The following is a 45,339-nucleotide window of genomic DNA, read 5'->3' as shown; positions in this document are numbered from 1 at the left end:
ATCCAGTCGACGGGTATCAGTATGTTCTATACCGCCATTATCCTGTTCGCGGGATTCTCCATCTTTGGCGCCTCTACCTTCCAGGGAACCGTTGTATTGGGGATACTGGTGTCCATCACCCTATTGATGGGTATGACCTCTAACCTGATCCTGCTGCCGGCATTCCTGATGTCGCTGGACAAGCGGATGCAGCGCAGAGAGGCCCGGAAAAAGGCCGTGATTTAACTTACGCAAAGTTGATTTAGATAAGGGCAGATCTTTCCGGGAAGATCTGCCTTTTTACTTTAGCTGTATTTAAAATAATTTAATAATATGGTAATACTTCCTAATAAATATCTATTTTTGGAGAAGTACTTTCAGGTTAAATCCTGATTTTATAGCACAACTCTTCAACTCTACCATTTATCAAAATTAAGTAATGAAAAAGCATTTACTGGTTTACTTACTGGTGCTTTTGGCTGGCACCAGCTATGTAAAAGCCCAGAAGACTCATTGGTTTAGCGAAGGACTCGGGGCAGGTCCATGCCATACCTACGGACGGGAAGCCTTATATACCGACCAGCTCGCGTACCAGCTTTACAAGGGTACCCTCGCTAAACCCGCCGACGGAGCTGTATTACTCAACGACCAGCAGGGAAAACCTGTAACGTGGCAAACGGTGAAAGCCGATACCGCCCACCGCTTCCGTAGCAACGCCTTCTCTAACGGCTACCTCTACCTGACCTATAACTCTCCCAAAGCGGAGACCGCCCTGCTTACTGTAACCGGACACGATATGGTATACGTCAACGGAGCACCTCGCGGTGGTGATATGTATCGCTATGGCTGGATGCACCTGCCGGTACAGCTCAAAAAGGGACAAAACGAGATCTATATACGCGTAGCCCGTTACGGTCGCTGGGGAGGTATTACTGCCCGTCTGGAGTTCCCGGAGAAGCCCGTCATGCTGAGCAAGGCGGATATGACCATCCCGCATATAGTACCTGCTGAATCCAACGACTCACTCTGGGTAGGTATGGTAGTGATGAATACAACTGAGAAGCCCCTGACGGGTCTACAGGCGGTAAGCTCACTGCAGGGCCGCGAGGTAGTAACTACCCTGCCTGCCATAGCTCCCATGACTACCCGCAAGGTAGGCTTCAAGGTAAATGCCAGCAATGCCCTCTCGGTAGGAAAGCATACCGCTAGCGTGTCTCTGCGGCAGGGTAGTAAAGTAGTAGACCAGAAAGAGTTTGAGCTGGAAACAATAGAGAATGGCAAGCATTACAGCCGCACCTTTGTCAGCAACATCGACGGCAGCGTACAGTACTACAGTGTGGCACCTCAGCAAAAGCCGGATGGCAAGGCACCGGCTCTGTTCTTATCAGTACACGGGGCCGAAGTACAGGCCATTAACCAGGCCCGGGCTTACAAACCTAAGGACTGGGGCGTACTGGTAGCACCTACTAACCGCCGTCCACGTGGTTTCAACTGGGAAGACTGGGGACGACTGGATGCGTTGGAAGTGCTGGATATTGCCAAGAAGAAATTTAATCCTGATCCGGCACGTATCTACCTGACGGGTCACTCCATGGGCGGGCACGGTACCTGGTTCCTGGGAGCTACGTATCCCGGCAACTGGGCGGCTATAGCGCCCTCTGCGGGTTATCCGACCCTAGCGGCCTACGGCTCTCACGACGGACAAATACCCGATCAGGCCCGCTCACCAATGGAGGGTATCCTGCTACGGGCCAGCAACCCTAGTAATGTACTGGCACTGGCTACTAACTACAAGCCACTGGGCGTGTACGTCGTGCACGGCGATGCCGACCCGGTAGTATCGGTAGAGTACGCCCGTCAGATGCGGAAGCTGCTCGGTACTTTCCATACAGACTTTAGCTACTACGAGTATCCTGGTGGCTCGCACTGGTATAGTGATGAGAGTGTAGACTGGGCACCGCTTTTTAACTTCTTTAGCTGGCACCGCATCCCTAAGGATACCGCCGCTCTTGCTATTGATTTCACCACGGCCAATCCGGGTGTATCGGGTACTATGCGTTGGGCTACTATTCACCAGCAAGCATCACCCTTGCAGTATAGCCGTATTCAGCTAAGCCGGGATAATAAGAAAAAAGCCATAACTGGTTCAACGCAGAATGTAGCCCTGCTGTCGTTTAGCCTGGAAGGTTTTGAACCCAGAGATACCGTAAAGGTGACACTGGATAGCCTGCAGACTATCAACTACGTAGTCAAATCAGCTGGTGAAACTATTTACCTAAAAAAGGAGAGCCAGTGGCAAACCGCCACCGCACCGGATGCCCGTCAGAAGGGCGTACATCGGTACGGTACTCTGAAAGAGCCTTTCAACAACCGGATGGTATTTGTATATGGTACTACGGGTACTAAGGAAGAAAATGCCTGGGCCTTCAACAAAGCCCGTTACGATGCCGAAACCTGGTACTTCCGTGCTAACGGAGCCATTGACATGGTTGCAGATAAAGATTTCAACCCGGCCCAGTACCCCGACCGTGGAGTGATTATCTACGGCAACGCTACCACCAACTCCGCCTGGAATAAGGTACTGGCTGATTGCCCCATCAAGGTACAGAAAGGAGGAGTAGTTGCCGGTAACTCCCGCTTCACGGGCGACGACCTGGGCGCTTACTTCGCGTGGCCCCGCTCCGACAGCCGCACGGCTTCTGTAGCCGTGGTGACGGGTACGGGTCTGAAAGGGATGCAGGCTGCCAACGCCAACCAGTACTTCAGCGGTGGTAGCGGCTTCGCCGATGTCATGATCTTCTCGCTGGATATGCTCAAAGACGGCATCAAGGGCATCAAGATGGCCGGCTTCCTAGGGAACGATTGGTCGGTAGAGCAGGGAGAATTTGTAATAAACAAATAAACTATTCCTACCCCTATAACCAGGAAGGCGGCTCCCATGGGAGCCGCCTTCGCTTTTATTAGTACTTTAAGCTTCTTATTATTGAATACCACCCATCCACTTCTTGATGGGTTTGTAGAAGAGCAGGAGTAATATACCAAAGCCTACCGCAAACAGGAACACCTGGTTGAACAGGGCCGGCATCTGCTGTACGTTCTCTTCGTCGAAGTTACCGGCAAACAGGCCCGCGATCAGGTTACCCAGCGAAGCCGCCACAAACCAGATACCCATAAGCTGGCTCACATAGCGCTTAGGTGCCAGCTTGGTGTAGGTACTTAGACCCACCGGACTGAGGCAAAGCTCACCCAGCGTATGCAACAGGTACGTAAATGTCAGGAATAGGGGCGATACCAGCTCACCGGTTACGGCATTATTAGCCGCCAGTACCATCACGCCAAAGCCCAGACCCAGCAGGATAAGTCCAATCGCAAACTTGACGGGCGTAGATGGGTTGATGTTACGATGTGCCAGATACACCCACAGGCTGGCCAGTACCGGGGCAAAGAGCAGAATAAAGAAGGGGTTGAAGTTTTGGAACCAGCTCGAAGGAATGACCCAATCCCCAATGGTACGCTCAGTATGACGATCCGCAAAGATCTGTAAGGACGAACCAGCCTGCTCAAACCCTGACCAGAAAAGAGCCGCCGCCAGGAAGAATACAATTAATACACCGACGCGTCTTTTCTCTTCGGGAGTCAATCCACCCGCTACCAGGATATAAATGAAATAGAAGAACGATACCGAAACAATGATGATACCTGCTCCCTGCGCCAGTCCTTGTGCCGTAGTAAGGTCAATAGCACCCGTGAGCTGAAGAACGGACAGGAACGCCACCATAAGGGCGATGATCCCGTATCCGATGATGCGCTCGTTGGTAGAGCCGGTAGCTACCGCGGTAGTATCCTGCGGTGCCCGTACAGGAGGCTCGCCTTTACCTTCCAGGTACTTTTTGCTGCCGTACCGGAATACGATCAGCCCTAAAAGCATACCTACGGCTGCCGCTCCGAATCCCATGTGCCAGTCGACCTTCTGACCCAGGTAACCTACTATAGTAATACCCAGGAACGAGCCCAGGTTGATGCCCATATAAAAAATAGAAAAAGCGGCGTCACGACGGGCTCCGCCTTCGGGATAAAGCTCGCCAACTATAGAGCTGATATTGGGCTTAAGCAGACCGGTACCCAGGGCTACCAGCACCAGACCCAGATAAAAAATAGCCGCTCCGGCGGGGATAGCCAGTACGATGTGCCCCAGCATAATCACGATACCGCCGTACCAGATGGCCTTCTTCTGGCCCAGGATGTTGTCGGCCATCCAGCCGCCCGGCAGGGAAAGCAGGTATACTGAAGCGGTATAAAGACCATAAATAGCGGCCCCCTCGGCTTCGTTGAGGCCCATTCCCCCTTTGATATTATCTATTAAGAAAAGAAGCAGGATAGCCCGCATGCCGTAGTAGCTGAAGCGCTCCCACATTTCGGCGAAGAAAAGCACATAAAGCCCTCGCGGGTGTTTCTGCTTTAGTGGTGCTTCCATCTGCGTTACAGTTGATGCCATACGTTATACGTAATGTTTTCGGTTGATGAGTACGATTAGTTTTTAAAAAGAAATGTTTGCAAGATAGGAATATTGGCCCAATATGTAAGCCGGACATTACAGCCGATATTCTGGTATGCCACCCCTATTCGTATACCTGTTTGAGGGTACTTTAGAGTAATGTAAACGGCAAGACATGGGCATTTTGTGTAACTTGTCCGTCCAATATTAATACTCCTTCGAATGAACCTAAGTCAATTGCTCCAGGGCTATGCTTTCTTTGCTCCGGTAGTTCCATCAAAGCCGTACCGCTGGCTTGATTTCACTGCTTCCAATGCTAGTCTTACACCTCTGGATCTTACTGATACTACTGCTTTTGATAGCTATGTGTTTGATAATCTGCTGGAAGGGGGGCGGTACGTTGGGGTAGGCGGGTACAACGAACACCGGGTCATATACAGCCGGAGCGCCCACTTTGGTAAACTGGAAGAGGAACCCCGCTGCATTCATCTGGGCATTGATATTTGGGATAGAGCCGGTACACCAGTCAGTGCTCCGTTGGCAGGTAAAGTACATAGTTTTGCATTCAATGACAACTTCGGCGACTACGGCCCGGCTATTATCCTGGAACACGAACTGGAAGAGGTTCATTTCTACACCCTGTATGGTCACCTGACGCTGGCTTCGCTGGAAGGGGTGTACGAGGGTAAGGCCATTGCGGCGGGAGAAGTGTTCACGGCTATTGGCCCCTATCCCGAAAACGGTCACTGGCCACCCCATCTCCACTTTCAGATCATTGCGGATATGGGTACCTATAAGGGCGACTACCCCGGCGTATGTACCCTGCGGGACCGGGAAAAGTACCTGGCCCTATGTCCGGACCCTAATCTGATGCTGCGGGTACCTCGCGCTAATTAGTAATTTCTCCCATTTTACACACTGCGACATCCAGTACTAAAGCCGGATCTACCTTTGGCAATACTCTGATAAACGGTCACTGTCCCAGCCAGTTTTGAGGAGGCATCTCGTTGCCCTGATAAAAAACCAGGCGACAGTCACCGGGTATGACGTAGCGGAAGGTCTGAATCTTCAGGTAAGCGTCGCTCAGTGTATCCCCCGGTACCACCAGCCGTTTCTGACTGACTCCGGCTACTTCAAAAAGACCCAGTGCCCGCTCGGTAGGGTTAGCCGCGTTGTAGACATTGCCATAAACAGGCGAAGGGATCGGGTCAAAGATGGTACCTATCCGCTGACGTTGCTCATTGAACTTGCGCCAGTACTGGTAGGCCTCCCGCGTCAGAGAGTATTGCTGTACTTCCACAAAATGCTTGCCTACTATATACACGGGTGACTGGTACACATACTGCTCCCGAATGGGCTGGCCGTTGGAGTAGGTGTCGGCATAAATGAGTATATCATTGTCAAACACAGGCGTCCAGCAGAATTTTTTGTGAAAAAAGCCACCGAAATCGCGCAGACCAATGGATTCACGACGTATGACGCTATGGGCCGTCCAGCGGTAGTAGTTGCTCTGGTCGGGCTGGTCCTGCGTATCCAGGAATATCTCGTAGCCAAAAGGAGTATCACTTACCCGGCCGGTATTGGTCGTAAAGCGGGCGGTGAGGTTTTGGACCGGTACAGCTTTGGGCATAGTTTCGGGTTCAGACACAAATACTTTTCCCTCGGGTAGCTCTATCCGGACCTCGTACGACTGACCGGCACGAGCCACAAAAGTACTATCCTGGCTCTGGTACAGCCCCGGTTGCTCATCCACGGGCAGCAAGTCTACCCTCCGGTCGGTAGTCGTTTCAAAAATCTGCACTTTAGCACCCGTCACAGCGGAGCCTTTGTACGAATCAGGGGCGTTGTAGTTGCCGCTGCGGCTCAGGCGGACGGTGTAGGGGCCACCGGCGCTGGTGATGCGGCCTTCTACCACCAACTGCGGCTCGGTACTTCGGATCGGTACCCGTATTTCTTCCACACAGCCGGTGAGGTAGGCGACCAGCAGAAAGAGTAGAGGTTTTTGTAAAGCTTTAAGCATGGCTAATAATGAAAGTTCCAGGTGACGGAAGGAATGATACTTCCAAACACCGAAAGCTGGTACGATCGGAAGTTCTGGAAGTAGATGGAGTAGGGATTCCGGCGGCCATAAAAGTTATATACCGAAAATGCCCAGATGCTGTACCGGGTCTGCTGGCGGGTGCGGCGGCTATCGTAGCTGAATGACATATCCAGCCGGTGGTAGTCGGGCAGGCGGTCCCGGTTGCGCTGGGAGTAGTTGATCATCGGAATGCCGTTTACAATGTACTGTCCGTCGGGATAAGTATTGGGACGGCCGGTGGTATAGGTGAAGTTGGCCGAATAGGTCCAACCTTTTCCTAGCTGGTAGCTTCCCGTCAGGTTGGCCATGTGGGGGCGGTCAAACAGCGTAGGGTACCACTCGCCGCGGTTAATAGCCTCGCTGGCAAATGCAGTGCGGGTAGCCAGCAGTGAGCGGGAGTAGGTATAGTTGAAGGTACCCGTGAGGCGACCTTTGGTTTTATTCACGGCCAGTTCCAGACCGTAGGCTTTTCCCAGGGCACTGAGCAAGGCCGTCTCCAGGTAGGGATTCAGCAGGAGTTCGGCGCCGTTGCGGTACTCCACCAGGTTGGTGATGTCTTTGTAGTAGGCCTCCACGGAAGTTTCAAACATGTTGTCCTTCCAGTTACGGAACAAGCCGATGGAGTACTGATCTGCGACCTGCGGAGGCACAAACGGATCACTCAGCTTCCAGAAGTCCACCGGTGAGATGGCGGTAGTATTGGAGATGAGGTGCAGAAACTGCCGCGAACGATTGTAGCTGAGCTTCACGGACTGCTGAGGCCCCAGCCCTATCCGTAGCGCCAGGCGCGGCTCCCAGCCTCCGTACTGTTGTACCCGCTCACCCCGGCCGTAGCTGATCGAGTCAGTGATCGTTTCGGGGCTGCTGGGGGCTCCGGCTTCGTAGAGGTAGCGGGTGTAGGGGCCGAGGGTATGGAAGCTCACGTACCGGAGCCCGGCGGTGAGGGTAACTGCTTTGTTCAGGGTCCATTCCTCCTGTATATAGGCGCTCAGTTTCTGCCCCAGCTCCGTTTCGATGGATAGCGGGCGAATGCTGGACTCGGCCGCCGCCGGACGTAATTGGCCGGGCTGCAGCTGGTAGTGAATGAAACCTGCACCCGCTTCTATCCGGTGGGAGGTATGGGGCGTAAAGGTAAATCCAGTATTGGCCTCACGCTGGCGAATGTGGGAACGGAGCGAAAACTCATAGAATGGTTTGGGGCTGCCCACATTAAACTCATAGGTACTTTGGAGGAGCGATACTTCACTGGACAGGGTGGGGCTTAACAGTGCATTCCATCGTAGGGTAGCGGTACCCGATTTCCAGCTGTAGGTCGTATCGGCCGGAAACTTGAAGCGGTCGGCACTGTGGTAGGCTGATAGCGCTACACGGTGGCGGTCGTTGGGCTGGTAGGTAAGCTTGCCATTGAGGTCGCTGAAGGAGGCTTTACTCCCTTCAAACAGGTCCGGGAACAGTCCGATGATCAGGTTGGGATAAGCAAGTCGCCCTCCCGCCATGAGTGTCAGCTTATTGCCAAGTACAGGGCCATCTACGACCAGGCGGCTGCTGATGGTACCCACGCCCCCCCTGATGTTCCAGCGGTCGGAGCTGCCACTGCGGGTGTTCATGACCAAGGCTGAGGAGAGGCGGCCGCCGTAGCGGGCTGGTAAGGTACCTTTGTACAGCGTTACGTCCTGAATAGCATCGGGATTCAGATTCGAAAAGAAACCCAGCAGGTGAGACGTGTTAAACAACGGCGCCCCGTCCAGTAGTACCAGGTTCTGATCTACCCGCCCGCCCCGGACGTTGAAGCCTCCGGCGCCCTCACCGACACTGCTGATACCCGGCTGCATCATCAGCGACCGTACGATATCCGTTTCTCCGAATACAACCGGTATCTTCTTAAGTGTAGCCACATTCAGCCTGACGATGCCCATGTCGCTGCTCTGTACATTGGCATCGTCCTTTTGCCCTTTTACTTCAAGTTCGTCCAGCTCGGTGATAGCAGGGAGCAGCTCCACATCCAGCGTCATATCATCCATCAGCCGGATGGCACGGTTGACTTTGTAGTGACCTATCCCCGTAAATCGGATGGTGTAGCTACCCAGAGGGAGCGTGAGGGAGTACCGGCCGCTCTCATCGGTGGTAGCGCCCTTTTGCAGTTCAAGTACATATACCGTTACCCCGGACAGAGGGGCCTTGGTAGTAGCATCCCGAACGGTACCGCTCAGGATAGCACGAGCCCAGGATTCACCCATCAGGCCCAATACGAATATAAATGTGAATAGTAGTTTTGTTTTCATAGGGGCAATTAACGGATCTGGTAGCTTGCTGTACCCGTACCAAATTTACCCGTTGGTATAGCTCCCTGGATCACTACCTCTACCGTAGTAGGGCTACCCGAGTTCCAGTAGCTGACGGTGGCTTTACCATCTGCTCCCGTTTTGATAGAGGGTACCCAATGGAGGGTGGGACGACGGTCCGGAAACTGTCCAGGCTTTACAGCATCGTAGCGGGGCGCGTAAAACTCTCGCGCTATGGCGTAACCAATGGTATTGCGGGCGCTGGAGCCAGTATCAGGAGCTTCTTTTTCGTAGCGCCGGGTCAGTACGTTGATAACCCCATTAGAGCCTCGCGTTCCGAAGGCCGAGGCAGAGGGCCCTTTCAGCACATCGATTGCCTCCACATCCCGTACCGACAGCGACAGCACCGTACCTTTTGAAGAGGGTATTCCATCAATCAGGAACAGGGGTTCGGTGGAACCCATGATGGTACTGATTCCCCGGATCAACACCTGATCACCGGAAACCGTTACACCAGGTACCCGGCCTTTCAGCACCTGGAGTATATCTGAAAAGCCATTGCGGATATTGTCAGTCAGTGGGAAGGAGGTATCAGCCATCCCGTAGGTATTCCGGCGAGGGTCTATACCTTGCCGGGGTTTTTTATTAGCGGTACTTTTGCTTTTCCGGCCCTTTCTGTCCCCCTCCTCATCATCCGGTCCGGTAGCTTTGGCAGTAGCCCTGTTTTGTTCCTCCTGCCTGATCAACTGACTAACCTCCTGCCAGTTTTCCGCATTTTTCAGGAAAGAGCTGTACTCAGTACGATTAGCCGCTTGGAAGCGGAAAGAGATCGGTACCTGTGTAGGAGTAGGTACTGTCAGTGGGTCCAGTAGTACGTTCAGATTTTGCTTTAGGCGCGACTTGACCTGAAACTGCGTAGTACTATTATAGACAGCGCCATCCGGTATGGTAAATTTTCCGCCCGTTTCGGTAATACCACTTAGTACCTGCTGCTGGTCATTGGTTTGGGCAAAGAGCGAGAAGTTCAGATCTTCGGCTGGCTTGTTACCGGGAGGGAGTAGTATTCTGCCGCTTACAGGCAGGGCCGACTGTATAGCATGCGTAGGGGGAGCGTACACATCACGAAGTACCTCGCTCCACACAAACCGTCGCCAGCCCTGCGTCATCATCAGCAGGTCGAGGTGAGAGGCCGCTTTCTCATTCTCCGGATTGAAGTAGTAGTCGGGATTCTCAATGTACCCCCTCAGATCAGAACTGAGCAGCAGGTAGCTGTATATGTTTTGGCCGCCGTGGAGTCGGCCACCGGGGGTAGCAGGTACCAGTCCTGCATCGGTAGCAGCCAGTGATAGCTCGGCGGCTACGGGTTGGTTATCCGCGTCCTTGACAGTAATAGCCAGATTTATCTTTTCGTAGGGCTGGTAGGTAGCTTTATCAGGTTGTATTTCGACAGTAAGAGGCTTTCTGTTTGTACTGAAAATAAGACGCTCACTCAGCGGCGTCATTTGCTGATTGAATACGGTAAAATGAATAACACCTTCGTCAGGAAACAGCTTCCGGTTGATATAGAAGTAAGGACTTCGCCCCTTGGGCAGGTCTGCCAGGAAACGTACCTGTCCCCGCACGTGACCTACCAGGTACAGCGCCTGCGAACCCGGATTAGACTCCGTAACCGATACCTTGATACTAGACGTTATGGAGTTATCTACGGTGAGTACTACGCCGCTATCGAGGGCGGCGGGCAGGGTAAACCGCTGGGTGAGGCCATCATCGCTCCTGATGGTAGCGACGTACTGCTTTCCTTTTTCAGGCTTTAAGAGAAACGCTCCCATACCTGCATGTTCGGACTGGATAAGCGCTACCTCTTGCCCATCCGTAGTAGCTACCGAGCCTTCTACCTTTACCCCTAGTCCTGATCCATTAATGGCTTTGAAAGCTACCCGGCTGCGGACGCCTGTCACCAGGTTGCCTCCTTCGGGAAAGAACTGGACATCCAGCGCCGGCTTGGGAGCAGCGGTGACCTTGGGCTCCTCTCGAGAATTAAGTATGTTGATCGTCTTACGGAAGAAGTAGGACGGGCTACTATTCAGCATCCAGTTGGTAAAGGCTACCAGTTGATAAGGACCGTCCGGGAGAGAGTCATTCAGGGCAAAGTCGCCGATGGCATAGCCATCTTCGGCGCGAAGTACCCGCGTTTCCAGTATAGCTCCTTCCTCGTTGGTAAGCTGTACGTACAGGGTGCCACTAATAGAATCAGCCTGGTGCAGGATGCCATCCACGAGGTAGGCCTTCAGCCAGAGGTTATCACCGGCAGCGTATACCTCCCGATCGGTGTGCAGGTATACCTTCTCCGAGGGATAGGTTTGTAAATAGTTGAAGAGCTGGTTGGCTATAGTGCGGAGTGGTCCGTCATTCAGCGTCTGGAACGCCAGCAGTCCAAGACTTGCCCACAGTACAAGGTATATCTTTTTCATGGCAGAGAGATCTAAACCCAATCGAGTGATAGGATTATATAGAGGTACTAATGTACTGCTCAAAGGTCGGAATCCCAAGTGTACCTACCGGGATTCCTGTTTGTTTATTACAATAATCAGGCTTAGGCTTTGCCCAGAGCTTCTTTATATACTTTCAGGCAGCGTTCGCGGGCAAAAGAATGGTCCACAATGGGAGTCGGGTAGTCAAGGCTATTCAGTTCGGGTATCCACTGCTTCATGTACAGCTTCTGCGGGTCAAATCGGGTGGCCTGAGCGGTCGGGTTGAATATCCGGAAGTAGGGGGCCGCGTCGGTACCCGATCCGGCGGCCCACTGCCAGCCTCCGTTGTTGGAGGCCAGGTCATAGTCGAGTAGCTTGCTGGCAAAGTAGGCCTCGCCCCAGCGCCAGTCTATGAGCAGGTGCTTGACCATAAAGCTAGCCGTAACCATCCGGACCCGGTTGTGCATAAAGCCCGTAGCATTGAGCTCCCGCATCCCGGCGTCTACCAGCGGGTAGCCCGTTTTCCCCTCGCACCATTTCTGAAACTCCTCCTCCTTGTTACGCCACCGGATGCGGTCGTACTCAGGGCGGAAGGCTTCGCCGCGGCCTACCTGCGGGAAGTTCCAGAGTATCTGATGGTAGAAGTCGCGCCAGATCAGCTCACTAAGAAAAGTAGCGCTGTGCTGCTGCGCCTTCCGGACCAGTTCCCGGATACTCACTGTACCAAAACGCAGGTGAATTCCCAGTCGCGAGGTAGCCGGTACAGCCGGAAAGTCGCGGAGGTCGTGGTACTTCTGAAGCAGCTCCTCCCGCACGCTCCTGACTGGGAAAGGTTCACCCATAGGTTTAAAGCCCAGCTGTTCCAGCGTGGGAACGGGAAGTGGTTGGGTCTCATAGAAGTGGTGAAAGTACTTAGCGGTAGGATAGGAGCCCTTATAGAAATCGCTAAGCTGATCCTTCCACTTCCGGCTGTACGGGGTGAATACGGTATAGGGTGTTCCCTGGCCGCTAAGTACCTCCTTTTTTTCAAAAATGACCTGATCCTTATAGGTCTTGAAAGAGATAGCCTTGTCCCGGAGCAACTCTTCAATAACCTTGTCCCGCTCCTGCGCATAAGGCTCGTAGTCATGGTTGGTATACACTTCGGTTACCTCGTACTGTTGCAGTACCTCTTTCCACACTTCCAGCGGATTGCCATACTTTACCATCAGGCTGGTACCCATACCGGCTAATTCTGATTGTAAATCAGTTAGGACAGAGTGGATGAATTCGACCCGGCGGTCGTACGGATGGTCGAGCCCGTCGAGGATGGCGCGGTCAAAGATAAAAAAGGGTAGTACCGGGTGGCCCGATCGCAGGGCGTGGTACAGACCAGCATTGTCGTGGAGGCGCAGGTCGCGCCGGAACCAAAAGATAGTAATAGGAGGGAGGGGCATACAATCAGGTTTACTTTTCAAAGGGGCGTAACTTGCCGTTGAAATAGTTTGTTTGGCAACATCTTTGGCAGGAGTTATATTTATGCATTATTTATTCTGACCCAACTCCATTCGATATGCGTAAATTCTACCTTTTAGGAATATTTCTATATATATCCTCGGCACTCGCCCTGGCTCAGACCCCCACGCCTACCATCGAGACTTTTACGTCTGAGATGGAAAGGAAAGAGGGCTTTCTGCCCTTTTACTGGGATGCAAAAAAAGGAAAGATCTGGCTGGAAATAAACCAGCTGAACACGGAGCTACTGTACTACCCCACGCTGGCGCAGGGAGTAGGCTCCAACGACATCGGGCTGGACCGGGGCCGACTGGGGGAGGCGCATATCATCCGCTTTGAACGGGTTGGTCCTAAGGTACTGATGGTGGAGCCGAACTACCGCTACCGTGCCCTCAGCCCCGATCCTTTGGAGCGTAAGGCCGTGGAGGAATCTTTCGCCCGCTCTATCCACTGGGGGTTTGAAGTAGCGGCGGAGTCGTACGGACGGGTACTGGTAGACCTGACGCCTTTCCTGATGCAGGATGCCGTAGGAGCCGCGCAGGACATTAGCCAGACCAAACAGGGCAATTACCGACTGGATGCCTCACGCTCCGCGATGTACCTGGAGCGCACCAAAAACTTTCCAAAGAATACAGAGTTCGAGACCATCATTACGCTGGTGGGCGACAATGCAGGCAATTACCTCCGATCGGTAGTACCTTCAACCGCCGCCGTCAGCATGCACCAGCACCATTCGTTTGTGGAGCTGCCCGACTCGGGGTACACCCCACGGATGTTTGATCCGCGGGCGGGTGTCAATGGGCTTGAATTTTACGACTATGCTTCGCCCGTAGGGGAACCGCTGGCAAAAAGGTACCTGGTTCGGCATCGCCTCCAGAAGAAAGATCCCACGGCAGCCATGAGTGAAGCCGTAGAGCCTCTTGTCTACTACCTCGACCCCGGCACGCCCGAACCCATTCGTTCGGCCTTGCTGGAAGGAGCTTCCTGGTGGAATCAGGCCTTTGAAGCGGCAGGCTTTATTGATGGATTTCAGGTCCAGATGCTACCCGATACGGCCGACCCAATGGATATTCGTTACAACGTGATTCAGTGGGTACACCGCTCTACCCGGGGCTGGTCGTACGGAGCCAGTATCATAGACCCGCGTACGGGCGAAATCCTGAAAGGGAAAGTGACGCTGGGCTCGCTGCGGGTACGGCAGGACTTCCTGATCGCGCAGGGACTGGTGGCCAAATACGAAGAAGGGCAGCCCGTATCGGATGAGATGATGCAGTTGTCGCTGGCCCGCCTGCGTCAGCTATCGGCTCATGAAATCGGGCACACGCTGGGACTACCTCACAACTACGTGGCGAGTGTGAGTGACCGCTCTTCGGTAATGGACTATCCGCATCCGCACGTAGAGATAAAGAATGACAGTACCCTCGACCTCTCCAATGCCTACGCGACCGGCATCGGTGAATGGGATAAAGTAGCTATCAACTACGCCTACAGCGATTTTCCGGAAGGAGTCAACGAAAAAGATTCACTGAACCAGATCATAACGGCCTACCTGCAGCGGGGCCTGGGATTCCTGAGTGATCAGGATGCGCGTCCGGCCAGCAGCGCTCATCCCAAAACGCACCTTTGGGACGGGGGTAGCAACGTCGTGGATGAGCTGGAGCGGGTCATGAAAGTACGGCAGATTGCGCTGAGTCAGTTCAAGGAAAATAAAATACCAGTGGGGATGCCACTGGCTACGCTGGAAGAGGTACTGGTGCCGATGTACCTGTTTCACCGCTATCAGGTGGAGGCGGCTTCCAAAATAGTGGGAGGGGCTACCTATACCTATGCCCTGCGGGGCGACGGGCAGACCATCTATAAGCCCGTCGAAGGCGGTGAGCAGCGCCGGGCCCTGCGTACATTACTGGCCTCTATCCGTCCCGATGTACTGGCTTTGCCCAGGCCGGTGCTGGTGTTGATCCCTCCGCGACCGTTTGGGTATAGTGCTAATCCCAGAGAGGTATTTGCCCGGCGCACCGGCCTCACCTTTGATCCGCTAGCTCCAGCCGAGGCTGCAACTAACCTGGTACTTTCACTGGTGCTGAATGCGGAGCGGGCAAGCCGACTGGAAGCACAGCGGGCGGTAGATACCTCGCTGCCAGGACTGGGTGAAGTCATAGATGGCTTGATTGATGAAACCTGGAAAAACAAGACGCCTACACGCGAAAGCTACCAGGCTGCCATCCGGAGGCAGATCGAGCAGTTGATCCTGCAGTACCTGATCGGGCTGGCCGAAACGACCAACACCTCCCCGGCGGCCCGGGCCATGGCTCAGTTCAAGATCAACGATCTCAAGACCTGGATTGACCAAAAGCAGTACGGCGTAGATGAGCAGCACCGGGCGCACTACCAGTTTGCACTACGACGCATCGAGCTGTTTGAAAAGGGGGAATCACAAAACTTCCCGGTCTTGAAAATAAACCCGGTACCCGACGGTGCCCCTATCGATCCCGGTCAGGAGTGGCTGGAGCCGGTATGTGGCTGGGAGGAGTAGGTGGTAGTTGTTAGTTATTAGCTTGTCGAGTTGTTAAAATAAGAGAGGCTGGACGCACATCCAGCCTCTCTTATTTCTATTCAACTACGGTCGATCATATTGAATACCAGTGGCAGGAAGCAAAAGAAGCCCTTGCGAGCACAGGCTGAATAAAGTACAACAAAAGGAATAAGTATACCAAGAGTACTATAGCTTTAGTACAAGAAGATGCTGGCTGTCCATTTTAGATAAATCTGTTCGTGAAAGTTTAGAGCCCTTTTTGTACTATTGCTATAGTCCCACAGTACAGACTACATTACCGGCAGTGAAAATTATACCTCGCCTGTCCGTGCTGCAGGGGGAGAAGTGGGAGGAGCAGGGGTAGAAAGTAAAATATTAAAATATTAATTTCAGTAGAAACAGTAGGGGGGAATACTCTGTTTAGTGACTTTATGGTTTGTTTCAACTCTACGACAAGGATCGGGTGCTTACTTCGTGCACCAGTCCAAAGCTTCATCTTATGAAAAAAATAGTACTTGCATTTCTTACACTATCATCAACTGCTCTTGCCCAAAATCCAATCAGTGAACCGGCGGCCGATGCACAATCCAACATTGACACCCGCAATGATATCCGGTATAACTTTAATCCGTCGGGTACTCATTACATCAAAGCTACCTTTCTGAACCAGACCTGGCTACGCCTCAACAACAGCAATCCGGGTACTACCGTGATGGGTGACCCACGTGACCAGGCCTTTGATATCGGTCTTCGCCGTACCCGCCTGCAGCTATTCGGTCAGCTGACCGACCAGGTATTTTTCTATACCCAGTTCGGGATGAACAACTTCAACCGCCTGAATGCCTTCCCCGGTTATAATAGCAATGGTACCCCTAGTAACCGCAAGATTGCCGCCTTCTTTCACGATGCACTGGGCGAATATGAAGTCTACCGCAGAGGTACCAATTTTGTTCGATTTGGAGGAGGACTGACTATTGTAGGGGGCTTGTCACGATTTTCGCAGCCCAGTATCGGCTCTATCCTGACTATGGATGTACCTGTATTTGCACAGTCAACCGTAGACCAGACCGATGAGTTTGCCCGGAAGTTGAGCGTGTATACCCGCGGACAGATAGGGAAACTGAACTACCGTATAGCCGTTTCGGATCCATTTCCCATCGAAACCAACGGAGCAGTACCTCCGGCTCTAGGTACCAATTCAACCTTTGCCATGCGTAACCACCGTAAGCAGTTTAACGGACTGTTTATTTATAATTTCTTTGACACCGAAGACAATACTACTCCCGGGTATATGACAGGTACTTACCTGGGCCGCCGTAAGGTACTTAACCTGGAAGTCGGATTTATCAATCAGAAAAATGCGACCTGGCGCAGAGAGGGAGCGGATACTACCTATAATAGTCTGAATCTGTGGTCGGTGGCCGGCTACCTGGATATGCCTCTGGACCGGGCGAAGGGTACGGCGGTATCGTCCTATCTGGGCTATTTTAGTACCGACTACGGGCAAGGGTACCTGCGCTACAATGGCCTCATGAATCCCGCCAGTGGTACTACGCAACCGCTGCCGGGCGTAGGTGGTACTCAGGGCAATGCCTTTCCAATGTTTGGAACCGGTAACGTTATATATGTACAGGCCGGGTATAAGTTCCGGGATGGGTTGCTGGGTGAGCAGGGGACACTACTCCCTTACGCCTCTCTACAGCATGCTACCTATGATCGTCTGGAAGGTGGTATGAACGTATGGAACGTAGGTATGAACTGGCTTATTAAAGGCCACACGGCCAAAATGTCTCTGAATTACGAGAATCGCCCCGTCTATCGGGCTAGTACTACGGCCAATCTGCTGTCGCCTTCCAGTCGCCGGGGAGCCTGGGTACTGCAGTATCAGATATCAATCTAGTAAGAAATCAGTACTGATTACTAATATAAATATAGCAGAGGCTGCCTCAGTGAGGCAGCCTCTGCTGTTGTATACCCTACAAAAATATTAAAACTCGATCTGTCCTCGGATCTCACCACCCGGGTAGGTAGGGGTATGGATGTTGAAGTAGTACAGGCCATTCAGCAGCTCTGTTTCCTTGATTTTGACCCCGTCGACCAGTACTGAATTAGAAACGGCGCCTGAGGTAGCAGCAGGTAGCAGAGCGGTAAAGTCATGCTGAACCCCTGCATTCACACCTCTGGGGGCTGTACCATGAATATGCGAGCCAACCGGATTTCCGGTAAGGTCCCTCCACGTAATGAAGTAGCTCAGTAGTTTCGTATTCTTGTTGTATATGACGTCCACACTGCCGGTTGCCGGAGTAACCCTTGGCGGTACCTCCTGCGATCCTTCAACCGGGAGCCCCATCTTCACGACCATAAAAGGTTGGTCATAGAATTCGATTTGTCCCCTGATCTCACCGCCCGGATTGGCAGCTGTGTGGATATTGAAGTAGTACAACCCATTGAGTAGATCTTCTTGCTTGAGCATATTCCCATCTACCTGTACCGAATGGGTGAAGGTACCCGATGTGGTCTTGGGAAGCATGGCTGTGAAATCGTACAGAATTCCGGCATTGCTCCCCCGGGCGGCCTTGCCATGGATATGAGATCCGGTGGGTATACCCGTCAGGTTGTTCCAGGTGAGGGTGAAGGTTAGCATCCGGGTACCCAGGTCATAATCTACAGTAGCCGTTCCCGTAGCCGGGCTGTTCTTCTGAGGTACTTCCTGTAAGGGACTTAGGGCGAGTCCGGTCTGGGAAACGACATTATCAAACTCATGATCCTTGCATCCCGACAGCAGGCTGATCAGGATGATTACCGACAAAAAAGTGGACAGATTTCTCATCGAGTGATTGGTTAAGTGTGGAAAAAAGTGGTGGATTGGCAAAGGAAAAGAAGCGACTTGTAAGAGTATAAATTTATTAAATAAATAATTGATTACTAGTGGAGTATGCTGTTTGTGGCTAAAAAATATTTTTCGGACACAGCCGAGGCTGCCAAATAGTTGAATACCGGTAAACAAGAAGCCCCCGCCGGTACTCCGGCGGGGGCTTTAATATCTGATTAGTTAACTGATCAGATCAATCTACACGCTCAGGTTCAGGGCACCATTCATATTCCGAACGGCTTCGGCTGACTTTTCGAATGCTGCTTTTTCGGCGTCGCTCAGGCGTAGGTTAATGATTTTCTCCCAGCCGTTGCGTCCGATTACTACAGGTACACCCATACAGATGTCTTTCTGGCCGTACTCGCCGTTCAGCATCACACTGCAGGGTACAATGCGCTTCTGGTTGCGGACAATGCTCTCTACGATCATAGCTGAGGCAGCACCTGGCGCATACCAGGCCGAAGTACCGATGAGCTTGGTAAGAGTAGCGCCACCTACCATGGTATCAGCGGCAACTTTTTCCAGCTTTTCGGCCGACAGGAAGCGGCTTACCGGAATACCGTTGTAAGTAGCCAGGCGAGTCAGTGGGATCATGGTTGTATCACCGTGTCCACCGATTACCATACCGTGGATGTCGTTAGGCGACACGTCCATTTCCAGCGCCAGGTAGGTCTTGAAGCGGGCACTGTCCAGCGCTCCGCCCATACCAATGATACGCTTCTTGGGAATACCTGATTCTTTCAGCGCCAGATACGTCATGGTATCCATTGGGTTGGATACTACCAGGATAATGGCCTTGGGTGAATATTTCAGGATATTTTCGGTCACTGATTTTACAATTCCGGCATTGATTCCGATTAGTTCTTCGCGGGTCATACCAGGCTTGCGGGGCAGACCAGATGTGATCACGACTACATCCGAACCTTTGGTTTTTTCGTAATCATTAGTAGAACCAATGGGTTTGGTATTAAAGCCCAGCAGAGCAGCGGTCTGGTACATGTCCAGTGATTTGCCTTCGCTGACACCTTCTTTAATATCCAATAGAACTACTTCCTCAGCCAACTCACGACGAATGATGTTATCGGCAGTGGTCGCCCCCACGGCACCAGCCCCTACTACAGTTATTTTCATGTTAAGTGATTTGTAAGAAGTTAAAAGTTAGAAATATTCCATTTTGTCCAAAAATAGGACACTTTATTTGTTTTAGGCATAGATAGGGATTTTTTTTGAAAGGAAATTGTTTGCATAAGAGGGAGATGCAATTTTTATTTAAAAATCATAGTTATATACCTAAACCTAAATTCTTTCCTTATTACACACCATGGCAAATAGCTCACTCATTACTCGCGTTTTACGTTCTATTTTTTTTAGTAAGGCCCTGGGGAAGGCTGGTCGTTTAAGTAAAAACAAGGCAGCGCTGCTCCTGTTGGTACAGCAGGTACTACAGAAGTCAAACCAAAAGGGGATGCGCAACGGCCTTACTGATGTAATTGATCAGCTCCAGTTGCTGGTCCGAATGGTTCGGTCGTATGCCAGTGGTGAATACCGGGGTATTGCTACCAGTAGTTTTGTGAAGGTAGTGGCCTCTTTAATTTATTTCGTATCGCCCATTGACCTGATCCCTGACTTTCTGCCAATCATCGGTATAGCGGATGACCTGGCACTGCTAGGCTGGCTATTCAAGACACTGGGCGGAGAAATCCAAAAGTTCAGCGCTTGGGAGAAGCAGAAGCAGGTCATTAATATTGGATAAATGTTTAAAAATTCTTTCATCCTAAGAAAGAATCCCTAAATTTGTAATCATAATAAAACAACAATAAGCATGGAATTCGTATCGATTTTGGCATTTATGGGATTGGGAGGACAGGAGATATTCCTGGTAGCCTTGTTCATTCTTTTGTTCTTCGGCGCCAAGAAGATTCCTGAACTGATGCGTGGTCTGGGCCAGGGCATTAAGGAGTTCAAGAGTGCTACTAAAGATGTAAAAGAGAATATCGAGAAGAGCATCGAGGACTCACCTGCTAACTAATCACCCTGCAGGGTACCTATAGCCACTTACCTTAAGGTATTAAATCTTATTTAAAGGAGCCGTTTTTCGTAGACCAACTAAGAACGGCTCTTAGTTTTTTTGTGTAACCTTTCAACCTGTCTGAATTTGAAAGAGTACCTGACGCTGGCTGATATACAGCACGATCTGCGTGCAGGAATTACTACCTGTGAAGAATTAGTAGGGCACTACCTCGCCCGAATCGAGTCTAACCGTCATCTCAATGCATTTGTAGAAGTATATGCTGACGAGGCGCTGTCAAGAGCCCGTGAAGTAGATGCCCGTATCCACGAAGACCGGGCCGGCAGGCTAGCCGGAATGGTACTGGGCGTTAAGGATGTACTTTGCCATGCGGGGCATGGAGTGCAGGCGGGAAGCCACATACTGGACGGTTATAATTCTCCTTTTACGGCTACGGCTGTACAACGTGTACTGGATGAAGATGCCATCGTCATTGGTCGTCAGAACTGTGACGAGTTTGCGATGGGCTCATCCAATGAAAGCTCCTACTTTGGTCCCGTTCGTAATGCTGCTGACCCGGATCGCGTACCCGGCGGCTCGTCGGGGGGCTCTGCCGCTGCCGTACAGGCTGGCTTATGCCACGCTTCGCTCGGGAGTGATACCGGAGGGTCCGTACGCCAGCCTGCTGCATTCTGTAATGTGGTAGGTCTTAAGCCTTCTTACGGGCGTATCTCGCGCTGGGGACTACTTGCTTATGCTTCTTCTTTTGACTGTGTTGGTCCCATCACTAAGAGTGTAGAGGATGCCGCTTTACTTCTGGAAGTAATGGCCGGGCCCGATGAATACGATAGTACTGTTTCTACCCGGGAAGTACCTGCTTATAGTCAACAACTCGAGTGGAAGGGTACCGCCCGCATCGGATACCTGCGCGAGGCTATCGAAAGTGAAGCCGTAGAGCCTGCCATTCGCGAGCGAACCAGTATGCTGCTGGATCAGCTTCGGGAGCAGGGCCACGTGGTAGAGCCTATCGAAATGCCCCTTCTTCACTACTACCTGCCTACCTACTACATACTGACTACGGCCGAAGCCAGCTCAAACCTATCCCGGTTTGATGGGGTACGCTATGGCCACCGGAGTACCGAAGCCAAAGATCTGGAAAGCCTGTACAAGAAGTCCCGTACTGAAGGGTTTGGGGACGAAGTACGCCGACGTATACTGCTGGGGACATTTGTTTTAAGCGCAAATTACTACGATGCATACTATACGAAGGCGCAACGCGTTAGAAAGTTAATAAAGGAGGAAACTGAACGGTTACTTACCCAGTACGATTTTCTAGTTTCACCCGTAACTCCCACTACGGCGTTTCGTCTGGGTGAGAAGATGGATGATCCCCTGCAAATGTACCTGGCGGATATATTCACAGTACAAGCCAATGTAGTAGGGGCTCCTGCCATATCAGTACCTAATGGTACAGATGCTGCCGGACTACCCATCGGATTTCAGTTGATGTCCCGGCCCTTCGCGGAGGAGCATCTGCTGGCCTTCTCTAACTACCTGATGGACTTGATCAACGCTGCTGAAAATGCATAAGAAGAGTTGACTATTAATAAATTATTTCATAAACTAGTAACCAAAACTCATCCGTAACCTCTACACTGATGCAAATCTTTAAGCGAGTACTATGGCTCTCAGCCATTACGGTGGGCTTGTGGAATGTTCCTACGCAGGCAAGACCCCAACAAGAAGAGTTAGAATTTGAGCCAGATACGATTGGTGTTCTTGATGAAATCAATACGCTGGACGTGGAAGAAATCGGCGACAGGCCCGCTATCCCGGGAGACCTCCTGCGCGAGCGCTTCGCTAAACTCCAGAGAGAAATACCGCTAGTTTATCATAAAGCTTCCCACGAATTTGTAGAATACTTTATCTATACAAAGCCGCATTTTACCCGGCGCATGATGGAGCACTCGCCTCTGTACCTGCCCCTGTTTGAGCAATATCTGAAGAAATACAATCTGCCAACCGAGCTTAAGTACCTGTCAATGATTGAGTCCGGCCTGAATCCACGGATCATATCGTATGCCAGTGCGGGAGGCCTTTGGCAGTTTATGCCCGCTACAGGTCGTGAATTTGGCCTGTATCAGGATAAGAATATTGACGAACGCTTTGACCCTGTAAAGTCTACCGAAGCCGCCTGTAAGTACCTGCGTCAGTTGTACCGTATTTTTGGTGACTGGGAAATGGCGCTTGCTTCGTATAATACCGGTCCCGGTAACGTTAGGCGTGCGATGCGCCGCTCGGGTGGTGACTCCTTCTGGACCATCTACGGTGCACTTCCGCAGCAAACCCGCTCTTATGTGCCTCAGTACGTAGCCATTACCTACATGATGCATTACGGCCAGGACCACGGTATTGTGCCTGTTAATCCTGAGTTCCCCATGGCATTTGATACGCTGCATATCAACGGTCATCTGGATCTTACCAAGTTTGCCTACTTCAGTGGGGTAAGCATGGAGGAGATCGTTAAGCTGAATCCTTCGATTATAGGTACCGAAATACCGGGTCATCTCCGAAACTTCATCCTCAAAGTACCGGCTGAAAAATACGCGTACTTCCATACCAACCGGTCGGCGATTATGGACTCGTGCCGTAGTCGGCTCCAGTTACCTGCTGGTGTAATGTTGGCTTCAAATGAAACATCCGTCGAGGAAGGTACTGTGACCTATCAGAAGCGCAAGATGACACACATCGTAAAGCGGGGTGAAAACCTGAATTCGATTGCTAATCGCTATGATGTGGATGTACAGGACATAAAGGGATGGAATCGCCTTCGTAAGAGTACTATCCTGCGTGGACAGAAACTGGTTGTGTACCGTGAAGTAGCGGTGAAGACACCTGTTAAGGTTGTGCTGGCGTCTACAAAGACACCTGCCGCTACAACCAGTGTTACAACTACGACTACTCAGGTAAGTGAAGAAGCTCTTGCAGCCAATACTGATGTACAGGAAGAAGAAGTAGAAGAAGCCCTGGCTCCTAAAACTACTACAACTATTCAGAAGCGTAAGCTGACGCATGTTGTAAAATCGGGAGATAACCTGATAGCTATTGCGAAGCGGTATAAGGTGGATGTGAGCGACGTAAAAGAGTGGAACCGCTTATCAAGAAGCTCTATTCAGCGTGGACAGAAGCTGGTGATCTATAAGGAAGATATTGTGAAAGCGCCGGCAAAAGCTACACTGGTAGCTTCCAATACATCTGCTCCTGCTAAGCCAGGTAAAGAAGCACAGGTATCTGCTGATGAAGTGGAAGATGAAGAGTCGGAAGTGGTAGCTAGTGCTCAGAGTACTTCTGCTGTAGCCAAAAATCGTAAAACCACGCATCAGGTAAAATCTGGAGATAATCTCTTCACTATTGCAAAACGCTACAATGTAGAGGTTAGCGATCTGAAAGAATGGAATCGACTAAGAAGTAGCAGCATTCAGCGTGGGCAGAAACTGGTAATCTATGGTGAGGGATCTGAGGTAGCTACCGTTGCTGCTGCCAAAGAGAAAGGTACCAAAGCTCAGAAAGCTATCAAGCTGCGTTATCATACGGTACAGAACGGCGATACCCTGTGGAATCTCTCTCAGCAGTATGGCCTGACCATCGACCAGATCAAGAAAGCCAACAATATCCGGGGCAACTCACTCAAGCCTGGTCAAAAGCTGATTATCAATACCTAATTTCAATAAGACCGGAATCAAGCCTCACCCACACAACCTTTTGCGAAGGTTTTGTGGGTGATTGCTTTAGTAGCTATCTTGCATCGAAAAACCCCCCATACCATGATTGCCTACGTTGAAGGAAAACTTGCTCACAAAGATCCGGCTTACGCTATTGTTGATACTCAGGGAGTTGGATACGAAGTGAAGATCTCGCTGCAGACTTTCGGCGCTTTGCCCGAGCCTGGCATGCGATGCAAGTTGTTTACTTATCTCAGTATCCGGGAAGATGCACACGTACTGTTCGGCTTTGCTGAGCCGGACGAGAAACACTTGTTCCTGGATCTGGTTGGGGTATCGGGAGTGGGGCCTTCAACCGCCCTGGTGATGCTCTCTTCGCTATCCTCCTCCGAGATACGTCACGCTATCGCGAATGAAGATGTGCGGGTGGTACAGTCAATCAAAGGGATTGGTGCCAAAACCGCCCAACGGGTTATTCTGGAGCTGAAAGACAAAATGAGAAAAGAGTCTCTGACTGCACCGGTACCACTTATGGGAGGTGCCTCAGGTAATCAGGTACGCAATGAAGCTCTGGCCGCTCTGGTGACGCTCGGTATACCTAAGCCTACTGCCGAGAAAAGTATTGATACTATTCTAAAACGAGAAGGAGACGACATCACGGTAGAGCAGTTGATCAAGCTGGCTCTTCGCTAGGCACTTCACCGAAAAAAATACTTGTACATAGAATATTGGCAAGGTTTTAGCCGTTGTGTCTTAGCATAAGCAAGGTTAGTAAAACCGCCCCCTCAATTAAGTGTGATAGGCTTTGTCAGGAACAATTTACCAACTAATTTTCCGGTCAGTAACCGTATCGGCTGGAGCGTTGCTATTGGCAACAGCTTCAACTGACTATGTACCTGTCAAGGATCCCGATAGTCAGTTTGTGACGTACTGGAAAGATACTCTGGAAGATGATCCAGCCGGAGATTCCCTGAAGCGTTCGGGCCGTCAGACTATACTACGCTGGCAGGACTACTACCGTAACCGATTCGCTGAGCCGCGTCCCCGTTCTCCTTTCTACCTGAAAGAACCTCCAAACGTACGTACAGATATCAGGTTGGATACAACCGGACGAGTGGTAGTATCCGAAGAGGTAAAAACACCAACGGGCTCCCTTGATTACCGACCCGCCGAGAGTATGGATCTGCGCTCCTACAATGAGCTGCAGAACCGACGTGTGATGCAGAGCCTGATGCGGGAATATGCTGCCCGTCAGGATGGCAAAAGTGCCATGGGGGGGAGAGGAGTACTACCCAAGCTGGATCTGCCTCCAGCCCTGGATAAGCTGTTCGGGAGCGATTTGATGGACTTCCGCCCGAATGGGTTTGTCGCGCTTGACTTTGGTGTCATGCACCAGTTCATTGATAATCCGGCGGTACCGGTGAGGCAGCGGCGCAATACCAACTTTATCTTCAATGAGCAGATCAATATAAACTTTAATGCAAAGCTGGGCGATCGGATGGGGTTCCTGACGAACTTCGATACCAAGGCCAGCTTTAATTTTGAAAATGCCCTCAGACTCAACTATAAAGCCCCCGAAGAAAGTCTGGTTCGCCGGCTCGAAGCCGGTAATATCAGCTGGCCGCTGAATAGTCAGCTGATACCTGGGGTGCAAAACCTGTTTGGTCTGAAGACAGAGTTGCAACTGGGACGCCTGCGGGCTACGGTGGTGGCGTCGCAGCAGCGCTCCCGTAAGGAACGTATTGTATTACGCGGAGGAGCCCAAACAAAAGACTTCGAGATCAGGGTAGATAACTACGACGAAAACCGGCATTTCTTCCTGTCGCAGTACTTCCGTAATAACTACGAAGGCGCCCTCAAGAACCTGCCGATGATCACCTCCGGAGTGACCATTACACGTCTGGAAGTATACGTTACCAACCGGACTACTACTACCGAGTCCTTGCGGAACATTGCCGGTTTTGCTGATCTGGCCGAGCCGCGTCCCCACAACGCTGCCAATCCTAACCTTCAGCCCGTTAATCCTCGCCTGCCCGCTGATAACCAGGCTAATGGATTATATCCCAATCTGACCAATACAGAAGCCTTCCGGCAGGTCGACCAGACTACCTTCGAGCTGACCAACCGGCTGGGACTGCAGAAAAGCATAGATTTTGAAGTACTACGAGGTGCCAAGAAGCTGATCCTGGACCGGGAGTACAAGTTTCACCCCCAGTTGGGCTATATCTCTCTGACGGTACCGCTGCGCAATGATGAGGTACTGGCCGTCGCCTACGAGTATACCCTCAATGGCCGGACCTATAAGGTAGGTGAACTTACCGAAGATTATCAGAATCGTCAGGATGATGAAGTGATTGCTTTGAAACTACTCAAATCATCAACCATCCGTAACAACACACAGCTGCCGATGTGGGACCTGATGATGAAGAACGTATACGCGTTAGGTACTAACCAGATAGACCGGCAGAACTTCCAGTTGCGTATTATCTACAAAGATGACCTCACCGGTATAGATAATCCTAATCTGCAGGAAGGACGGCTCCTGCAGAATCGGCCACTGCTTCGTCTGGTAGGACTGGACCGGCTGAACCCCGTCAACGACCTGCAGCCGGACGGTAACTTTGACTACGTAGAGGGAGTGACCATCGACCCTCGCACGGGGCGTATATTCTTCCCGGTGCTGGAGCCGTTTGGCTCTAACCTGGCGCAGTACTTTGGTCCGGATGAAGAGACTCTGAAAGACAAGTACGTGTTTCAGGAGCTCTACAACACTACCATGATTGATGCGCAGCAGATCAACGAAAAGAACAAGTACTACCTCAAAGGGGCTTACCAGTCGGCCGGAGGTACTGATGTACAGCTGCCATTTGGTGTATCCGAAGAGTCGGTAACCGTAACGGCGGGAGGCGTGTCACTTTCGCCCGGGCAGGATTTTGTCGTAGAGGCACAGATCGGGCGGGTACGTCTGGTGAATCCCAGTGTACTCAACTCGGGCCGTGAGATCGTGATCGAGTTTGAGCGTCCTGATATGTTCAATAACCAGATCCGGACCCTGTTGGGTACCCGGATGGATTATGTAGTAAACAACGACATCAGCCTGGGTATGACGGCCATGCGCCACCGCGAAACCCCCGCCGGGTTCCTGACACGGGTAGCGATTGGTAATGAACCTACTAATAATACTATAGTTGGGTTTGATGCCAATATCCGTAAGGAATCACCCTTCCTGACCAAGTTGCTCGATAAGCTGCCCCTGCTGCAGACCAAGGAAATATCCAATATCCAGTTTAGGGGTGAAGTGGCACAGCTATTTCCCGGAGTATCTCCACGGGTCAATAACCGCTCACTGGTTGATGACTTTGAGGCAGCACGTACTATTTATGACCTGACCCGCCAGCCTACCCGCTGGCGCCTGGGAGCTACGCCACCGCAGTTCCCGCAGGGTACACCTACCAGTCCACTCGAGTATGGGTACCGTCGGGCCCGGATATCGGCCTATACCGTTGATAATATCTTTGGTACCAATGGTTTTGGGTTAGGACGGCAGCGTCCGACCAATATTACTCCGGAAGATTTAGATAACTACTACGAAAAGCTGTTCCGTCCACAGGACCTCTTTCCGGGACGTTCGGTCCCCCCGCTCAACCTGCCGCAGTCAATCTTAGATATAGCGTACTACCCCAGCGAGCGCGGGATGTACAACTACAATCCGGACCTGGACCCTAACGGTCGGCTCAAAGAAGCCAAGCGTAACTTTGGAGCCATCAGCCGGGCTATTACCTCGGATATAGATTTTGATAATGCCAATATCGAGAACATTGAGTTCTGGATGATGGACCCTTTTATGGAGGGCAAAAATGGCATTGTGCGGGATGGATTCCTGAACCAGAACAATAACACGGGTGGTAAGCTGGTCTTTAACCTGGGAGATGTTTCGGAAGATGTTATTCCGGATGGGCGCTACAACTTTGAGAATGGGTTGCCTATCAGTGATACCCGTGCCGGTACACAGGTAGACTCTACGGCCTGGGGTATCGTTACCAGGCAGCAGTATCTGATCAATGCGTTCAGCAACGAGCCGGGTGCCCGTGAGAAGCAGGATGTAGGTCTGGATGGGTTGAGTAATGCGGAAGAGCGTCGCTACTTCCGGGAGCGCTTCCTAGACCGTCTGCCTGCTAATCTTACCGCCGAAGCCCGGGATCGTATCCTGGCGGACCCTTCCGGTGACGACTTCCAGTTTTATCTGGGTGAGGAGCTGGATGCGCAGGATAGGAAGATTCTGGAGCGCTACAAGTACTACAGTGGTATGGAAGGCAACTCGCCCGAAAGCAACAACCGGGCTGAAGATGTAACGCCTGCCGCTACCAATATACCCGATGCGGAAGACCTTAATATTGATAATACCATCAATGACAACGAGGCCTTCTACGAATATGAAGTTGATCTAAAGCCGGGTGGACTCGATATTGGCAAGGGTTTTATCGTAGATAAGACAGTAGCTGACGGGGCCAACTGGTACCTGTTCCGGGTACCGGTGAAGGAGTTTACCCGTAAGTTTGGTAATATCAATGGCTTTAAGTCTATACGTTTTGTGAGGATGTACCTGACGGAGTTTGAGCAGCCGGTGGTACTGCGTTTTGCTCAGCTGCAGATGGTAGGTCAGCAGTACCGTAAGTATACGTCTGATCTGGATGCTCCCGGGCTGCAGGAGGTACCTGAGCCGTACGATGCGAAGTTTACCGTAGGTACCGTAAGTATTGAGGAAAATAGCCAGGCTAATAATGCCGAGAAGAAGTACCTCTACGCCGTACCTCCGGGCTGGCAACGCGACCAGGACTTTACGCAGCCACAAGGCAATTTCCAGCTCAATGAGCAGGCCATGAGCCTTTGTGTCACTGAGCTTCGCGACGGCGACTCACGGGCAGTATTTAAGAATGTAAACCTGGACCTGCAGTTCCGTAAGCGTCTGCGCATGTACATTCACATGCACAATAATGACAACGAGGGGGGCCAGGTAAGTGCCTTCCTGCGCTTGGGTACTGATAACACACAGAACTACTACGAGATAGAGGTCTCCAATCTGCAGGCTACCCCTGAGAATGTAGGCCAGCCGGAAGCCGTATGGCCGCTGGAAAATGAACTGGATATTGCTTTTGAAGAACTGATCCGGGCGAAGTCGGAGCGTAATAAAGCCAGCAACCGGGCCATCTCGCTCCCCTATACGATCACGACCACCGACGGCCGCTATAAAGTAACGGTAGTAGGTAACCCTGACCTGAGCGCCGTGCGGGTGATCATGATCGGGATGCGAAACCCTAAGACTCCGGACGAACGCTCCAAAGATTACTGTATCTGGGTGAATGAGATGCACGTAGAAGGCTACGACCAGACAGCCGGGCAGGCTGCCATCGCGCAGCTAAACGCTAAGCTGGCCGACTTCGCTACCGTAACGGCATCCGGACGTATCGAAACCTTTGGCTTTGGTAACGTACAGCAGAAGATTGGTGAGCGTTCAAGAGCAACTACTACCGAGTTTGGTATTTCGTCCAACATAGCCCTGGATAAGCTGTTGCCGCAGCAGTGGGGCTTCAGCATACCTATGTACGTCAACTACGACAGTCGCCGTATTGCTCCGCACTTTAACCCGCTTGATCCGGATATGCCTCTGTCTACGACGCTGGATAATCTGGATAACTCCGGGGCGAGAGAGCGCTACCGCCGGCTTGTCGAAGATAATACCGTACGCAGAGGGATCAACCTATCCAATGTACGTAAGGTGAAAACCGCACCTGGAGCCAAGAGTCGTTTTTATGACTTTGAGAACCTGTCATTTACCTACGCGTACAGCGACCTGACCCGTACCAACATCCTGACGGAGATGTACTCGCAGCGGATGTACCGGGCGGGAGTAGCCTATTCGTACGCCAGCCAGCCTAAAGCCATCGAGCCTTTCCGGAAGTGGGAGACCAATAGCCGGTACCTCGGCTTCCTCAAGGAGTTCAACTTCACTCCGCTGCCTACCTCAGTGGCTATACGGAGTGATATTGACCGAAGCTTTACCAAAACCCAGCTTCGCAATTCGGAACTTACTACGGCCGGTATTGAACCTATGTTTGAGAAGTACTTCTGGTTCAACCGCTACTACGATGTAACCTGGAACCTGACCCGTAACATCATCCTAACGTACAATACCGTAGCCAATGCCATTGTGGATGAGCCACGCGGAGATATTAATACCGAGCTGAAGCAGGACTCGCTCTGGAATAACTTCAAGACGCTCGGGCGGCTCAAGAACTTTGACCAGCGGATACGACTGACTTACCGCCTGCCGCTTGATAAACTGCCGCTGACCGACTGGATGGCCGCTGACTACAACCATACCATCGCGTACCAGTTCCAGGCTAATGCCCTGGGCCTTACCGACTCACTCGGTACTCCTTTTGGTAATATCATCCGCAACAGCCGCGAACGGGGTATTACCGGCCGGGTTGATTTTGTTGCGCTTTACAACAAGCTCAAGTACCTGCGATTTGCCAACTCACCCTCGGCTCCGCGTAAGAACTTCGCCCGTAGCCCGGGTGATATTGAAGAGGTAGAGCAGAGGAGTAGTCAGGTGCTTAAGAACGTCACACGGGTGCTGATGACCGTGCGGGGTATTAATGTCAGCTATACGATACTGGAAACTACCGCCCTGCCCGGCTACCTGCGCACGCCTACCTACTTCGGTCTGGACAACGCCAATGCGCCGGGGCTACCTTTTGTGCTGGGTAGTCAGGACCGAAGTATTCACGTAAAGGCAGCTAACAATGGCTGGATTACGCCGAGTACGGTACTAAACCAGCCCTTCCAGCAGACTGTGCAGAAGAACTTTAATATGCGAACGACCCTGGAGCCTTTCAAGGATTTCCGGATGCAGATCGAGGCCCGCCTGACCCGTCAGGACGCTTACCAGGAGTTTTATCGTCCGGAGTTTGCCGGAGGGCAGTTTATCAGCCAGAGCGCGGTGCGCAACGGACAGTTCAGTATGTCGTTTATGTCATTCCGGACGGCCTTTACCAAGATGAACCGTGATAATTCATCACCTGTATTCGATAAGTTCAGAGCGTACCGTGAGATCCTTCGGGAACGCCTTAACCGTGAGAACGGCAGCAACGGCGAGTACAACGAGAACTCGCAGGATGTACTTATTCCGGCCTTCTTTGCGGCCTATACCGGCAAAGATCCCAACACGGTACGTATCTCGCCGTTCCTGGGCTTCCCGATGCCCAACTGGCGTATTGATTACAACGGTCTGTCGCAGCTGGCGCCATTCAAGAAGCTGTTTAGCTCCTTTACACTGACGCACAACTACGTATCTACGTACAGTGTAGGTAACTTTACTTCATCACTCGACTACGAAGCCTTGTACGTCAATCTGGCGGTGACGGGATATCCACTGTCGAGCCGGACCAACTACCTGGGACAATACGTGCCGGTATTTGTGATGAGTACTATTACGATGTCAGAGAAGTTCGCGCCGCTGGTAGGTATCAACTTCCGGACGCAAAGCCGCATCACCGGACGCCTTGACTATAACCGTGACCGTACCGTAGCGCTGAACCTGTCGAACGCGCAGGTAGCGGAGCTATTCAACCAGGATCTGACGCTAAGCATTGGTTTCACCAAGAATAACGTACCAATACCGTTTAAGATAAACGGAGCCAAGCGCAAGCTCAAGAATGACCTGACGGTACAAATTGGGATGTCGTTCCGTGATACGAGGGCCATCCAGCGTAAGTTTGACGGACAGAATATTCCCATTGCCGGAAACATCAACTTCCAGCTAAGGCCTACTGTCAACTATGTGGTGAATAACCGTCTGAGTATGCAGTTCTACTTTGACCGTACCTTCAACGATCCGCTGGTATCGAATTCGTTCTACCGATCTACCACGTCAGGAGGGGTACAGCTGAAGTTCAATCTGGCGGAGTAGGGGCAGTGACCAGTGACCAGTTATCAATGACCAGTGACCGTGGAGAATTAGAATTTAAGACAGTGGCGGAAGCTGTTGTTACCGTATAAAGTACCAGTACCCAGGTAGTACGATAATGCCCACAATGGGCTATGCTCATCCTACTCATCATGAAAAAAGGCCGGGTCCCATCAGACCCGGCCTTTGCTTTTATATTCTCTTGTATACGCTACATAGGCTCTTTGGAAATATATAGTGTTCCGTACGCATCGTCACAGTAGGTAAGGTCGGCTCCACTCTCACATACCGGTGCCGAGGCACATATATACAGTCGTGATTGCTTGTCACAGTAGAGGCTGCTTAGCTGATGTTTCTGGGGAAGGTTGATTTCCTTACCCGTAGAGGAGATAATACCAGCCGTTTCTATATAGGTAGCATCCTGGTACTTTACCTCCTTGTAGTTGATGGCGTACTCCGTGCCGGAGCCTGACAGTACCCGGTTCAAAGGTACCTTCACACTGTCATAATTATACCGTTGCTTATACGGCAGCCAGTTTGCCCCCTGATCAAGGCTGTAAAAGGAGGGGAGCATAGCATAGCTTCTGTTTGCAATGGTATTGGCTCCTTCGGTTCTTTTTGTGCTAAGTACGATCAGCGTATCACCCTTTTCCATAAAGCCGAACAGGCCCACCTTGTCCTTGTAGTTGGCTATGCGCCAGGTCTTCCCTCTGTCGCTGGTTGTGTATATTCGGGGGCCGGTCGTGATTACAAGCGTCCCGTCCAGGCTACCGTGTACCGCCTCAATAGGACGTGCATCGGGGGCTGTAAGTACATACCAGTCAGAGGTCTCGGCAACGATCGTATCGTCTAGGGGACCGACGCAAGCTGCGAGCAAAAGCATCAGTAAGCCTGACAGTGTAGAAATCTTCATGGTAGTAACTAGTTATGGATTCAAGAAAGAAGTGAAATCTAGCTAGTCTCTGCTTCAGGTTATTCTAATGAGGCATTATGAAATCATTAATAATTCTCCTCTGATTTTATATGAAGATAACTTACTTTTCTGCAAACATTGAATAAGGAGAGGGGTGGAGTAGTACTCTTCCCCTCTGGTCTTCAGTACTCTTCAGGACCGACAGTTGCTGGTACAGAAGTGACAGTGGATAACGATCTGCAAGTAGTTCATCGGAGCAGGACCGTGAACTACCAAAAGCAAAGAAGGGGTAAATAAACCAGCATGAGTCTGTACTTTTTGTGTCTTTAGGGAGTACCCATTTCCCCTCAGTCTCATAAATGTTCTTGTATACCGCTTCGGTTGCAGATCTATTAAGATTCCCCTGAGTATATATGCTATCAATCTCACCCTGACTGTTTACACGGAAGTAAAACATTGATACCTGAATTTTGCAGCGATCAACAGTCCCAACATCAGTACCTTTTGCCCAAAAATGACTCAATTCATTGTAATACTGCAACCAGATAGCCTCCGGACCTAGTGGAATTCTGAAGTCAGGTCGCCAGTTTTGGGCATAGCTGGGGATCGAAAGGCTAAGAAGAAGTAGGGATAAAAGCATAGGTCAGCGTATACCTAGGGCTATACGTGATGTGGATAAAGGTACTATCATGAATCTAAGTTTGGTTGCGGCAACTTAGTCAATGTAGTATAAAAGACAATATGGCTCTGACGAGCAGATTGATGGGCGATGTTGAGAAAGTCAGGTAGTATGTACCGCTGGTATTGCTGGCTATACTACTGAATATGGATTACTGATTCTGGTACCCACACAGTAAGGCCTCCGAAACATGTCTTGTATACACAAGTAAGCTACGGAGGCCTTTTATAGTTGAAGTAAAAGCTTAGTTATAGTCTTAGATCTTCCTCACCCTGATGTTTTTGAAATAGACCCGTTGTCCATGGTGCTGGAACATGATGTGGCCTTCTTTGTCCGAGTGATATTCCGGGTTTTCTTTAAACTTACTACTGGTCAGTAAGGCCTGCATTTCAGGGCTATCTTTTTCGAAGTCCAGGACTTTTTTTCCGTTGAGCCAGTGCTCTACATGGCCGTTGTTATGGATGAGCCGCGCCTGATTATATTCCCCGATCGGCTTCAGTTGCTTATTCGTAGGGACAATCAGGTCATACAGTGACCCGGCCGACCGGACGGCGGCGGTATCATTGAAGTACTTGTCATCCAGAATCTGTATTTCGAAGTTATCAAGCCAGTTAGGACTATTGCCGTTTCCCGCTTCCATTGCCAGGTCTTCCTGTACATGGAAAAATATACCGGAGTTAGCGGCCGTATCAACCGCCCATTCGTATTCCAGTTCGAAGTTTTCGTACCTGCTTTTGGTAACCAGATCCCGATTCGCTGTATCTGGGTTGGCTATCAGGGCGCCATTTTCAACATACCAGACTCCCTCCGGAAATGTATCGATACCGTATCCACGTAAAGCATCAGTATTGGTACCATCAAATAGGGTTTCCCATTTCTCTTCTTCCTGATCAGCAGTTTCAGAGGTGTTGTTACAGGCTACCACAAACAGGAGGGAAGCGGCAAAGAGTACTACTTTATTCATGAGGTTTTAATAGAAATTTTTTTAGAGCAGAAAAGTTGACTCCATAGGGAGCATATACTACCTAAGAAGCCAGAGCCGCTCTAGAAATACTTCTTAGATTAGCCATGGAGCCTCAAAATAGGCTTCAATTACTAACAGAAAGAGCCAACCTTTTTTGCTTAACCTGATTATTTTTCGATAACTACCTGCCTGCTATTGTCATACATCTCGGTATCTATCAGCAGGTGGCGTGGGTCAATCCCTACTTCCTCCGGCTGCTCAGAGACTTTGATCGTGAGCCGGTTCATGCCGGACCGAATCTTTTCCTTCTTTAGGTACAAGGGTTTTGTCATACCGCTTTTGCCCCATATCCCTACCTCTATCAGATCATTCATAGAGACTTCCGTTTCAACCCCAGTTGTATCAACCTGTACCTTGTGTGCCAGCAAGTCCATCGTTACCAGCCAGGCACCATCAGCAGTAGGCTTAGCAGTGGCCCCTTTTGCCACAAGTTCCCAAAACGTATTGGTTTCAAAGAGATCCTTGAGCAGGTAATGGAGCGGATCAGGGGTTACTGCTTTCATCTCTGAATAAAAGTCTAGCGAAGTAGCAAAGGGAGGTACGCCTGGTTTAAACTTGGTCAGCAGGTTCCGTAGCGCCCGGTTTACGGGTTCTTCTCCCACGTATTCGCGTAAGGCATACATAGCAAAAGGCCCTTTACGATACGCCTGGAAGGAGTCCCGTGCTTTGAGGAGAGGAACGGCGGCCCTGCTGCGGGGATTCAGGTACTCATGACGCATGGCATCCAGCAAGTTTTGAAGTTGTTCCGGCCCTTGAGCCTGCTCCACCACGCCCAGCGCACTGTACCACGCCAGGCTTTCCGTAAGCAATGCCGAGCCTTCCACCTCCGCCGGAACCAGCTGGTGCCCCCACCACTGGTGCGCCACCTCGTGCGCGACCACCGCAAAAAGCAGGTCAAACCCTCTGGTATCATTAGCCGGATTGAGTAAAGCAAAATTGGTGGAATACCCGATCGTGCCCGGTAAGGATATGCCACCGGTGCCGGGATCAGGATATTCTACAAACTTTAACTGACGGTGGGGGTAGGGGCTAAGGGTTCGGGTATAGTAGTCCAGCGAAGCTTTTATTCCCCGCTCGATCCTGTCCAGGTTGAGTACACTAGTCGGATGGTGAAAGATCTGGATGTCTACATTCTGCCAGCGCGCCTTACGTACCTGATACCGGGCGGAATAAACATGAAACATGTTCTGGATGGGCCTGTCGGCTACGTAGCGAAAGTACTGCCTGTCACCCCGTTTCCAGCTTTTTGTAAGCGTACCGGGAGCTACCGCAATCTGATCGGCTGCGGTACCGATCGTGGCTTCAAACTGGATTTGCTCCCGCCCGGTTCGGGACAGTATTGACTCTGCATCGTGTAGGGGGCGGAACTCCGGGCGTTGGGGCAGGTCGTAGTCTTTTCGTTTCCGGTCGTTACGGAGTTCGCGGAAGGGCTGGTACCCTATGGCTGGCAACCATTCCGAGTTCCTGAAGTAGCTGCCGTTGTTCATGACCGAAGTAGTGATACCGCGATTAGAAAAACCTTCCGGAATCGATCCTACTTCATAGCTTACCTGCACCGAATCTCCCGGCAGCAGTGGCTGGTTGAGTACATAGATATGGTGTCCCAGCTTTTTATCTGTCAGCACAGCCCGGTTGTCCCGGCTAAACTTTATGGTGCGGGTCTCTACTACCGGAGCGGTAGCCAGGTGGATAGAATCAATTGCCTTCCTACTATCATTTTTAAGAGTATAAATTCCCTGTACCACCGCCATCCGTTCGTCCGGGTAGAACTCAACCTGCAGCCGGGTACTCGTCAGTAGTGGTTGTGGTACGGCTCTGTACCGTCCGTAGAGCTGCTCATACAGGACCTGCTGCTCCACACGTTCCTCAGCAGTGGTATATTTATTCAGGATATTGGTGTTATAGAAGATGAGAGTACCGGTAACCATTAGTAACGTTATAGCGCCGATCAGTACCGGAGATTGCATGAGGCCTTTTCCTGACTGTCTGAGTCGATATTTGATGGTAGTCTCGCGGCCCCTGACCCACAGTTTTTGGGTAATCATCATAAAGAGTAAGGCCCAAGCAATCCAGTACAGCTTAAACAGGAGCCAGGGAAAGAGGAAAGAACCCTGACCGTAAAAAACGGAACCAGCCAGACCCGGATCAGAGCCGAATATGAATAGGTTATGCTCAATTCCCAGTCGGGGGGCAATCAGGGTATATAAGTAAAAGAGCAGGACCAGTAGGTGCCCGACGTATTTCTGATTGACCAGGGTATGAATAGTCATGGCAACGGCGGCAAACAGGAGTTGGTCAAGCAGCTGAACTCCGAATAGTGCCTGCAGGTACTCGCCTATTTCAAATTGATAATACCCGGCTACCAGTTGAATAGAAATAGACGCGACCAGTAAGGCCGCCTGAACGGTAAAGAGTACTAAAGCCAGGCATAGGTACTTGCTCCACAGTAGTACACCGTCAGGAACAGGTACCGCATCAAATATCTCATGCAGCCGGGAGTCCCGCTCCCGCCAGATTAGCTGCCCCGCCAGTAGCGTAATCAGCATCACCACAAAGATTTGCAAGGCTGCGTTGTTCAGGAAAAGGATGATGCGAGGGGTAGTAGGTAAAATAGGAACACCCAATGGCCCTTCCGACATATTAGGTATCAGGATGAACGCATATACCGCAATCGCGGGTATGGCCAGCCCTACCGGACTCTTTGTGATTTCCTGATAAAAAGTATAGGCGAGGGACCGCGTTTGGTACAGCCGGGTTTTATAGTCAAAGGTTCTAAGGAAGGTGACAGCCTTAGCCGGAGCAGTAGGTGTATGTACCGGAACCAGGTACCTATTGGCAATGTTGCGCTTCCACCAACTATCCGGTAGGTGATGGGAAAGCTGAAAGCGGCTATAAGCCACTACGCCCAGCAACAGCGAAATACAAATCCAGAGAGCCCGGTTGGCCAGTAAGGAGCCTTCAAGTCTGAGTACCGATGTATTTATTTGGTTGGGTGTCAGGGCTCGTCTCCATTCATCTACTACGGTTAGGCCCGTAGGGTCCACCAGCTTTCCCAGCGCCCAGTTTTCGGCCAATACATCCATGTTGAAGGTACTTAGTACGAATATCAGCAACGCCCCCAGATAAGCAGCCATAGCCTGTCGGCTCAGTAGTACCATTGCATACAATACGGCCGTGGCCACAAAGACATTGGGTACCGTCAGGAAGAGAGCAGAATTAATGTAGGAGACAGGATTGAACAACCCATAGAGCTCGGCTTCGGCATTCATAGCAAAGCTGGAAATGGTCATGTCCAGTGGAACAACCATGAGCATCAGTACGATGGCAATGGTGAAGGTACCCAGAAAGCGGGCTCCCAGGTAGACACTTTTGCTGAGGGAGGTGGTATACATAAGCGGGTCCATCCGTGCCTGAATGTCGCGCATAGCTCCATTCCCCGCCAGCATCGCGAGTAGCAGCAGTCCAAACTTGTTGGAGTAGCCGGTAATATTCGCTACCGTAACGGGCGCATGCAGGAGCGCTCCTCCCACCGTACGTGTATAGTCAACTACCTCATCGATTACCAGAAAGACAAGTCCCAGAACCGCCAGGAAATAGATCCAGGTAGAAGGACGGCGTAACTGGTAGTAGAGCTCAAACCGGTATACTTCCCAGAATTTCATAGTACCACCTCCTTTCTGCTTGCCTGACCAGCACCGTAGTAGCCGGCCATTGTACTGAAGTATACATCCTCGAGGTCAGGCTCCACCGGCTCAAAATCCGGCCCCGGGGCTTCCTGGCTGTAGGTATGTACGATTGTACGTCCGCTGAGTAGCTTTGTCGAAATCACATTGTTGGTACGCTCTAATTCGGGTAGAGTAGCCTTCTCGATCAACCGGCGCCAGATTTTTCCATTCAATTCCCTGATGGCCTGCAGTGGTTGTGCTTCTAATAAGATTTCGCCTTTATTGATAATGGCCATACGGGTACACAGTTCTGATACATCCTCGACTATATGGGTGGAAAGGATGATAGCGCTGTTTTCCCCCAGTTCACTCAGCAGGTTCAGGAATCTGACCCGCTCGGCGGGGTCCAGACCGGCGGTGGGTTCATCTACGATCATCAGCTTAGGGTTGCCTAATAAGGCCACCGCTACCCCAAAGCGTTGCCGCATACCTCCCGAAAAACCGCCGAGCTTCTGTTTCCGCTTATCCCACAGATTTACCTGCTTCAGCAGTCCCTCTACTACCTCTTTGCGTGATGCTCTTTGTATAATTCCCTTGAGTACTGCAAAATGGTCGAGTAGCTTCTCCGCACTGACGCTACGCAGTAGTCCAAAATCCTGAGGCAGGTACCCCAGTGTTTTGCGCAGTTCGTCCTTCTGTTTTATCACATCCACGTTACCGAGTAAGATCTGCCCCTCGTCCGGCTCCTGTAGCGTAGCCAGAATACGCATCAGGGTAGACTTGCCGGCACCGTTCGGACCTAGCAAACCATACATGCCCGGAGGTATATCCAGCGAAATATTATTTAGGGCCCTGACCCCGTTAGGGTAGGTTTTTGATACATTGCGTATCGTCAGATGTACCTGAGTATGCTCCATAAAGCTAGGCTTGTTGTTAAGTAGTTTATAGGTAAGAAATTAGTCTGCTGACGTTATTTGAGGCTTATGTTCAGCTTACCGGTAGTGAAGAAAAAGGGGTGGGAGAAGAAGAAAAAAAGAGATATGCCAGGACTGAAAACAAATCGACAACCTGCCCCTTTGCTTAGACCATCCTCTTGTAGAAACTAGTAGCCATTTTATAGAAGAAAAGCCGGGTTTGGTAGAATAGCTTTGGAGCTGACAAACCGGTAAGATAGCTTTGATGAACTACTGATCAATTACTGTGGATATGAATCGTATAAAAAAGGTATTTACAGCTATTCACCTCCTGGGTTGGCTCCTCCTTTTCGTGTTCCTGTGCTGGGTTCTGAGGAGCGAAGGAGTCCCTGGCTGGTGGTACCTGTCAGTAAAGGTACTGGTGGTACTTGGCGCTGTTTTTTACAGCCACTTCTATATTCTTACACGCTATCTGAATAGGAGGAGATTCGGATTTTATATTGCAGGTCTGGTACTTATACTTCTGGTAGGCCCCTTACTTTTCATCTGGGCGCAGGGGAGAGAGATACTGGATTGGCCCTCGTTTCTGGACCAGTACTTTACCTCACTATTCAGTTTTGTAGTTATAGGTTTACTCCTAAGCTGGGTAGCAAGAGCCTCTGAGAATTGGTTTATCAATACACTAAAACGGGAAGCTCTGGAAAAACAGGCTATACAGGCTGAGTTGTCATACCTGAAATCTCAAATCAATCCTCATTTTTTATTCAATACCCTCAACAACATCCATACCCTTTCTTACAAGGGCTCTCCGTTAGCACCGGATGCGATCATGAGGTTATCTTCTCTGATGCGCTATATGCTTTATGAAGCCAATGCCAGCACGGTAGCGCTGCAAAGAGAAATTAACTACCTGCAGGACTTTATCAGTCTGCAGCAGCTCAGGTACAAAGCGGCTGCTATAGTGGACTTCAGAATAGCGGGTGACATTGACTCCTGCCGCGTCGCTCCACTGCTATTTATTCACCTGTTGGAAAATGCTTACAAACACAGCCACAGGCAACTGGCTGCCGGAGATATAAAGGTAAGTCTTGAGGTAGTAGAGGACAATCTTACCTTCAGCATTGAGAATCCCATTGGTACTAACAAAACAGGAGCCATTCAGGAAGTGGGGGGAATCGGGCTGGCCAATGTTCAGAAAAGGCTGCAACTGCTATACCCGGATCGGCATAGTTTTAATGTCCTTAGTACGGAAGGATCATTTAGAGTAGTTCTGAAAATTAATCGTCTCAATACACAGGTTTATGAAGTACAAGCTAACGTGTTATATAGTTGATGACGAGCCACTGGCACAAGAAATTCTCGAAGAATACATAGCCAAGGTATCTTTTCTGGAGCTAAAAGGCTCCTTTGGCAGTCCCTTAGAGGCTGCCGGCCAGATGGAGAAGGACAAGCCGGATCTGCTTTTTCTGGATATTAATATGCCGGACCTGGATGGGCTTAGCTTTATCCCGATGCTGAATCCCCGTCCGATGGTAATCCTGACTACCGCTTATGAACAACATGCTCTTAAAGCCTACGACCTTGAGGTAAAGGACTACTTACTCAAGCCTATTTCATTCGAAAGATTTTATAAAGGAGTACTGCGACTCTATCAAAGTGTAAACCAAAGGCCGCAGCCGGTTAAGGAAGATATATCGTCAGAGCAGCCGCAGGAAACCGAACATATCTTTTTGAAAGTAGGTACCCGCATTCAGAAAGTGGCGATCAGAGATATCCAGCTCATCGAAGGCATGAAGGATTATCTGCGCATCCATACCGTCAAAGGAACGATCGTTGCCCTGCTGAATTTTGCTGCACTGGAAGAACTCCTCCCCAGTCACAAATTTGCCCGCGTGCACAAGTCCTATATGGTAGCCATTGATAAGATTGAACACATAGAGCGAAGCCGGATCAAAATAGCGGAGCAGACTATACCCGTCAGCGATACCTACAAGGAGAGCTTCTTCAGGTTGTTGAGGGGTAATATAGGGTAGATTGATGAAGGGTGGATGTATAAAGATATACTACCTGCCCTCGTACTTTGCTCCCATGAGCAGATGCTACAGTAATCCTCTCTTGTGAGCTTCGTTGACCAGGCTGGCGGTGTTCTTAGCGCCAAGCTTCTGGGTAATATTCAGGCGGTGAGTCTGTACGGTACGCAGACTGATAAAGAGTGCATCGGCGATCTCCTGGTTGCTGTGCTCTTTGGCAACCATGGCGAGTATTTCTTCCTCCCGCTTGGTAAGCAGTACTTCCTGCAGGTTTCGTTTCTGGCCCGTCAGCATTTCTTCCATCATGTTTTTCTGGATCTGCGGATCAATGAACTGTTCGCCCGCAAGAACGGTAGTAATGGCCTTGAACAGGCTCTGCTGATCGGTGTTTTTGAGCAGATAGCCTTTGGCACCATTACGAATCATTTGCTTTACGTAGTGGGTTTCTTCCAGGTTAGTAAGGGCTATTACTTTGATGTCGGGGTACTGCTGCAGTATAACTTTGCATAGTTCTATACCGGTTTGTCCCGGCATCTGGATGTCGAGCAGGAGTACGTCGGGCTGCTGCTCCCGCAGGGCGCTTAGCAACTGCTCGCCGTTGGTTACAGCAAACAGTATCCTGACTTGCGGATCGCTTTCCAGCATGGCCTTGAGGCCGCCTATTACCAGCAGGTGGTCATCAGCAATGGCTATACGTATCATGGGCTTAGATAGTGGTAGTTTCGGTAACGTCTTTGTCCAGATGGGGAAGTACATCAAATTCGGCATACACGGTAGTTCCTCTGCCGGGAGCGGATTCGATGCTTAGTTCGCCCTGCATATCTTTTACACGTGCCTGCAGGTTGGTCAGCCCTATGCCTTTTCCCCCGTTCTCCTCAAATCCTACTCCATTGTCTTCCACCGTAAGGGTAAGTATATGTTCGTGATGACTTAGCTGCACCAGGGCCTGGGTGGCTCCCGCATGTTTGATAACATTATTGACCAGCTCCTGCACCATGCGGTAGAGCACCAGCTTAAAGTTGTTCTTTACCCTGAGAGGCTCGCCCAGGTAGTAAAAATCAACCTGTAATGAATCATTACTTACGGTTTGGCAGAAGTTAGCCAGGGCCTGGTCCAGTTCGTACCGGAGCAGCATGTCGGGAGAGAGGTTATGGGCAATGCTACGTATTTCGCGCGAAGCCGCATCAAGCATGGAAGACGTATGCTGGAACTTCTGCGCCTGACCCGCCCAATCTACCTCGTTCTGTAGTACGCTCAGGTGCATTTTAGTAGCCGAAAGCAAACCGCCCACGCCATCGTGCAGCTCCCGGGCCAGTCTGCTCCGTTCTTTTTCTTCTCCATCTATCCGGGCCATTAGTACTTTGAGCTCACTTTCCTGCTGGAGTACCCGCAGGTGCTGTGCATTGGCCTTTTGCTTATCGCGGTAGCGCATGTAGAAGATAATAATGACTGATAACAGGGCCACTACCGCTACCAGCGCCAGGTAGATGAGGTTGTTCTTTCTTTCAATTTCCAGGCTGTTCTGAGCGAGTAGCAGGTTTTGCTGGGCAATCTCTTTTTCCTTCTGTGATGTCTGGAACTCAATCTCCATGCGCTGGACACTTTGCCGGGTCTCTGCACTCATGAGCGAGTCGTTCAGGGCCTGATACTTCTTTTGGTATTCAAGTGCCTGCCGGGGGTTATTCAGTTTCTCCTGCACTTCGGCACCTAACTGGTACAGAAGGCGCAGTTCATTGGTAGCGTTCAAACTTTTGCTTAGGGCAAGGCCTCGGCTCAGGTAATGCAGGGACTGGTCCGGCAGGTTCATTCTCAGGTATACAGTAGCCAGTCCTTTATAGATGTATACCTCATGCAAAGGGTCCTGATGATAATGAAGTACCTGCAGGCCCTGCTGGTAGTACGAAAGGGCTTGTTGGTAGTACCGCTGCTCCATGGCAGTCTCCCCCAGGTTTTCATAAGCATACAGTACCTGTTCCGGGTTTTGGGTCAACTGACCAAGTCGCAGTACTTCCAGCAGGTACTTTGAAGCTTTGTTGTAGCGCTTCCTGATCAGTTCGCTGGCCCCCATATTGGTAAGGCCCGCCGAAATAGCCGCGGTGTCTTTGAGTTGAAGGGCTATCCGGTAACTCTTTTCAGAATATTGAAAGCATTTATCAATATCATTCAGCTCTCCAAATACCGAAGCCAGGTTGTTACCATACTTCATCTGAAGCGGGGCGTCTTTCAGTTCTTCCGCTAGTCGCAGAGCCTGCAGAAAATGAGTTACGGCCACTTTCAGACTTCCCATGTTTGAGTACAGAAAGCCGATATTGTTGTAGGCTCTGGCCAGTTCCCTTTTATCCAGCTTTTTACTGATCTGCACGCCTTCCTGAGCCAGATCCAGGGCTTCTTTGAATTTTCCCTGCTGGTGCAGCACTTTTATCTGAAGCCCTATGGCATTGTTGACGCCCCGCAGGTACCCGATTTTTCTAGATAGTTTACTCGCCTGCTGAGCATACACACCCGCCGAATCGGGCTGGCCTTGACCTAGCTTAGCCAGGCCCAGCTTCAGCCATTTCTCTACCTGTACTGTGTCATGCGGAGTGGAGCCAGCCCGGCTATAGGTACTGGTTAGCAGCAGAAATAAGAGCAGCAGACTGCTCCATGGCTTCTTACAAAGCAGAAGAGGTATACGATGCATGATTTGTGTGGGAAAACAACCGAATAGGGTTGGACAAAGGTACGAAAAAGCCAGCATCCCTTCTTATAACCAGATCATGAAAAGATAGTAAGGTTACTTTAGGTGCCTGTACCTTGCCTCCGTCCCTTACGCCTGAGCAAAGTCAGGCCTTCATCATCTACGTACTAGTACGTATTGCTGATTTTCATTTTTTCTACGCACAAACGCGAGGGAGCAGTCACCTAATTTTGCATCAGATAATCAAAGAAACAGGCCACTGAACAAATCATATAATGAAAAAGCACCTCATATCGCTCGCCATGTTGCTGTGTTTTTTCTGTATGATTCTGGGAACGGCGGCTTTTCAGGCATCATCGCTGGAAACAAGGCGCGACAGGCTTATGGAAAAGCGATACAGCCATGCCCTCGCGGCCCTTCGGGAAAAGAACGACAACAAAACGATCATGCTCCTGGAGAGGATGAAGCAGGAGTTTACCAGAGGAATGCAAAAGCTAAAACCCGACTATCAGGTTTGGTACCGCTCTCTCTCATCCGAACAAAAGCGGCAGCTCCTGTACCAGTCCGGTACGAAGCGGTGGCTGCAGCTCATGCAGGAGATTCAGTTCGATGCCTACATCCAGCATCGTCTGGGGGAGAATGCGAAGCTCAGGTTAGCCTACGAAAGCATTCAGTTTGCCTGCGACAAGGCGGCCGAGATGAAGCTGTAGCATCGGTAGCCAGCATTCAGAATTTTCATCAGAATATACTTAGCACATAAATAACTCTATTTAGCCATGAAAAATGTAACACCTCAATTCTTTCAGTCACTAGTCAAGGCAACCACGTTGATGCTGGCTAACTGCCTGTTTCTTTTCTCCTGTGAAGTACATACCCCCGAGCCTGATATCGACGTAGTGGCTGAGGCTTACTCGGTAACTGGTAAGGTAGTGGATACGAAGGGGGCACCCATGGCGGGTGTAAAAGTCCGCGCCGATAACAGTGCCTTATATGGCTCAACCGAAGTAACTACCGACGAACAAGGACGCTATAAGCTACCCAAGCTGGAGATCGGGAGCTGGAAAGTATACGCCTGGAAGGAAGTAAACTATAAGGGTAAAACCTATCACCTGCGCCTGGGTATGCCTGCGGCGGCTGACTATGATGCGTTCAGCCCGGGCAAAGGAGGAGCCGTGAAGAACTTTAACTGGCAGCTATCCGGTCAGATACCCGACCGTCCCCGCAATGAGCGTTCAGGATCAGGGTATTTTGGAGGTACTCTGCTGTTCCGTAACCTCGGACTCGACGCCTCTACCATGGCGGCCGGTACAGTAGTCACAGTTACTCTAACGCCGGTAGCGGGTGCCACGCTATTTGACGGAAGTGCTCCGTCTGTCATCAGAAAATCATTCACCATTGAGGAAGGAGAATATAACTACTGGGTACACGACATAGCCCAGTGCGAGTACCGCATTACCGCCGAAGCCAAACTGAATGGGGCAAGCAGAGCGGTACAATTAAGTAAAAGCGTAAGCAGTGGTCATGCTGCCGCC

Annotated in this window: 28 protein-coding genes (1 of these 28 only partly in view); 15 read left to right on the top strand and 13 right to left on the bottom strand. The window is 50.8% G+C overall.

The window, feature by feature from the left end:
- Positions 1–225 (top strand): hypothetical protein (locus tag JUB14_RS23955; RefSeq protein ID WP_207509383.1); only part of this gene is annotated, 225 nt, incomplete at its 5' end.
- 193 nt (positions 226–418) lie between these two features.
- Positions 419–2,881, top strand: coding sequence for a carboxylesterase family protein (locus JUB14_RS23950; protein ID WP_207509382.1), 2,463 nt, complete (start codon positions 419–421; stop codon positions 2,879–2,881).
- A gap of 78 nt (positions 2,882–2,959) precedes the next feature.
- On the opposite strand, the gene JUB14_RS23945 is transcribed toward JUB14_RS23950, so the two are convergent.
- Entirely contained in the window at positions 2,960–4,474 is a 1,515-nt protein-coding gene (locus tag JUB14_RS23945) for a peptide MFS transporter (protein ID WP_374757830.1), read from the bottom strand.
- A gap of 222 nt (positions 4,475–4,696) precedes the next feature.
- On the opposite strand from JUB14_RS23945, the gene JUB14_RS23940 reads away from it, so the two are divergent.
- Positions 4,697–5,371, top strand: coding sequence for a peptidoglycan DD-metalloendopeptidase family protein (locus JUB14_RS23940; protein ID WP_207509381.1), 675 nt, complete (start codon positions 4,697–4,699; stop codon positions 5,369–5,371).
- A 76-nt stretch (positions 5,372–5,447) separates the two neighbouring features.
- Here the strand turns inward: JUB14_RS23940 and JUB14_RS23935 are convergent, their stop codons facing one another.
- From JUB14_RS23935 to JUB14_RS23920, 4 genes are all read right to left on the bottom strand, one after another.
- Positions 5,448–6,494 carry a DUF4249 domain-containing protein gene (locus JUB14_RS23935; protein ID WP_207509380.1) on the bottom strand — a complete coding sequence of 349 codons (1,047 nt, stop codon included), beginning with the start codon at positions 6,492–6,494 and terminating at the stop codon, positions 5,448–5,450.
- Between the two features lie 2 nt (positions 6,495–6,496).
- The gene (locus JUB14_RS23930) at positions 6,497–8,836 is read right to left on the bottom strand and encodes a TonB-dependent receptor (RefSeq protein ID WP_207509379.1); all 2,340 of its coding nucleotides are present in this window, start codon (positions 8,834–8,836) and stop codon (positions 6,497–6,499) included.
- Between the two features lie 8 nt (positions 8,837–8,844).
- Positions 8,845–11,307: a TonB-dependent receptor plug domain-containing protein gene (locus tag JUB14_RS23925; RefSeq protein ID WP_207509378.1), complete on the bottom strand. Its 2,463-nt coding sequence runs from the start codon at positions 11,305–11,307 to the stop codon at positions 8,845–8,847.
- A gap of 122 nt (positions 11,308–11,429) precedes the next feature.
- Positions 11,430–12,743, bottom strand: coding sequence for a cryptochrome/photolyase family protein (locus JUB14_RS23920; RefSeq protein ID WP_207509377.1), 1,314 nt, complete (start codon positions 12,741–12,743; stop codon positions 11,430–11,432).
- 116 nt (positions 12,744–12,859) lie between these two features.
- Here JUB14_RS23920 and JUB14_RS23915 point away from each other — a divergent pair, with 116 nt between their 5' ends.
- The gene (locus JUB14_RS23915) at positions 12,860–15,334 is read left to right on the top strand and encodes a zinc-dependent metalloprotease (RefSeq protein ID WP_207509376.1); all 2,475 of its coding nucleotides are present in this window, start codon (positions 12,860–12,862) and stop codon (positions 15,332–15,334) included.
- Positions 15,335–15,833: 499 nt separating this feature from the next.
- A complete protein-coding gene (locus JUB14_RS23910; protein ID WP_207509375.1) occupies positions 15,834–17,234 on the top strand; it encodes a hypothetical protein in 1,401 nt (466 codons plus the stop codon).
- 87 nt (positions 17,235–17,321) lie between these two features.
- On the opposite strand, the gene JUB14_RS23905 is transcribed toward JUB14_RS23910, so the two are convergent.
- Both JUB14_RS23905 and mdh read right to left on the bottom strand, forming a co-directional pair.
- Complete coding sequence (locus JUB14_RS23905) at positions 17,322–18,164, bottom strand: CHRD domain-containing protein (protein WP_207509374.1); 843 nt, start codon at positions 18,162–18,164, stop codon at positions 17,322–17,324.
- A gap of 240 nt (positions 18,165–18,404) precedes the next feature.
- Positions 18,405–19,337, bottom strand: coding sequence for a malate dehydrogenase (gene mdh, locus JUB14_RS23900; protein WP_207509373.1), 933 nt, complete (start codon positions 19,335–19,337; stop codon positions 18,405–18,407).
- 190 nt (positions 19,338–19,527) lie between these two features.
- Here mdh and JUB14_RS23895 point away from each other — a divergent pair, with 190 nt between their 5' ends.
- The 6 genes from JUB14_RS23895 to sov all read left to right on the top strand — a co-directional run bounded on the left by JUB14_RS23895 (position 19,528) and on the right by sov (position 31,908).
- Positions 19,528–19,959, top strand: coding sequence for a YkvA family protein (locus JUB14_RS23895; protein WP_207509372.1), 432 nt, complete (start codon positions 19,528–19,530; stop codon positions 19,957–19,959).
- 69 nt (positions 19,960–20,028) lie between these two features.
- A complete protein-coding gene (locus JUB14_RS23890; RefSeq protein ID WP_207509371.1) occupies positions 20,029–20,235 on the top strand; it encodes a Sec-independent protein translocase subunit TatA/TatB in 207 nt (68 codons plus the stop codon).
- A gap of 126 nt (positions 20,236–20,361) precedes the next feature.
- Positions 20,362–21,804 (top strand): Asp-tRNA(Asn)/Glu-tRNA(Gln) amidotransferase subunit GatA, encoded by a 1,443-nt coding sequence (gene gatA, locus JUB14_RS23885; RefSeq protein ID WP_207509370.1) that lies wholly within the window; start codon positions 20,362–20,364, stop codon positions 21,802–21,804.
- Positions 21,805–21,872: 68 nt separating this feature from the next.
- Entirely contained in the window at positions 21,873–23,936 is a 2,064-nt protein-coding gene (locus JUB14_RS23880) for a LysM peptidoglycan-binding domain-containing protein (protein WP_207509369.1), read from the top strand.
- Positions 23,937–24,038: 102 nt separating this feature from the next.
- A complete protein-coding gene (gene ruvA, locus JUB14_RS23875) occupies positions 24,039–24,629 on the top strand; it encodes a Holliday junction branch migration protein RuvA (protein WP_207509368.1) in 591 nt (196 codons plus the stop codon).
- A gap of 169 nt (positions 24,630–24,798) precedes the next feature.
- Entirely contained in the window at positions 24,799–31,908 is a 7,110-nt protein-coding gene (gene sov / locus JUB14_RS23870) for a T9SS outer membrane translocon Sov/SprA (RefSeq protein ID WP_229368211.1), read from the top strand.
- A 208-nt stretch (positions 31,909–32,116) separates the two neighbouring features.
- Here the strand turns inward: sov and JUB14_RS23865 are convergent, their stop codons facing one another.
- From JUB14_RS23865 to JUB14_RS23850, 4 genes are all read right to left on the bottom strand, one after another.
- Positions 32,117–32,818, bottom strand: a complete 702-nt coding sequence (locus tag JUB14_RS23865) for a beta propeller repeat protein (protein ID WP_207509366.1) — start codon at positions 32,816–32,818, stop codon at positions 32,117–32,119.
- Between the two features lie 935 nt (positions 32,819–33,753).
- On the bottom strand, positions 33,754–34,461 hold the full coding sequence (locus tag JUB14_RS23860; RefSeq protein WP_207509365.1) for a 3-keto-disaccharide hydrolase: 708 nt from the start codon (positions 34,459–34,461) through the stop codon (positions 33,754–33,756).
- A 167-nt stretch (positions 34,462–34,628) separates the two neighbouring features.
- Entirely contained in the window at positions 34,629–38,183 is a 3,555-nt protein-coding gene (locus JUB14_RS23855; protein WP_207509364.1) for an ABC transporter permease/M1 family aminopeptidase, read from the bottom strand.
- Positions 38,180–39,103: an ABC transporter ATP-binding protein gene (locus JUB14_RS23850; RefSeq protein WP_207509363.1), complete on the bottom strand. Its 924-nt coding sequence runs from the start codon at positions 39,101–39,103 to the stop codon at positions 38,180–38,182. The genes JUB14_RS23855 and JUB14_RS23850 overlap by 4 nt, the downstream gene beginning before the upstream one ends.
- 289 nt (positions 39,104–39,392) lie before the next feature.
- Here JUB14_RS23850 and JUB14_RS23845 point away from each other — a divergent pair, with 289 nt between their 5' ends.
- Positions 39,393–40,433, top strand: coding sequence for a sensor histidine kinase (locus JUB14_RS23845; RefSeq protein ID WP_207509362.1), 1,041 nt, complete (start codon positions 39,393–39,395; stop codon positions 40,431–40,433).
- Positions 40,402–41,133: a LytR/AlgR family response regulator transcription factor gene (locus JUB14_RS23840; RefSeq protein WP_207509361.1), complete on the top strand. Its 732-nt coding sequence runs from the start codon at positions 40,402–40,404 to the stop codon at positions 41,131–41,133. The genes JUB14_RS23845 and JUB14_RS23840 overlap by 32 nt, the downstream gene beginning before the upstream one ends.
- A gap of 66 nt (positions 41,134–41,199) precedes the next feature.
- On the opposite strand, the gene JUB14_RS23835 is transcribed toward JUB14_RS23840, so the two are convergent.
- A complete protein-coding gene (locus JUB14_RS23835; RefSeq protein WP_207509360.1) occupies positions 41,200–41,832 on the bottom strand; it encodes a response regulator in 633 nt (210 codons plus the stop codon).
- Positions 41,833–41,836: 4 nt separating this feature from the next.
- The gene (locus tag JUB14_RS23830) at positions 41,837–43,810 is read right to left on the bottom strand and encodes a tetratricopeptide repeat-containing sensor histidine kinase (RefSeq protein ID WP_207509359.1); all 1,974 of its coding nucleotides are present in this window, start codon (positions 43,808–43,810) and stop codon (positions 41,837–41,839) included.
- Between the two features lie 272 nt (positions 43,811–44,082).
- On the opposite strand from JUB14_RS23830, the gene JUB14_RS23825 reads away from it, so the two are divergent.
- Positions 44,083–44,517 (top strand): hypothetical protein, encoded by a 435-nt coding sequence (locus JUB14_RS23825; protein WP_207509358.1) that lies wholly within the window; start codon positions 44,083–44,085, stop codon positions 44,515–44,517.
- Positions 44,518–44,583: 66 nt separating this feature from the next.
- A protein-coding gene (locus JUB14_RS23820) for a carboxypeptidase-like regulatory domain-containing protein (RefSeq protein ID WP_207509357.1) crosses the window boundary here: on the top strand, positions 44,584–45,339 show its 5' portion. 96 nt of this gene lie beyond the right edge of the window; the window shows 756 of its 852 coding nt (coding positions 1–756); it begins with the start codon at positions 44,584–44,586; its stop codon lies beyond the right edge, outside the window.

Source organism: Telluribacter humicola (assembly GCF_017355935.1).
GTDB lineage: Bacteria > Bacteroidota > Bacteroidia > Cytophagales > Spirosomataceae > Telluribacter > Telluribacter humicola.
Note: the sequence above shows the minus strand (reverse complement) of the source record. Positions and strands in the feature narration are given on the sequence as shown.

Coding starts and splice junctions, on each gene's coding strand:
- JUB14_RS23950 (WP_207509382.1), top strand. CDS start 419: ATGAAAAAGCATTTACTGGTTTACTTACTGGTGCTTTTGGCTGGCACC.
- JUB14_RS23945 (WP_374757830.1), bottom strand. CDS start 4,474: ATGGCATCAACTGTAACGCAGATGGAAGCACCACTAAAGCAGAAACAC.
- JUB14_RS23940 (WP_207509381.1), top strand. CDS start 4,697: ATGAACCTAAGTCAATTGCTCCAGGGCTATGCTTTCTTTGCTCCGGTA.
- JUB14_RS23935 (WP_207509380.1), bottom strand. CDS start 6,494: ATGCTTAAAGCTTTACAAAAACCTCTACTCTTTCTGCTGGTCGCCTAC.
- JUB14_RS23930 (WP_207509379.1), bottom strand. CDS start 8,836: ATGAAAACAAAACTACTATTCACATTTATATTCGTATTGGGCCTGATG.
- JUB14_RS23925 (WP_207509378.1), bottom strand. CDS start 11,307: ATGAAAAAGATATACCTTGTACTGTGGGCAAGTCTTGGACTGCTGGCG.
- JUB14_RS23920 (WP_207509377.1), bottom strand. CDS start 12,743: ATGCCCCTCCCTCCTATTACTATCTTTTGGTTCCGGCGCGACCTGCGC.
- JUB14_RS23915 (WP_207509376.1), top strand. CDS start 12,860: ATGCGTAAATTCTACCTTTTAGGAATATTTCTATATATATCCTCGGCA.
- JUB14_RS23910 (WP_207509375.1), top strand. CDS start 15,834: ATGAAAAAAATAGTACTTGCATTTCTTACACTATCATCAACTGCTCTT.
- JUB14_RS23905 (WP_207509374.1), bottom strand. CDS start 18,164: ATGAGAAATCTGTCCACTTTTTTGTCGGTAATCATCCTGATCAGCCTG.
- mdh (WP_207509373.1), bottom strand. CDS start 19,337: ATGAAAATAACTGTAGTAGGGGCTGGTGCCGTGGGGGCGACCACTGCC.
- JUB14_RS23895 (WP_207509372.1), top strand. CDS start 19,528: ATGGCAAATAGCTCACTCATTACTCGCGTTTTACGTTCTATTTTTTTT.
- JUB14_RS23890 (WP_207509371.1), top strand. CDS start 20,029: ATGGAATTCGTATCGATTTTGGCATTTATGGGATTGGGAGGACAGGAG.
- JUB14_RS23880 (WP_207509369.1), top strand. CDS start 21,873: ATGCAAATCTTTAAGCGAGTACTATGGCTCTCAGCCATTACGGTGGGC.
- ruvA (WP_207509368.1), top strand. CDS start 24,039: ATGATTGCCTACGTTGAAGGAAAACTTGCTCACAAAGATCCGGCTTAC.
- JUB14_RS23865 (WP_207509366.1), bottom strand. CDS start 32,818: ATGAAGATTTCTACACTGTCAGGCTTACTGATGCTTTTGCTCGCAGCT.
- JUB14_RS23860 (WP_207509365.1), bottom strand. CDS start 34,461: ATGAATAAAGTAGTACTCTTTGCCGCTTCCCTCCTGTTTGTGGTAGCC.
- JUB14_RS23855 (WP_207509364.1), bottom strand. CDS start 38,183: ATGAAATTCTGGGAAGTATACCGGTTTGAGCTCTACTACCAGTTACGC.
- JUB14_RS23850 (WP_207509363.1), bottom strand. CDS start 39,103: ATGGAGCATACTCAGGTACATCTGACGATACGCAATGTATCAAAAACC.
- JUB14_RS23845 (WP_207509362.1), top strand. CDS start 39,393: ATGAATCGTATAAAAAAGGTATTTACAGCTATTCACCTCCTGGGTTGG.
- JUB14_RS23840 (WP_207509361.1), top strand. CDS start 40,402: ATGAAGTACAAGCTAACGTGTTATATAGTTGATGACGAGCCACTGGCA.
- JUB14_RS23835 (WP_207509360.1), bottom strand. CDS start 41,832: ATGATACGTATAGCCATTGCTGATGACCACCTGCTGGTAATAGGCGGC.
- JUB14_RS23830 (WP_207509359.1), bottom strand. CDS start 43,810: ATGCATCGTATACCTCTTCTGCTTTGTAAGAAGCCATGGAGCAGTCTG.
- JUB14_RS23825 (WP_207509358.1), top strand. CDS start 44,083: ATGAAAAAGCACCTCATATCGCTCGCCATGTTGCTGTGTTTTTTCTGT.